Below are 55,321 nucleotides of genomic sequence, written 5' to 3'. Positions count from 1 at the left end.
ACTCACAAATACCCCGCCTGATTGGCGGGGTATTTGCGTTCAACGGGGACGAAAAGCGATCCGAGAGTCAGGCGTCGATGCGCTTGTACTTCATTCGCTTCGGCGTGTCGTTGCCGACACGCTTGTGGTAGTCCGCTTCGTACTCGGCGTAGTTGCCTTCGAAGAAGACCACGTTGGAATCGCCCTCGTAGGCCAGGATGTGCGTCGCGATACGATCGAGGAACCAGCGATCGTGCGAGATCACCAGAGCGCAGCCAGGGAAGGCCAGCAACGCTTCTTCCAGCGCGCGCAGCGTCTCGATATCGAGATCGTTGGAGGGTTCGTCGAGCAGCAGCACATTGGCGGCCTGCTTGAGCGTCTGGGCCAGCTGCAGGCGCCCACGCTCACCGCCCGAGAGATCGCTCAGACGTTTCTGCTGGTCGGTGCCCTTGAAGTTGAACCTGCCCACGTAGGCGCGCGAGGAGACTTCATAGCCGTTGATGTTGAGAATATCCTGGCCGTCGGAAACGGCTTCCCACACGGTCTGGGTATTGTCGAAGTGATCGCGCAACTGTTCGACGTAGGCAACGCTGACCGTGTCGCCGAGCACCACTTCGCCCCCATCCGGCGGTTCCTTGCCGTCGATCAGCTTGAACAGCGTCGACTTGCCGGCGCCGTTGCCACCGACGATGCCCACGATCGCGCCAGTCGGCACCTGGAAGCTGAGATTGTCGAACAGCATCTTCTCGTCGAAACGCTTGCTGACATCGTGAAACTCGATGACCTTGTCGCCTAGACGGGGCCCGGGCGGAATGTAGATCTCGTTGGTTTCGTTGCGTTTCTGATAGTCGCCCGACTGGAGCTCTTCGAAGCGGTTGAGACGCGCCTTGCTCTTGGCCTGACGCCCCTTGGCATTCTGACGAACCCACTCCAGCTCCTGCTTGATCGCGCGCTGGCGTCCGGCTTCCTGTTTGGACTCCTGCTCGAGGCGCTTTTCCTTGGACTCGAGCCACTGGGAGTAGTTGCCTTCGAACGGAATGCCCTGGCCGCGGTCGAGCTCCAGGATCCAGCCGGCGACATTGTCGAGGAAGTAGCGGTCGTGGGTGATCGCCACAACGGTACCCGGATAGTCGTGCAGGAAGCGTTCCAGCCAGGCGACGGATTCGGCGTCCAGATGGTTGGTCGGTTCGTCGAGCAGCAGCATGTCCGGGCTCGAGAGCAGCAGCCGGCATAGCGCCACGCGGCGCCGCTCGCCGCCGGAAAGATGGCCCACGCTGGCCTCCCAGGAAGGCAGCCGCAGCGCCTCCGCGGCCACTTCCAGCTTGCGCTCGATGTTATGCGCATCGGCCGCTTCGATGATGTTCTCCAGGCGCGCCTGCTGTGCGGCCAGCGCGTCGAAGTCGGCGTCCGGCTCGGCGTAGGCGACGTAGACGGCTTCCAGCTGCTCCTGGGCCTGCTTGATCTCGCCCAGCGCTTCCTCGACCGTTTCGCGAACGCTCTTGCTGTCGTCGAGCTCCGGCTCCTGCGGCAGATAGCCGATATTGATGCCCGGCATCGGCCGCGCTTCGCCGTTATGCTCGGTGTCGAGGCCGGCCATGATGCGCAGCAGCGTCGACTTTCCCGAGCCGTTGAGGCCGAGCACGCCGATCTTGGCGCCAGGGAAGAAGGATAGCGAGATATCCTTGAGGATCTCGCGCTTCGGGGGGACGACCTTGCCCACCCGGTTCATGGTGTAAACGTATTGCGCCATGGAAATCCGGTTATATGTCGCGGTGAATAGAAACAGTCAGTCTTTGCTGAAACGCCCGTCAACAGGGCTCAGCGTAGTTCTGGAAGGGTAAACCAGTCATGCCGACAATGCGAACGGGCGCCTGAGCGCCCGTGGTAAATCCCGTGGTAATGAAGTCTGCCTGTGAAACGCGTAGCGAGGCCTACTCTTCTTCGTCGCCGAAATCGTTGTACCAGTCGTCTTCGATGGCACGCTTGAGGCGACGTTCCTCGAGCAGTGCCTCGACCTGACGTCGGGCGCGTAAGGAATCCGCCTTGCTGCTGCGGGGACGCTCGAACTGCTCATCATTGACGGCTTCGGAGAAATCCTGCTCTTCGATATATTCTTCACGGCTCATTGCCTAGCCCTCCCGTGATATCGCATCTCAGTGACGCTTCGGGCTATATATCGTCGTATGATTCAGGATACAAGACTTCAGGCGTGAAAAAGTTTGTCAGCATCATCTCCAGCCCGCGGGTCACGCTGGAAAACCAAGCGTAATTAAACTGGGCAGCCCAAAACGGGCAGCGTAGACTCCGCGGCTTTCCTGAACGCCGGAAGTCTATGCATGAGCCAGTTACCTCCTTGCCCGCAGTGCGGGTCCGAATATACCTACGTCGATAGCCAACTGTTTATCTGCCCCGAGTGTGCCCATGAGTGGTCCGATGCGGATGCCGGCGCCGAGGATGGCCAGGACAGCGTCGTAACCGATGCGCACGGCACGCCGCTCGCCGATGGTGACAGCATCACCGTGATCAAGGATCTTAAGATCAAAGGCTCGTCCCTGGTGGTGAAGGTCGGCACCAAGGTCAAGAACATTCGACTGGTGGATGGTGACCACGACATCGACTGCAAGGTCGACGGCATCGGACCGATGAAGCTCAAATCGGAGTTCGTCAAGAAAGCTTGAAACCGATCCAAAGCGTTTTTGGGATACCCATTAACGTAAAGAGCATCAAAAAAAGTCGGCCGAGGGCAGCGGCTAAGATCGCATGGCGTGTGCCAATTCGGTGCGATCAGGATTCCTTCGAGCGCACTTCGTATTCGCCATCGAGGACGTGCTGGGAACGCTTGGCGGCATTGGCATCACTTTCGTGAGCGCCGATATCCGGATCCGCGCTGCCGCCGGCATATTGCGCTCGGGAAGCGCGAACCTGCTCGGCCCGCTTTTTCATCCGGTGGCGGAGAAACGGCAGCATCGCCCAGCCGATGACAAGGAAGAACAGGCCAAGCAGGGTGCCGATGATCAGCATGACGCCGAACAGTAGCCAGGTCGCCAGCAGGCGCAGACCGCCGGCCCCTTGACGCGGACGAGTTTGATGGACGCGCTCGCGCCATTGCTGGGCGGCGCGCCAGGCGGCGTTGTCATTCTGGCGGTTATCGGTCATCCGGTTTCACCCCCGGTGTTGATATCTACGAACTTTAGATCGTCGCGATGCAGTTCGAGATCGAACTCAGTTTGATTGCCAGTGTAGCCTTCGATCTCGATGTGCCCATCACTATCGACCTCGAGCTCCTCCAAATGTTGCATGCCTTGATCACGAGCGCGATCCAGCGCCTGTCGTAGTTCTTCTCCGCTCAGACTCCAGTCCGGCGTGTTCGACTTGCGCTGGCTTTCACGCGTCGGGGTTGCGTTGTCGAGCGTCATCGAGACGTCGAGCTCCCAGCCGTCTTGCCGCCAGCCTTCGATCTCGAGACGGTTGTCGTCATGATCGACGTCGAGCTTTTCATAGCGACTGAAGCCGTAGCGTTCGGCACCGTTGAGCAGCGTGTCCAGCTGGCTGTAGGAGAGGGCTTTGTCGTCTGCCATGGCACCGGCGCTGATCCCGCTGCCAAGTGCCACGGCAGAGAGCATCCATGGATTTTTCATCACTAGTCTCCTGATACCGGGTATCGTGAAAACGTCCACTGCGGCAGCGCGCAGGCTCTGCCGATGTCTACCGTTATACTCGGGGGGACCTTGCCCCGAACTGAAGGCGGCGTTCATCCTGGGTTCATCGCTCTCGTTGAGCGGACGCCATCGGCGAGATGTCTTGATCTGGCGGATTCATCTCGGGTTAATGGCGATTGCGGCACACTATGGAAATGAAACTTCGAAACGCGCTCGTGCTGCTGTCGATCCTGCCGCTGCTGGTGAGCGGCACTCTGGTGCCTGTCAGCGCCGACGGCGACAACTGGAGAGATCTGCACCAGGAGGTCAAGGAAGGCCATCTGGTGGGCATCGACGAGGTCATGGATTGGCTGGAAGCTCGCTATGATGGCCAGATCCTCGAGGTCGAGCTGGAACAGGATGACGGCCTGATCGAATACGAGGTAGAAATGATCGGGCCCCAGGGGCAGGTGGTCGAATTCGAGTTCGATGCCACCAGCGGCGAGCTGTTGAGCGTCGAAGGCGTCAATATCGAGGCGATGAAGAAATCGCCCTAGGTTGTCGCCTGTCGAGCGCTTGTCGAGCGTCGAGGGCGATAACGTGTCTTGAGTCAGGGAGTCGGTAATGAAGGTATTGCTGGTCGAAGACGATGCCGCGCTCGCCGAGGCGCTGGCGAGCGCGCTGGCGGAAGCCGGCCTGTTGATCGAGTCGACCACCACCGGGCAGCAGGCCGATTATCTGGTGCGTACCGAACGCTATGACGCGGCCATCCTCGATCTGGGACTGCCCGACGGCGACGGCACACGATGGCTCTCGCAGTGGCGCGAGGATGATATCGATCTGCCGGTACTGGTGCTGACGGCACGTGAACGCTGGTCCGACAAGGCGGCCGGCTTTTCCGCCGGTGCCGACGATTATGTGGTCAAGCCGTTCGAGACCGCCGAGGTGCTGTTCCGGCTGCGGGCGCTGGTCCGGCGCAGTCACGGCCACGCTCATCCGGTGATTCGGGTGGGCGAGCTGACCCTGGATACGCATTCGGGCAGTGTTTCACTGGCAGCTCGCCCGATCACCCTGACCGCCCAGGAGTCGCGGCTGCTCTCGTATCTGATGCATGCTTCGCCGCGGATCGTCAGCCGCGCCGAGCTTGTCGAGCATGTCTACAACCGTGATCATGAACCCGATTCCAACGTCATCGACGTCCAGATCAGTCGTCTGCGGCGCAAGTTCGGCCGTGCCCGCATCGAAACGCTTCGTGGCCAGGGTTATCGCCTGGTCGATCTTGAGGCCGGGGCTTGAAAGATCGAGAACCGAGAGGCCGAGACTTGAAAGGCGATCGCTCGAGAGAAGACGGCTGGAAACGCTGGCGGCCACGCTGGGTGGCCCGGCTTGGCGAATGGCTGCGGCTGGCGCCGTTGGGCGCGAGGCTGCTGGTCGCCTCGCTGGTGCTGGTCATCGTGCTGTTACCCCTGGCTGGTGCCGGGCTGAGCTACAACTTCCGCCAATCCGCCACCGCCTCTTTCGATAGCCGTCTCGAATCCCTGCTCAATGCATTGCTGGCCGGCATGCAGGTCGACAACATCGGCCAGCGCCTGCAGCTCAACCGCTCGTTGGGTGACGCCCGCTTCGATCGGGTCTATTCCGGCTGGTACTGGCAAGTGACCGACGGCGACGATCTCACCCTGACGTCGCGTTCGCTGTGGGATCAGCGACTGCCGGTGCCCCAAGATGACGATGGAATCCATGTTTACGAAGTCGAGGGTCCCCGCGACGACGACCTGCGCATGATCGAGCGCGATCTGCGCCTGCCGGGGCACCGCGAGACGGTCCATGTCGCGCTGGCGGGATCGACCGTGGAGCTGAATCACGAAGTGGGGCGCTTCGAACGTCTGTTGATACTGTCGCTTGCCACTTTCGGCGTGTTGCTGCTGGCCGGACTGGCGCTGCAGATGCGCTGGGGGCTGGCACCGCTACGCCGGATGTCGGCCAATCTGCGAGCGGTGGAGGAGGGCGAGATCGAGCGCCTGGATACCCAGTTGCCGGTGGAGCTCAAGGAGCTGGCACTGGCGATGAACGGCGTGCTTGAGCGTGACCGGCGGTTGATCGAGCGCGGGCGCGCGGCGGCGGGCAATCTGGCCCACGCGCTGAAGACGCCGGTGAGCGTGCTCAAGACGCTTTCCGAACGCTTCCCGGAGGCGCAGCGCCGGCCCATCAATACCGAACTGACGCGGATCGACGATGCCGTTCGCCACCACCTGGCCCGAGCCTCGGCAGCGGGTGGCGTGGCTTTTTCCGGGCGGGTATCGATCCATGACGCTATCGCCCCGGTGGTGCAGGGGCTGGCCAAGCTGGCGTCGCGACGGGGCATACGCTTCGATGCCGATATCGATTCCGGGGCGACCGCACGGATCGATCCCCAGGACCTTCAGGAGCTCACCGGCAATCTGCTCGAGAACGCGCTGCGTTGGGCAGAGGGCCGAGTGCTATTCAAGGTCTCTCGGGTGTCACAAGGTGTGCGTCTGCGAATCGAGGATGACGGTCCGGGGATGACTCAAGCGCAGAGTGAGGCCGCGCTGGCGCGAGGCGTGCGTCTGGATGTGCGCGACTCTGGTTTCAGTTCGGGTTCCAGTGCGGGTTCCGGGCCGGGCGGTTCGGGGCTGGGGCTGGCGATCGTCGAGGATCTGATGATGCTTTACGGCGGCACGCTGCGTCTGGAGCGCGCCGCCATCGGCGGGTTGGCCGCCGACGTGTGGCTTCCGGCGTCGCCGGTCTCAGTGCAGTCCGGGGAGACTCCGACGCCCGGATGACGGCGTGTGGCTAGACCATGGCCGCGTCGGCGGAGGATCGGGTCACTGAATCATGGGTCACTGCGTCAGCAGTTGGCCTCGAACCACGGTGCGAAAACCTCGCTGATCCGGTGACTGGATGGCCGCCAACGCCAGCTGCAACGCCTGCTGCGCGATCTCCGGCAAATTGTGATGGATGCAGGGAATCTGCAGGCCGAACACGTCGCTGTGCTCGATGTCGTCGATGCTGAACAGCTGGATATCACGCTGTGGAACGACCCCGCGTTCGTGACACAGCTTCAACACCGCCATGGTGATCTGGTTGTTGGCACCGATGATTCCCTGTGGCCAGGGGTGATCGCGCAGATACTCGCGTAGCGCGTCATAGGCGGGTTCGAAGGAGAAGTCGCTGTACACCACGTCGAGCGTTATCCCACGGCCTCCGATGGCCTCCCGGATGCCGGACATGCGGCCGATCGAGACCATCGAGTCGGCCGGCCCGGAGACTGCCAGCAACTGCGTGATTCCCCGCTCGAGGCAATAGCGTCCGGCTTGATAGCCGCAGTCGAGATTGTCGATGTAGACCCCGCCGTAATGGACCGCCTTGAGCTCGCGATCCACCAGTACCACCGGGATGCCCGCCGAGGCGAGGCGATCCAGATAGGTTGGGTGGTAATCGATATCCGACGAGATCACCGACAGGATGACGGCGTCGACGGAGAACTCGATCAGTTTGCCGATCGCTTCCGCCTCCAGCGTCTCCGATTCGTAGGAGTCGAATACCAGCACGGTATAACCGCGAGCTCTGGCCGCCAGCGTGATTTCGCGGGTCAGGCGGGCAAAAAACGGGTTGCCCATGTTGGGATTGACGATACCCAGGGTGCGGGTAACGGCGGTATCACGAGCCCCCGATGGCGGCACGTAATTGAGTTCGCGAGCGATGCGCAGTATCTGGGTGCGGGTTTCGGCATGGACTTTGTCCGGCGAGGAGAACGCCCGCGATACCGTGATCTTGCTGACACCGGCCAGTCGGGCGATATCTTCGAGCGTGGTTCGAGGCATCGCCTCATCTCCCTGATGACCCGCATGATCTTCTGTGCCTGAATGCGGCAAGCCGGATACGGATGCCCAGCATCTCGAATGTTTGGACATTACGTATCATTTCGCATCATTTTCTATCATCGATAGTGTCTCTGTCATCTACCTTTTTCTCTAATACTTAGGTCTATGCTGGGCATTAAACATTGGTCTAATAGAGTTTATCTTTTTGAATTTGCTTGCTTATTTTAATCATCGTCAGCTTGATTCCTCGGGTGTTAACGTTATGATCTATCTTTGATGTCATGAGCGTTCAAGTATCCGTTCTTGCAATGCACACGGTCGGTCCTCGTCTCTGAACAACGCCAGCCTGGAATCTCAAGGTCGGACCGTGCCCGGGGATCGTTCGGCACTCGGCGTGACAGCCGTCAAAGCCCTAGCAATAACAAGCACTACGAGAGGAATTCCAGATGAGACTTGCCTTGTTTGTTTCAGGCATCGGGATCGCAGGCCTTGGGGTCTGTTCCGCTGCCATGGCGCAGAGCACGGACATCACCGTGGCCACCGTGAACAACCCCGACATGGTGACGATGCAGAGCATGATGTCGGCGTTCAACGATGCCCACCCGGATATCAATGTGAACTGGGTGACGCTGCCGGAAAACGAACTGCGTCAGAAAGTGACCACCGACATCGCCAGCGGCGCCGGTCAGTATGACGTGGTCACCGTGAGCAACTACGAGACGCCGATCTGGGCACAGAACGATTGGCTGTCGCCAATGGAGAATCTGCCCGAAAGCTATGACGCCGACGATCTTCTCAAGCCGGTCAAGGATGGTCTGTCGGTGGACGGCAAGCTCTATGCGCTGCCGTTTTATGCCGAGTCCTCGGTGACCTATTACCGCAAGGATCTGTTCGAGAAGGCCGGCATCGAAATGCCGGACAAGCCGACCTGGACCCAGATGAAGGAATTCGCTTCCAAGATCCAGTCGAAATCGGATGGCGTCTACGGTATCTGCCTTCGCGGGCTGCCGGGCTGGGGTCAGAACATGGCGCTGTTCGGCACCATGGTCAACAGCTTCGGCGGACGCTGGTTCGACATGGACTGGAAACCGCAGCTGACCAGCGACGAGTGGAAGAACGCGGCCAACGCCTACGTCGAACTGCTCAACGATTATGGCCCGCCGGGGGTGACCTCCAACGGCTTCACCGAGTCCGAGACCCTTTTCGCCAACGGTCAGTGCGGCATGTGGGTGGATTCTACCGTGGCGGCCAGTTACGTCAGCGATCCGGAAACCTCCAAGATCGCCGACAAGGTGGGCTTCGCTCAGGCGCCTCACGAGAAGACCGAGAAGGGTTCCAACTGGCTGTTCACCTGGGCGCTGGCAGTGCCGCAGTCGTCCAAGCATCAGGAAGCCGCGAAGACCTTCGTCGACTGGGCGACCTCCAAGGATTACATCCAGGCCGTGGCGGACGACAAGGGTTGGCTGGCGGTACCTCCGGGCACGCGACAGTCCACCTATGACAGTGACGACTACGTCAAGGCAGCGCCGTTTGCGCCGCTGGTCGAGACGGCGATCAAGAGCGCCAGCCCGACCGATCCCAGCGCGCAGGAAGTGCCCTACACCGGCGTGCAGTTCGTCACCATTCCGCAGTTCCAGGCAATCGGTACTCGTGTCGGCCAGCTGATGGCAGCAATGCTCTCGGGTGAGAGCAGTGTCGACGAGGCGCTCCAGCAGGGGCAGACCTTCACCGACCGCATCATGCAGCAGACCGGCAAACCGCAGTAAGCAAGGCATGGGACACCGCCGATCGATTCGATCGGCGGTGTCGCTGCGTAAGCTGGAGCTGTCCAGTCGGAGCTAACTAGTCGGAGCTGTCTAGTCTGACCTGCCTAGTCTGACCAAGGGTTGCGTCATGCAATCCGAAGCCACGGGAATCCCGCATGAAAGCCATTTCTCGAACTGCCCCGAGCGCTGAAGCTACCGGCGCTCGTTCGTTCGCTCGTACCACGCGGCTGCTGATGGCGCCGGCGGTCATCTTCCTGCTGATATGGATGCTCGTGCCGCTGGCCATGACCATCTATTACTCGTTTCAGCAGTACAACCTGCTCATGCCGATGTACAACGGCTTTGCCGGTTTGAACAATTTCGCGATCCTGCTGGGCGACGCCACTTTCTGGAAGTCGCTGGCCAATACCCTGATCATCGTTGCGGCCAGTCTGGTCATCACGGTCTGTTTGGGCTTGGCACTGGCACTGCTGTTCAATCGCACCTTCGTCGGCCGTGGCGTGGCTCGCACGCTGGCGGTGGCGCCCTTTTTCGTCATGCCGGTAGTGACCGGTCTGATCTGGAAGAACATGCTGTTCCACCCGGTCTTCGGTCTGTTCGCCTGGTTGGCACGGCAACTGGGGCTGGAGCCGGTCGACTGGCTCGCCCACTATCCAATGCTATCGGTGATCATCATGATTACCTGGGAGTGGACGCCGTTCGCGCTGCTGGTATTGCTGACCGGACTGCAGTCACTGCCGGAAGACCAGATCGAGGCGGCCAAGCTCGATGGTGCCAGCGCCTGGCAGGAATTCCAGCACATCGTGATTCCGCACCTGGGGCAGGTGCTGTATGTCGTGGTGATGCTGGAGAGCATCTTCTTCCTGACCTCGTTTGCCGAGATCTACACCACCACCGGTGGCGGCCCCGGTACGGCAACCACCAACCTGCCGTACTACATCTTTCAGACCGTATTCCAGCAGAACGATATCGGCATCGCTTCGGCAGCCGCCATCGGGGCGGTAATCCTGGCGAACATCTTCGCCATCATGCTGATTCGCTTCATTGCCGGGAACCTCAACGCGGGAGCCGCACGATGAACTCATCTCGTTTCAGCAACGGTGTCATGGGCGTGCTCGCGTGGATCGTGGCGCTGCTGATCTTCTTCCCGATCCTGTGGCTGCTGTTGACGGCGTTCAAGTCCGAGCAGGAAGCCTTCACGGTCGTGCCGAGCTTCTTCTTTTCGCCGACGCTCGAGAGTTTCAAGACGGCGTTGGCGCAGGGCAGCGGCTATTGGCACTACGCCTGGAATTCGGTGCTGACCGCCGTCGCCTCGACCGTCATCGGGCTGGCACTGGCGGTGCCGGCGGCCTACGCCATGGCGTTCTATCCCAACAAGCGCACCGACTTCCTGCTGGTATGGATGGTGTCGACCAAGTTCATTCCGGCGGTCGGCGTGCTGATTCCGATCTATCTGGTCTACAGCGCGGTCGGGCTTCTGGACAACGCGTTGGGGCTGACGCTTCTGTTCACGGCCATGAACCTGCCGATCATCGTGTGGATGGTCTACTCCTACTTCCGCGACATCCCCAAGGATATCGTCGAGGCGGCCGACATCGACGGTGCCAGCATCATGCAGACGCTGTTCAAGGTGGTGCTGCCGCTGGCGTTGCCGGGGCTGGCCTCGACCGGGCTGCTGGCGCTGATCCTGGCGTGGAACGAGTCGTTCTGGAGCATCACCATGACGGATCACGACGCGGCGACTCTGGCGGTCTACATCGCCTCGTTCAAGAGTGCCGAAGGACTCTATTGGGCCAAGATGTCCGCTGCTTCGGTACTGGCCATCGCGCCGATCATCGTGCTCGGTTGGTTCACGCAACGCCAGATGGTCAGAGGCCTGACTTTCGGCGCCGTTAAATGATCGGCGAACGCGCCGGTAACGAATCTTTTTCAGAGGGCTAACGAGATGGCCATCGTCGAACTCAAGAATGTCGCCAAGAACTATGCTCAGGGTCTCGTTAAGGGCAAAGGCGACAAAAGCAGCAACGCAGTCGATAACTTCAATCTGGTCACCCGCGACGGCGAATTCGTGGTGCTGGTGGGTCCTTCGGGCTGCGGCAAGTCGACCACCATGCGCATGATCGCCGGGCTGGAGCGCAATACCGAAGGCGAAATCCTGATCGGCGGCAGAGATGTCAGTCAGGTGCCGCCCAAGGAGCGCGATATCGCGATGGTGTTCCAGAGCTACGCGCTTTATCCGCACATGAGCGTTGCCGACAACATGGGGTTCAGCCTGAAGCTGAAAAAACGCCCCGCGGCAGAGATCAAGGCCAAGATCGAGGAAGCGGCACAGACACTGGGAATTCAGCCTCTGCTGGATCGCAAGCCGCGCGAGCTTTCCGGCGGTCAGCGTCAACGCGTCGCGCTGGGCAGAGCGATCGTGCGCGATCCGCAGGTTTTCCTGATGGACGAGCCACTCTCCAACCTGGATGCCAAACTGCGCGTCGATATGCGTGCCGAGATCGTCAAGCTGCACAAGCGTCTCAAGGTGACTACGTTCTACGTGACCCACGACCAGGTCGAAGCCATGACCATGGGCGAGCGCATCGTGGTGATGAAGGACGGCAGAATTCAGCAGATCGATACGCCGATCAATCTCTACGAATTCCCGGCCAATCGTTTCGTGGCCGGTTTCATCGGCAACCCGTCGATGAACTTTCTGCGCGCCAGGCATGCCGAAGGAGTCGTCAGTGGCGACGGCTATCGACTGACGCTGGATGACAGCCACCGGCCCGTCGTGGCCACCCGGAACGTGGGTGATGTCTGGGTCGGTATTCGTCCGGAGCATCTCCGATTGAGCGATGGCGCGGCGACCAATCGTGTCGAAGGCACGGTGGATGTGGTCGAGACGTTGGGGGCGGTGACCATGGTGCAACTGAGCGTGGGCGAGCATTCCGTCACCGCACAGCTGCCCGGTCACCAGAAAGTCGAGATCGGTGACACCCTGACGCTGGCCTGCGACAGCGACAAGTTGCATCTGTTCGACACCGACAGTGAACTGGCCATTGGTCGCGAGCCGGCGGAGCAGCCTTCGGTCGCCGCCAAGGCCTGATCGGGGCCGAACGCGTTCAGAATCTTTATGGGCAGTGACTTTTCAGGAGACAACCTATGCCATCGCTGAATTCGGCGGCCCTCGGCCAGCTCGAGAACACCGTCGCCAAGCCGTCCTACGATCGCAGTCGGGTCACGCCGGGTATCGTCCACTTCGGCGTCGGCGGCTTTCATCGCGCTCATCAGGCGATGTATCTCGATGATCTGATGAATCGAGGCGAAGCGCTGGACTGGGGTATCGTCGGGGTCGGCGTGATGCCCGGCGATCGTCGCATGCAGGCGGCGCTCTCCGCTCAGGATCATCTCTATACCTTGGTGATCAAGCATCCCGAGGGCGAGTACCAGGCGCGGGTCATCGGCTCGATCATCGACTATCGCTATGCGCCGGACGATATCGAAGGAACGCTGGAATTGTTGGCAGACCCCAAGATCCGCATCGTGTCGCTGACGGTGACCGAGGGGGGCTACAACTTTCACCATGTCACCGGCGAGTTTGACCTCGGAAACGCGGATGTCGAACACGATCTGGCCTCGCCGAAGACCCCCAGAACCACTTTCGGGATCGTCGCCGAGGCGTTGGCGCGGCGGCGGGAGCGGGGTGTAGAGCCATTCACGGTGATGTCCTGCGACAACATTCAGGGTAACGGCGAAGTCGCCCATAAGATGTTCGTGGCCTACGCCAGAGCGCGGGACGCGGAACTGGGTGACTGGATCGATGCCAACGTGCATTTTCCCAACTCGATGGTCGATCGCATCACGCCGGTGACCACCGACGGAGACATCGAAGAGATTCACCAGCGGTTCGGTATCGAGGATCGCTGGCCGGTGGTCTGCGAGCCCTTCACTCAATGGGTGCTGGAGGACCATTTCAACGCTGGCCGTCCTGCCTACGATCAGGTCGGCGTGCAGCTGGTCGAAGATGTCATGCCCTACGAGCTGATGAAGCTGCGTCTGCTCAACGCCAGCCATCAGGCGCTGACCTACTTCGGCTATCTGGCCGGCTACCGCTATGCTCATGAAGTGTGTCAGGACCCGCTGTTCGTCGACTTCCTGCTCGATTACATGAACCGCGAGGGCACGCCGACCCTGCGGCCGGTGCCGGGCGTCGATCTCGACGATTACAAGCACACGCTGATCGCGCGTTTTGCCAATCCGGAGATCAAGGACACCCTGGCGCGGCTGTGTGCCGAAAGCTCGGATCGCATCCCCAAATGGCTGCTGCCGGTGATTCGCGAGCAGTTGGCACAGGGCGGCGAGATTCATCGCAGCGCGGCGGTCGTCGCCAGCTGGGCACGCTATGCCGAGGGCGCCGACGAGCAGGGCGAGTCGATCGTGGTCGTCGATCGTCTGAAAGACGAGCTGACGGCGATCGCCAAACGTAACCGCGACGAACCGACCGCCTTCATCGAGAATCGTCAGCTGTTCGGCGATCTGGCCGACGACGAGCGTTTCCGCGCGGCCTATCTCGATGCACTCGAAAGGCTTTATCGCGACGGCGCGCGAGCCTGTGTCGAGCATCTCGTGGCGCATTGACGTCAGCGGATGACGAATTGAGGTCGGCGTTCGCGCCGGCCGCGCAAGCGATACGAAATCGGAACTGATCAAGGGATGGACGCGATGTATATCGGCGTGGATTGTGGCACGCAGAGCACCAAGGTCGTGGTGGTCGATGGTGACGACGGACGCATCGTTGGTGAAGCTTCTCGTCCCCACCAGCTGGAACAGGGCGACCACGGCCGACGGGAACAGCGTGTCGAGGAGTGGACCGAGGCCTTTCGCGGCGCCCTCGAAGAGGCGCTGAGCGATGCCGGAGTGAAGGCGGACACGATCCGGGCCATCGGTATTTCCGGCCAACAGCACGGCATGGTAGCGCTGGATGGCGATGGCGCGCCGCTACATCCGGCCAAGCTCTGGAACGATACCGAGACTGCCGATTGGAACGCGCGACTGATCGAGCAGCTCGGTGGCGAACAGGGCTGCATCGACAAGCTCGGACTGGTACTGCAGACCGGTTATACCGCCTCCAAGATTGCCTGGCTGCGCGAAACCCATCCTGACGCCTATCGGAAAATCGCCACGCTGCTGCTGCCGCACGACTATCTCAACTTCTGGCTGACCGGCGAGCGGGTGGCCGAGCCGGGCGATGCATCCGGCACCGGTTATTTCGATACGCGAGCGCGAACCTGGCGGCGAGACGTGTTCGACATCATCGCCCCAGAGCTCGATTTCGACACGGTGCTGCCGAGACTGATCGATTCCCGCGAGGCAGTGGGAAAGGTGCGCCCAGAGCTGGCCCGCGAGCTGGGGCTGAGTGATGACGTGCTCGTCTCCAGCGGCGGTGGCGACAACATGATGGGAGCCATCGGCACCGGCAATATCGAGCCGGGGCGGGTCACGATCAGTCTGGGGACTTCCGGCACCATTGCCGTTCATTCCTCCGATCCGGTGGTGCCGGACAACGCCATGGTGGCGAACTTCTGCGCCAGTCACGGCGGCTGGCTACCGTTGATCTGCACCATGAACGTCACCTCGGCCACGACCACGCTGCGGGAGCTGGTCGGGCTGGACATCGACGGTTTCAATCGTGCCGTCGCCAAGGCCGAGCCGGGGGCGGGTGGCATCACTTTGCTGCCGTTCTTCAGTGGCGAACGGGTGCCGGCGTTGCCCCAGGCGCAGGCGAGCATGAGCGGCCTGACCAGCTTCAACACCACCCCGGAAAATCTGTGCCGTGCCGCTGTCGAAAGCGCCACCTTCGGGCTGCGTTATGGGCTCGAACTGCTGGGCCCGTTGGCCAGTCAGGCAACTCAGGTGCGGCTCGTTGGCGGCGGGGCCAAAAGCCCGGTGTGGCGCCAGATCGTGGCCGATGTGCTCGATGTCGAGGTGGTCTGTCCCCAGGTCACCGAGGCCGCGGCTTTCGGCGGGGCGATCCAGGCACGCTGGTGCGATGACCGTGAGTCCGAAGTGGCATTGGATACGCTCTGCCGGGATTGGGTGCGCCTGGATGAATCCACGCTGACTCGGCCACAGCCGGAAACCGTCGCCTGCTATGATGATATCTATCGCCGCTACCGCGAGGCGCTGAGCCGCGAGCACGGTATCGCTTGAGTCTTCGGTATCCTTCCGGGGGCGGCTCTCGTATCGCCCGACGGCCGCGACCGTATCGCCGGTTGACCGCCACCGCGTCGTCAGTGGGCAGCGATGCTGTCGCCCGAAAACAGCTGCCTCGAGGCTTGAAATCGCGCTTTGTTCCCCCATTGATAGTGGACAGGAGAAGGCGTTGCCGATGGGGGCGATATTGACCGGCAGTAACATTCTTGCCGTCGCCTATTCGTCGCTTATTTTCAGTTCGGGCCTTGAGTATCATCATTCTGATTGTGTGATGCGGCCTCACGTCAAAGAGTGCGCGGAACGCGGTCAAGTCACGGTGATAGCTACGCATCGGTGTTATGCTTTCAGAATTAGGATTGCGAAGGGATGCAATCACACGCTACGACGATGGAGTGACTCATGACGCAGCAACTCGACTCTCTCAAGCAACTTTCCATGGTAGTCGCCGATACCGGCGATCTGGATGCCATCCGCCGCTATCAGCCGCATGACGCGACTACCAATCCCTCTCTGATTCTCAAGGCCTTCGATCTCGAGGGCTATCAGGCGTTGATCGACGAGACATTGACCGCGGTGAAGTCGGAAGTGTCCGATGCCGACGCGCGCGTCGAGGACGCGGTCGATCGTCTCTGTGTGGCGATCGGCACCGAGATCACCAAGATCATTCCTGGCCGTGTCTCCACCGAAGTGGCCGCCAAGCTCTCCTTCGACGAGGAAGCCAGCTTCGAGAAGGCCCACCATCTGATCAAGCTGTACGAGAAGCAGGGCGTCTCCAAGGACCGCGTGCTGATCAAGCTTGCTTCTACCTGGGAAGGCATTCGTGCTGCCGAAAGGCTCGAGAAGGAAGGTATCAAGTGCAATCTGACGCTGCTCTTCTCCGATGCCCAGGCGCGCGCCTGTTTCGAAGCCGGCGTCTATCTGATCTCTCCCTTCGTCGGCCGCGTCACCGACTGGTACAAGAAATCCACCGGTACCGAATCCTACGCGCCGGACGAGGATCCGGGCGTCAAGTTCGTCCGAGGTGTGTGCGACTACGCCAGCCAGTACGGTTACAAGACGGTGGTCATGGGCGCCAGCTTCCGCAACACCGATCAGATTCTGGCGCTGGCCGGCTGTAATCGCCTGACCATTTCGCCAGCGCTGCTCGAGGAGCTCTCCTCGGCGGAAGGGGACGTGACGCGCAAGATCACCGACGAGGGTAGCGGCACCGAGCGCCTCGATCCGATCGGTGAAGCGCAGTTCCGCTGGGAGCACAACGAGGACGCCATGGCGACCGAAAAGCTGGCCGAAGGCATCCGTACCTTCGCCGCCGACCAGAAGAAGCTGGAAGGTCTGCTGGCCAAGCGTTTGGGTTGATAGCCCTTGGGCTGACTTCTCATCCCTGCCTCGAAATGAAAACACCCGGCCATGTGCCGGGTGTTTTTTCGTGGGTAGTTAGGATTCGTCTGATTCGCGGGCGGAGAGCCTGTCACTGATCGTGCATTAGCGATCCTCAGCGTTGATTGACGAGGGGGCTTAACGCTCGTCCCCTCACCGCTCCGCTTCTATTGGCGTCGCAAGACCGCGAAACCCGGTATGAGAAAGCGCCTGCGCTTCGGGTCGGCGCGCACGGACATCCTTGTCCTGGCGCGCCTCGCGCGACATCCATGTCGCGCGACCCGGCTTGGCGCTTCTCACCCCGCGCGGTCTTGGAGACGCCGGGAGGCAAATTCTAGCCTCTAGATCTACGACTGTTCGGCAATCAGGCCTTCCATACGTCCGCCAGAATCTCGTAGGACTTCACCCGTTCGGCGTGATCAAAACAGTCGGTGTTGACCATGATTTCGTCGGCGCCGGTCTGCTCGAGCAGGTCGTCCAGCTGTTGGCGTACGCTCTCCGGCCCGCCGACCACCGCGGCCCCCAGATTCTGCGAGACCATGGCCCGTTCCTGCGGCGACCAGTCGAGATTCTCTACCGGTGGCAGGGTGCGCGTGCTCTTGCCGCGAATCAGATTGAGAAATTTCTGCTGCTGCGTGGTGGCCAGGAAGCGGGCGCGCTCGTCGGTGTCGGCGGCGACCAGCGGAATCCCGATCATGGCGTGGGGCTTGTCGAGTACACCCGGCTGGAAACCTTCGCGGTAGAGATGCAGCGCCTCGACCATGTAGCCCGGCGCGAACTGCCCGGCGAACGCGAAAGGCAGGCCGAGCCTGGCCGCGAGCTGGGCGCTATAGCCGCTGGAGCCGAGCAGCCAGATGGGCACGTGGGTGCCCTCACCGGGAATGGCGCGCACGCGCTGGCCGGGTACGGTATCACCCAGATAGCGGCGTAGTTCATCGAGACGGTCGGGGAAATCGTTGACGCCGGCGCGTGGGTCGCGGCGCATGGCCTGCATGGTGATGCCGTCGGACCCCGGCGCGCGGCCCAGGCCGAGATCGATCCGATCCGGGTAGAGCGTGGCCAGGGTGCCGAACTGCTCGGCGATCGCCAGCGGCGGATGGTTGGGCAGCATGATGCCGCCGCTGCCGATGCGTAGCGTCGAGGTAGCGCCCGCAATGTGACCGATCAACACGCTGGTCGCCGCGCTGGCGATCCCATCGATGTTGTGATGCTCGGCCAGCCAGTAACGGTTGTAGCCAAGGCGTTCGGTCTGCTGGGCCAGGTCGACGCTGTGACGGAAGGTCTCCGCCGCAGTACCGTCGCGCGTGATCGGTGCCAGGTCCAGCACCGAGAGAGGAATATCGGCAAGTCGTGACATGAGCGTTCCCATCGAGAAGTGAGTGAGCGCTAGTTAGCGCCCTCATAATCCCTATCATGAGGGCGCCAGAGACGAATGCAACCGATTCCACCGCCGCCGACCTTTACGCTACTTCCGGGTTGGTCGGACCTCCGAACGAGGCGTGCGCCTAGATCTCTTTCAGCAGAGCCTGAATGTCCTGACGACGCCCGGCATCGGCCGTTTCCCTGCCGGGGCGCGGCGCTGCTGCCATGGCCTTCTCGATCGCCTGGCGGGCCTGCGCATCGTCGCCCTGATCGTGGAGGAAGTCTGCCCAGAAGTAGTTGCTGTCGATCCCGTCGGGATTGAGGCTCAAACCTTTCTGCAGCAGCTGTCGCGCCTTGTCGTCGTCACCGAAGCTGATGGGCCAGCCGGGCACCTGGTGATAGAGCGTACCCAGGCTGGTGTACGCCGAGCCGCTCAGCGTCGTCGGATCGATCGACAGCGCCTGCTCGAACTCGGCTCGGGCCTCCTTGACCTGCGATAGGGCGCTTAGACCGCCCTCCGCGCCTGCCTGAGAGCCACGAATGATACCCGCCCAGGTGTGTAGTTCTGCACTTTTGGGTTGTGCTTTAAGTAGAGCCTGAGCGCGCTGATAGAGCTGCTCGAAGGCATCGGCACGTCGCGCTTCCGGCGTCTGGTACCGAATGTTGGCCCAGCGGCTCTGGAGTTCATGCAGGCCCGCGGCGGCCGGCGCTGCCGAGTCTGCGGTCGATGCCGAAGCCGTCAAAGGCTGTGCCGCCAACGCCATGGGGCTGTCGGTAAGCGCCATCCCAGCCGTCGTGGCGAGAACCATGGCGAGAACCATGGCCTTCAAAGAGTGGTGTTCTGTCATGGTGATCTCCCTGTGCGAGTCAGGACGACGTGGAAGGACGACGCGCATGCTGCTGGATCGTTGGAAGCTGCTTTTTGAGCGCGCGATCGACGAGGCCGGGCAGAATGCCGTTCAGCTTGACCAGCAGGCACTCCGGCCAGCCAAGCTGTCGATCACGAGCATGCTTCTCGATGCCGCGGATGACGCTAGCGGCGACGTGAGCGGGTTCGTCCACGTGGTTGCCCAGCGCGGTGTTGAGGGCATCGGCGCGGTCACTGTTCATGCTCGTGCGGGTGGCACGAGGCGAGATATGCAGCACCTGGATCGGCGTATCGGCTAGCTCTCGACGCAAGGCTTGACTGAATCCGCGCAAGGCGAACTTGGTCGTGCAGTAGGCGGTATAGCCCGGGTGGCCAATCGCACCGAAAGCAGATCCGAGGTTGACGATCCAGGCGCTATTTTCGTGCAGCAGTCGCGGTAGCAGCGCCTGAGTGAGGAGCAGGGTGGCTGTTACGTTGAGGTCCACCATCGATGAGATCGCCGCCGGAGACTGCTCGTCGAAGAGGCCGAAATGATTTACCCCGGCGGCGTTGATCAGCATGTCGACCCGTGCATCATCGGCGGCCTCGACGACCCTGCGACGCTCATCTAGCGCTGTCAGGTCGGCGGTGAGCGCACGAATGCGCTCGGGCGCCAGTGTCGTCAGTTCTTTCAGCACGCTGGCGTTGCGCCCCACGATAAGAAGCCGCGCGCCGCGCTGGGCCAGCAGTGTCACGAGTTCCCGTCCGATACCGCCACTGGCGCCCGTGACCAGGATGCGGCGATCAGACCAGCGCATGGCTCAGGCCCTCATGGCTGGCGACGTCGTCGGCATCCCGCTGAAGATTGCGGAACATGGCACCGTAGAGGCGATAGACCATGTTGGCGGAATCGATGATGGCCTGCAGGTCGGCGGGGTCTTCGAGCCGGTTGATCTGCTCCTCGAAGAACGCCAGATGTCCGATATCGAGGCTGCCGTGGGATTCGAGGTAGCGAAAGGCGTTGGCCGGGAGTCCGGCACCGTCGCGCATCTGCTCGGCGGCTTGGGTGGCGATGGCGGTACTGGTGCCTTCCAGCACGTGCACCATGCCGAAGAAGCCGACCGGGTTGTCGTAGGCGATGACATCACGGATGTAGCGCACCATCAATTCGGTAGCCGGCGCGGGTGTGGCACTGGCGACGGCATCGGCATCGCCCCCAATGGCGCGAATATCGTCCAGAATCCATTCCTGGTGGCCGTACTCTTCCTCAATGTATTCCACCAGCGCGCCACGCAGCCATTCGAGACGAGCCGGCAGGCGCGCCCCGCAGGCCATCATCAGCGGCACCGTCTGCTTGACGTGGTGATAGGCCTGTTCCAGAAACGCGAGATAGATGTCCCGCGTGATGTTGCCTTCCAGCGCCCGGCGAATGACCGGCGTGTCGAGCAGCCATTGGCGATGACTGGCAGTGGCTTGTTGCAGTTTTTCATAGCGGGACATGATGTCGTCTCCTGAGACGTAAGCGGATGTCTTACACATCCGCCGATGGAAATACCGGGCTCGTAAGCCAGGTGTGGTAATGGTTGACCAACGCGTCACGGCGCAGTCGGCCATTGGCGGTTGCTAGACCGTTTTGTGCAGTAAAGGGGGTGCTGCGTTGCCACAGTGAGACGCGCGCGTAATCGGGCAATCGGGCGTTGGCTCGCGCCACGGCGTCTTCGATTTGGCGATCGTTGACCCAGTCGCCTCGCGGCACCAACAGGGCACGATTGAAGGACTGCGCTTCACCGCTCACCCAGGCCTGGGCAAGCGCGGGTTCGGCGGTCAATTCAGCCTCGACCCAGGCCGGATCGACATTGCGGCCGTAGGCGGTGATGAAGACCTGGCGATGACGCCCCTTGAGCCTCAGGTCATCGCCATCCCATTCACCTAGATCGCCCGTGGGCCAGACCGTCGGTGCCGGGCCGCTGTCACCCAGGTAGCCCAGCATCACATTGCCCCGAACCAGCACCTCGCCATCTTCAGACAGGCTTACCTCTGCATGAGGCAATGGTCTGCCCACGCTGCCGGGTCGATGTTCACTGGGACGAGCTTCGCCGGGACGATTGAGTGTGACGACGGACGCGCACTCGGAAAGACCGTATCCTTCGAACACCGGCCAGCCAGCGGCTTCCGCGCGCGCCAAGAGCGCGGGCGACACCGTGGCCCCGCCGACCGCGAAGAAACGGCCAAAGCCGATGGGCGCATCGCCTTGCTGGGTGAGTAACGCCGAAAGCAGTTGCGGCACCAGAATGAGACTGTCCGGCGCGTGCTCGGTAATGACCTGCCAGCCGAGGGCGCTATCGAAACCACTTGCGCCCAGCCAGCCCAGTGCCCCCAAGGAGGGCAGTGTGACGCTGCCGCCCAACCATAGTGGGGCGTATATGCCGCCGATGTTTTCCAGCAGCGTCGCCAGTGGGAGTATTGCCAGGTGTCGGCGCACGTCGACGCTAGCGGCGATCTCGGCGAGACTCTCGGCGACGACGAGCTGGTTGTCGCTACTCAGGCAGACGCCTTTGGGCGTGCCGCTGGTGCCCGAGGTGAAGGTGATCTTGTGCGTGCCTTCGGGTAACGCTGGGAGTGACGAGACAACGCGGCGCTGCCAGAGCGTGGCGTCTTTGGTGTTCGTGGAGCCGCTGGTGTCTGTGATAGCCTCGAAGCCCAAGGCCGTCGCCACGGACGGCTTCCCGATCAGCGCATCCAGACCTGCCTGATCGACCACGTGGGCTAGCTGTGACGGCGCAAAAAATCCGGGTAGCGGCACGCAGACGATGGCCTCCTGCATCATCGCGAGATCCCACAGTACCCAGTCGACGCCATTATCGAGGGCCAATCCGACGCGCTGACTACCGAGTTGACGTAGCTGGTGTGCGCGGGATTCGACAAGCGCCATCAGTTCGCCGTAATCGATCGACCGGGTCTCGTCCTCCAGGGCGACACGGTTCGCGTCGGTCTTCCCCAGCGTCCACAAATGGTCCAGAAAGCGCTCACGCATGATCGATATCCTTTTGAAGCGGGGCAGCGGCTGGCACGGTGTTGATGATCGTGCGGTCGCCGCCCGGGGCGAGGCGATGCCAAGCGGCAAGCAAGTCGCCACCCATGACCCAGGGGCGGTGCAGGTAATAATTGCCCCAGTCGCCTTGCGCGGTACCCAAGCGGGTCGGGTCGGCCGCCGCGAGACGATGAACGTCGAGGCCAAGGCGTCGAAATCCATTGCGAACGGTTGCCGTTGCGGTGAATGCCAGCCACCGGCACTCCTCGGCGACGAGAGAGGCAATCAGTGCGCGAATCAGCGGGACCGTCATGCCAGGTCGACGAGCGGCCAGATTGCCGATTTCCGCCAATGCCATGCGATCGACCTGCGTCTCCAGAACGTCGGAGAGGGCCTGCTCGATGGGCGTTTCCAGGTAGTGCTCGAGAAAGAGCGGGGATGCGTCGGCTCGACGGACGCCGACAGCAGCCTGCAGTTGATCTTGCTCCCACAGCCCGTAGAGACGCGGTGCGAAATGGGCGATCGACGCGCCATGCTGCTGCCGGTAGGTATCCGCGATGAAGTGCTCGAGCGTGGCCCGCTCCTGACCGTCCCGACTTTCGCGCCAGATGATGTTCGCCGCTGGGGCAGATAAACCCGACATCGATAGCCCTCCACCAAATATGATGAGGGCGAGGTTGAGGTACAAAGGCTTAACGAAGACTTACGTCGAGGGAGTTTTCGTATGGCATCCCGTTGACTCGCCAAAGGCACCGAGGTAGACCCTGAGCGGCCGCAGAGAGTAGAGGCTTCGTCTACACTGTTGGCGTTAGAGGAAATCAGCACAATCAAAAGGGGACAACATGCCCAAATTCGGCAAGCAAGGGGTATTCATCGTCTCAGCGATGGTGATAGCGGCAATCGTGGCCGTCGGTGCCATTTTTCCAACGGGATTTGGAAATGTCGCTAACGCCGCATTGGGCGCTACCACGCACTATTTCGGGTGGTTCTATCTGATCTCCGTTTTCGGGTTCGTGATTTTTCTGGTGGGGCTGGCGTTCAGCAAATACGGGAAAATTCGTCTGGGGCCACAGGATAGCAAACCCACCTATGGTTTCTTCTCCTGGATAAGCATGCTGTTGGCGGCAGGGTTCGGTGTCGGCCTGGTGTTCTACGGGATGGCGGAGCCGATGACCCATTACATGACGCCACCCTACGGCGATGTGGAACCGGAATCCGCCGAATCGGCGCGCTATGCGATTCAGTACGCGTTCTTCAACTGGGGTATCCACCAGTGGGCCGCGTTTTCGGTGGTTGGCTTGATCATCGCCTATTACCAGTTCCGTAAGGGGCAGGCGGGCATGGTGTCCAACGTACTGTCGTCGGTAACGGCCAAGCGCCCGAAACTGCGCCGGCTCGGGCCGATCCTCGATATCTTCGCCGTCGTCGCCACCGTGATGGGGGTGGCGACATCAATTGGCTTGGCGGTCTTGCAGATCAATGGCGGCCTGCACTCGGTGTTCAATGTGCCCGAGAATATGATGTGGCAGTTCATCATCATGGGGGCGATGTTCATCTGCTACATGCTCTCGGCGACATCGGGCCTGGACAAGGGGATCAAGAATCTTTCCAACCTCAACCTGATCATCTGCTTCGCGCTGATGTTCTACATTCTGTTCACCGGACCCACGGTCGCGATTCTCGAGACCATCACTTTGGGTATCGGCGATTACCTGCAGAATTTCATCGGCATGAGCCTGCGGATGTCACCGTATGATGACAGTCAATGGGCATCCAACTGGACCATTTTCTACTGGGCCTGGGTCATTGCCTGGTCGCCGTTCGTGGGCACCTTTGTGGCCCGAATTTCGCGTGGTCGTACCATCAAGCAGTATGTGTTCGGCGTGCTGGTCGTACCGCCGCTGCTGGCCTGTCTGTGGATTGGCGTATTCGGTGGCGCCGCCATTCAGATGGAAATGAACAGCGATGCGGGCCTCGCTCAGGCGACCTCGGACAACATCACTTCGGCGCTGTTTCAGATGTTCGATCTGATGCCGTTCTCGAATGTGCTGTCGATCGTGGCTCTCTGTCTGATTTTCATCTTCCTGGTGACGTCCGCGGATTCCGCCACCTATATCGTGTCGCAGATGACCGATAACGGCTCGCTCAATCCGCCACTGATGAAGCGGATCATCTGGGGGGTGCTGATCGCGGCAATCTGCCTGACGTTGCTCTCGGCCGGTGGTGAAAGCGGCTTGAAAGGGTTGCAGTCGGCCTCGGTACTGGCCGCGTTGCCGTTCACGTTCATTCTCTACGGTATGATTTTCGTGACGCTGAAAGAGCTGCGCGCCGATCGTAAGGCGATGTTGACCGCGCTCTATCGTAAGCACAGCGACACGCCGGTGGGCGCCGACGCCTTCGAAGCCGAAGAGTTGGCGGACGAAGACCGTTATCGTCGCGCGCCCGATGTCAAAAATCGTCGTATCAACCCGCGCTGATCGATAGCGCCGATCGATAGCGTTGTGGACGACGGCCCCGATCCGGACAGGATCGGGGCCGTTTTTCGTTGGCGAGGATTCCCTGGCGCATCGAGCATTGGCCAGTGGCATGACAACGGCTCTCGATGACAGAGGTGGAGAAATTTATCGAAGCCGCTTAATTTAATACTCAATTCGAGAGGCGTGACGCCGTTAACACGATCATGACCCACTGCGGAGCTTGCCCATGCCACCGGCCACGAAGTCTTCCCGCCAGCTCTCTCACGGGGCGACTCGGCGTGCGCCGACGCCCCCCGACGCTCGGATCGATCGCTGGCTCAATCTGGTAGTCAGTCTCTCCGTCATCACGGCGCTGATCGTCGGCAGCGTCGCGCTGATGGTGACGCTACTCTTCCACTGATTCTCGTCTTCGACTGCCGCGGCCGAAACCATGCGCTCGCGGGTCAGGCGCCGTTCTGGCGCTGTGCCTGCAGACGCTGCATGGAGGCGACCAGGTCATTGAATCGCTCTCCCTGAACCTGCACGTGGTGCTTGATGGCCGTCTCGGCGGCCTCGGCATCGCCCTGTACCAGCGCCGCCATGATGGCTTCATGCTCGTCGAAACTACTGGCAACGCGCCCGCGAGCGTGCAGTTGCAGGCGTCGATAGGGTTTCAGAATGGCGTGCAGGCGCGCGGCCTCCCCGGTCAGGAACTGGTTGTGACTGGCCTGATAGATTAGATGGTGGAAGGTGCCATTTTCATAGTAGTAACCGTCGGCGTCGCCGGCGGTCATGCACTGCCGGCAGGCCGTCTGAGCACGCTGCAACGCTGCCAGCTCTTCGGTTGTCGCACGTCGCGCCGCCAGCCTTGCGCACATGCCCTCCAGTTCCGCCATCACTTCGAAGCGCTCGACCAGCTCGGTCACGCTCAACTGGGCGACAAAAGTCCCGCGCTTGGGCAAGACACGCACCATACCCGATGCCGCGAGCTGCTGCAGCGCCTCCCGGATCGGGGTGCGTGAGCATTCGTACTCGCGCGCCAGCGCTTCCGGATCCAGTTTGTCCCCCGGGGCGAAGTGACCGTCGACAATGGCATCCTCCAGCAAGTCGCGAAGTCGCTGGGCATGCGGGGTGCGAGCCATATTAGACTTTCTCCTAGGTTGACACCCGATGACCGGGGCGTGACTGTTATATATAACAGAGCGATGACATGTATGTTAACCGTCGGTTTCGAAATGTCTCGTTGGTTTCGAAACCAAGGCTTAGCGGCTGGACCGCCTCGCTCCGTTCAACGCTCGCCAGCGTCGCCTTACGTCGCTGGTGAAGTCATAGCCACAGACCCGAGAGGGCCGGCATGAACGTCAACATGAATTTCCTCCAGGACCTGCTATCCAGCATCGGTCGCCGAACACGGGGTCAGTACCTCACGGGGACCGGCTCCGGCAAGGCGGCCAGTAGCCTGGCGAGATTGACCTCGGTATGCGAGACGCTGATGCACCCCGGTGGCGAGGCTTCCCAGATTCTGATCGCCCAGGAAGCGCTGGAACGCTATGCCTCGCTCGACGAAGCGGACCGTATCGCCTTCTTCCAGTTACTGGGCGAGCGCTACGCCGCCGAGCCCGAGGCCATCCACCAAGCTTACGCGGCCTACCGCGTCGACGAGGACAACGCGAGTCTGCAGCAGCTGTTCGCAGCGTGCGAGCCTCGACGCCAACACCTGCTGCGCCGGCTGAATCTCTGCCCTGGCGGGACTTATGAATTAGTCAAAATGCGCGCGGATCTGTTGCGCTGCCTCAAGACCCATCCCGAACTGGCGCCCTTGGATGCCGACTTCGGGCATCTCTTTGCGTCCTGGTTCAACCGTGGCTTCCTGGTGCTGGAGAGCATCGACTGGAACACGCCGGCGGCGGTGCTCGAGAAGATCATTCACTACGAGGCGGTCCACGCGATCGGTGACTGGTCGGACCTGCGCCGACGTCTCGATCCCGGCGATCGTCACTGCTATGCCTTCTTTCATCCGGCGACCGGCGACGAGCCGCTGATTTTCGTCGAAGTGGCCCTATGCCGCGGCATCCCCGACAGCATCCAGACGATTCTCGAAGGGGGCGACGAGGTGCGTCCGGAAGAGGCCGATACGGCCGCCTTCTACAGCATCAGCAACTGTCAGGCCGGCCTGCGCGGGATCTCCTTCGGCAACTTCCTGATCAAGCAGGTGGTGCAGGAGCTCAAGCGCGAGCTGCCCAATCTCGAGAAATTCGTGACGCTGTCGCCGGTACCCGGGTTCGCCAAGTGGCTGGCGACCGAGCGCGAGAGCGGGGCGTGTCAACTGACTGACGAGACCGCCGCCAGTATCGACGGCGGCCGCTGGTTAGAGGATGCCAAGTCGCGCGACAAGCTGACACCCGAGCTTCGCGGTCTGGCGGCGCACTATCTGATCGACGTCAAACGCGACAGCGGCATGCCGATCGACCCGGTAGCCCGCTTCCATCTGGGTAACGGCGCCAGTCTGCATCGGCTCAACTGGCCGGGGGACACGTCCGAGAACGGACGCCGTCAGTCCCACGGTCTGATGGTCAATTACCTCTACGAACTCGATCGTATCGAGCAGAATCACGAAGCGTTCAGCCGCGAGGGCACGGTGGTCTGCACCAGCGAGATCCGCCGGGAAGCCAAGCAAGGTCGTTCACGCTGCCGCCATGGCTCGCGAACCGACGCCTGACCGGCCATGACCGTTTATCAAAGCAGGAGTGGTGGAATGAATCAGAATCTTTATCTGCAATTCTCGGGCAATTTCGAGCGCCACCCGGACAAGGTGTTGATCGATACGCCGAGCGGCGAACGGTATCGCTATCGCGACGTGCTAGCTACCTCGCGGCGCATGGCAAAGGTGCTGCGCGAGAGCGGCGTGGAGCCGGGCGATCGTGTCGTGGTTCAGGTCGACAAGAGTCCGCAGGCGATCATGCTCTACCTTGCCTGCCTGCAGACAGGAGCCGTCTATCTGCCGCTCAACACGGCCTATACCGAAGCTGAAGTCGAGTATTTCCTGACCGACGCCGAGCCCCGGATCTATGTGTGTCGGCCCGAGGATCTCGAGATCGCACAGCGGCTGGCCGAGCGTTGCGGCGTGTCAGTCGTCGAAAGCCTGGGCGCCGATGTCGATGGTTCGTTGATGGAACGGGTCGGCAACGCCGAGGAGGATTCTCGTCTCGCCGAACTCGAAGCCAATGACCTGGCCTCGATCCTGTATACGTCCGGCACCACCGGGCGTTCCAAGGGTGCGATGCTGAGCCACGGCAATCTTGCCGCCAACAGTCAGGCGCTGGCGCAGACCTGGCAATTCACGGCTGACGATCACCTGCTGCACGCGCTGCCGATTTTCCATACTCATGGGCTGTTCGTGGCGTGCAACATCGTTCTGACCGTCGGCGCCTCGATGACTTTCATGCCCAAGCTCGATGCCGACCAGCTGCTGGACCTGATGCCGCGGGCGACGGCGCTGATGGGGGTGCCGACGTTCTACACCCGGCTGCTGGCCAGCCCGCGTCTGAACAGAGAGACGACCGCCAACATGCGACTGTTCGTGTCCGGTTCCGCGCCGCTGCTGGCCGAGACCCACCACGAATTTCACGAACGTACCGGCCACGCCATTCTCGAACGCTACGGCATGACCGAAACCAACATGAACACGTCGAATCCCTACGACGGCGAGCGCCGCCCGGGCACTGTCGGCTTCGCCCTGCCGGGTAGCGAAGTGCGGATCACCGAGCGCGAGAGCGGCAAGACGCTGGCGTCGGGGGAGACCGGTCTGGTGGAAGTTCGCGGGCCCAACGTCTTTCAGGGTTACTGGCGGATGCCGGAAAAGACCGCTTCGGAATTCCGGGAAGACGGCTTCTTCATTACCGGTGATCTCGGTCTGATCGATGACGATGGCTACCTGCACATCGTTGGGCGCGACAAGGATCTGGTGATCTCCGGTGGCTACAACGTCTACCCCAAGGAGGTCGAACAGTGGATCGACGAACTGCCTCAGGTGGTGGAGTCGGCGGTCATCGGCGTGGCACACCCCGATCTTGGCGAGGGGGTGACGGCGGCAGTGGTGGTCAAGCCCGGCGAAACACTCGATGAAGCTCAGGTGCTGGCGGCGCTCAAGGACAAGGTCGCGCGCTACAAGCAGCCCAAGCGGGTGTTCTTCATCGATAGCCTGCCGCGCAATGTCATGGGCAAGGTCCAGAAGAACGCGCTGCGGGAGCGCTATGCCGATATCTATACCGGTGCAGAAACGGCACGCCCGTAAGTGTTGCCGAACGCTTTTCACCCTTGCCGCGTGGGTAACGCGGCATGGCGGTCACCGTGCGGTAGACGGTGCTCGTCTCGAGACACGCCAGGCTCATTCGACCGAGCCATCCATGACGACGTCCTAAAGCAAAGCGCCATAACGAGGCTTCATAAAACGACGTCCCATTAAAACGCGCTATAACAATACCCAAGAGGTGATGACGATGGTGATCTACGGTGTAGCACTCCTGGCCGGCTGCATGCTGGCGGGGCTAATCATCGGCGACGTGCTCGGCCAGCTGCTGGGAATCGATTCCAATCTGGGCGGGGTGGGTATCGCCATGCTGCTGCTGATCTTCGTGACCGGCTATCTCAAGGACCGCGACAAGCTGCCGGAAACGACGGAGAGCGGCATCAACTTCTGGAATGCGATGTACATTCCGATCGTGGTGGCCATGGCGGCGAGTCAGAACGTGGCGGCGGCATTCAGCGGCGGCATGGTGGCGATCCTGGCCGGCGTGCTCTCGGTCGTGCTGGGGTTGGCGCTGGTTCCGGTACTGACCGGCAAGAAGACCGATGACGCGAGCCCGCTCGAGTCGACCCCCACTGCCCCTAGCGGCCATTGAGCGAGATTGCCGACATGAACGATTCCATTGTCTCTCTGGTCGACAAATATCACCTGATCGCGGCTTTCGCGGTGATTGGTCTCACCATGTACGTGGCCTACTGGCTCAGTCGCCATCTGACGGCGGGGCGTCTGCACGGTTCCGCCATTGCGATCATCATCGGCCTGGTACTTGCCTACATCGGCGGCGTGTCCACCGGCGGTAGCAAGGGGCTTTCGGATGTCACGCTGTTTTCCGGGCTCGGGCTGATGGGCGGCGGCATGTTGCGGGATCTGGCGATCATCGCCACCGCCTACGGTGTCCGGCTTCACGAAATCAAGAAGGCTGGCCTGCGCGGCGTGATCGCGTTGTTTCTCGGCGTTCTCGTCTCGTTCGTGGCAGGGGCTGCCGTGGCGATCGGTTTCGGCTATACCGACCCGGTCGACATCACCACCATCGCGGCGGGCGCAGTGACCTATATCGTCGGACCGGTCACCGGGGCCACGCTGGGGGCGAGCTCGGAAGTGATCGCGCTGTCGATCGCTGCCGGTCTGGTCAAGTCGATTCTGACCATGATCGCGACCCCGATGACCGCAAAACTGATCGGGCTGGACAACCCGCGCTCGGCGATGATCTTCGGTGGCTTGATCGGCACGACCAGCGGCGTTGCTGCAGGCCTGGCGGCGACCGATGCGCGACTGGTGCCTTACGGCGCGATGACGGCGACGTTCTATACCGGGCTGGGCATCCTGCTGGCACCGACCGTGCTGTTTCTGGCCGTGCGAACGATCTTCTAGATCGGGGCGATCTTCCCGGAGTCGTCCCCAGCGCTTTCTCATGGGCCTGGCCGATCGCCAGGCCGAGCGAACGGCGATGCAGTCGAGATTAGCGAGATGGCCGGCCAGAGGCTGGCCGTCACGTCAGAGCGACGAAAATGCCTGATTGCAACACTGCCCGGGCCGGGAGACACAAATCGGCGCGATGGCGACGCAGCCGCGGCCGGCAGACTTGGCCTGATAGAGCGCCTGATCGATCTCTTCGAGCAATCCCTTCGACGTCTGATGATGATGCTCGCCGACGCCGGCGGAGAAGCTTATCCGAAGATCGTAGGGGCTCAGCGGGTGGTCGTGAAGTTGCTCGATGAGGCGGTTCAACGTGGTCTGCGCCGCGAACCGGTCGATGCCGGGCAGAATCATCAGGAACTCTTCACCTCCCCAGCGAATGAAGGTGTCGCTTGCGCGCAGCAACTCGACCACGAGACGGCTGAAGTCCGTCAGGATGGTGTCGCCGACAGGGTGACCATACTGATCGTTGATCTCCTTGAAATAGTCAAGATCGAGCATGGCGACGGAGACTTTCTCGCCGTAGCGCTGACTGCGTTCCAGCGTCTGTTCCAGCAGTTCGAGGCCGAAACGGCGATTGTGCAGTCCCGTTAGGTCATCGCGCGTTGCCAGGTACTCGAGACGTCGGTTCTTCTGCTCCAGCCGACGTTCGAGATTGCGTCGCTCGGTGATATCGACGAGAAAGGCGATGTGCTGTGGGCGGCCGAGGTCGTCATGGTTGATCGTATCCTCGATGATGACGGTCCGGGTCGATCCATCCCGCAACAGAACCTCCACCGCGCGACGCTGATTCAGCGCATCGGGAAAACTGGCAGCGTGATACTGGTCGGCGGCTGGGCGATGCTGCTCGGGCAACAGCTTGCGGAAATGGGCATTGAGCAGCTCGCTCTCCGTATAGCCGAAGAACCGGCAAAAAGCGCGGTTGACCAGGCGCAGATAGCCCTCGACATCGATGACGCACACGCCCATGGGCAGATTCCCCAGCATCTGGTGCAGTTGGGGCTCGGCCTGGGGCAGCAGACTGGGAGTGGCATCGCTGTCGGCCTCGGTAATCTCGCCGACGGCAATCAGGACATGGCGCCGGTGGTCGCCGTCGGCGGGGACATCCAGTGGCGAAATCTTGAGCTTGACGGCTCGCAGTGGCTTCCGGCTTTGACGGAGATGAAAGTATTGCCACTGAGGCGAGGCGTGTGAATCGTCCTCAAGCATCGCTGGATGTCGGGCGCCGGTTGCCGGACATCGCCGGGCATCCAGCCAATGCCAGGGGTCGGCTGTGGGGAAACTGTCACCTATCGATAATAGACGTCTCGCTGTCTCGTTGGCATCGACCAGCAACGGCACATCCTCATCGATCCGATAGATCAATGCGGCGATGTTGAGCGTGTCCAGCCCGTCAGCGGTGGATGAAGCATCCACCGACTGGCGGGGCAACCGATTTTTCGAAGCAACCATAAGCTAGGATACCGAGGTTCATACGGTGAGAAGAGTAGCCAGACGCGTCGGATCGTTAGCGTTCACCCCGGGCCAACGCGAAGCGCGAATCGGGGCAAGTAGGTAGTTGTCCTGCGATCGGTCTGGCAAACCAGTATCCCTGCTGCCTCGCAATACCATGCTGATAGAGCCAGCGAGCTTCTTCTATTGTTTCGACGCCCTCGGCGATCAGCGTAATACCGAGCTGATGGGCCAGGGTGACGATGTGTTCGACGATTCGTTGTTGTCTTGGTGCTACCTGTATATGGCTGATCAGTTGGCGGTCGATTTTTAGCACGTCGGGCGAGATATCGATCAGCAGATCGAGATTGGCGTGACCGGTGCCGAAATCGTCCAGCGCCGTTTTCATTCCCATTGCCCGATAGCTGTCCACGATGTTCTGGAGATGGCGACGGTCCGCGACGCTTTCGGATTCGGTAATCTCGAAGCAGAGTCTGCTGACCGGCCAGCCGACGCGTTCTGCAGCCTTCAGGGTCGCCTGAATACAGGCTTGCGGCTCGTAGACGGCATTGGGGAGGAAATTGATCGACAGCATGCCGACGGCGCCCAGCTCGTGGGCCAGTTCGATCGCCTTGACACGGCATGCCTGATCGAAGCGATAGAGTGTCGTGGCGTCGACTCTGGCCAGAATCGAGGCGGCCGACTCCCCGCCAGGGCCTCTGACGAGCGCTTCATAGCCATAGACATGGCCTTGGGCGATATCGACGAGTGGCTGAAAAGCCATGGTGAAATCGAAGTCCAGCGGCGCATCACAGCGTCCGCAGAGGTTCTCGTGTCTGGCGCAGCCCGGCATTGCTGTCCTCCTTGACGACATGCGCGGTAGTGACGACGTTGCCAGAGATGCGATGCTGATATTCTCGGCAAGCTAACCCAGCTTAGATCACTTGATCGGAATCGAATAGCAGTGATTTAGCGGAAACGTGTGAATGTCGCTGTCAGTCTTCGTCTCGATTGACGGGTTCGACGTCTGGAACGCATTTATCGGCCCTTGGGAACCTATGAAACCTTCCTGGAGCACCATGTTCTGTCTGCTGGCGATTGCCGTCGGTGTCGCTTTCGACAAGGGGGGCTGGCAGATCCCGCGAGAGTGGAATCCCTTCGCGCCGCTAGCGATAGAGGACCCCGTCACACCGATGACACGCTGGAAGCTCAAGCGTCTGGCCGGCGATCGCGAGGCTTGCCTCGCCGCTCTCGAGACCGCGCCAGCAATCTCTTTCACACCGCTCGACGACTATACGCCGACGGCGGGCTGTCCCCTGACAAACGTGGTTCGGCTATCGAGCACGCAGGTGGCATTCAGTTCGAGCTTCGTCGCAAGCTGCCCTTTGGCATTGGCATGGACGATGTACGAGCAGCACGAGTTACAGCCGCTGGCCGAGCGACTGCTCGGCTCGCGTGTCTCGAGCGTTCAGCACTACGGCTCTTTCGCCTGCCGCAATATATACCATCGCGAGAACGCCCGGCGCAGCGAACACGCCACGGCCTCGGCACTCGATGTCGCAGGGTTTCGATTCGAGAATGGGCGGGCCATCAGTGTGCTCGACGACTGGGATGACGTCGGCACGCAGGGTGAGTTTCTGCACCAGGCGAAAGCCGGCGCCTGTCACTACTTCGGGACCACCTTGGGGCCGGACTACAACGCCGCTCACGCCAACCATTTTCATCTCGGCATGCGCGGCGTGTCGTTCTGCCGCTAGCCTGGGCGTCGGCGGCGTACCGCAATCACGATGTCAGTGACTGACCAGGCCGCCGGTTTTCTACTGACGCCGATGGTGTCAACGATTTCCGGATCATGACAAACGACTTCCGGATCATGACAAAAGGCGCGCGGGCACCTAAGGTTGTCGATAAATTCCATGACGATCTTGCCGACACGGGTGTCGATTGCGGGGCCCACGTCGTCGTCATCGCAATCATCGATTTTCCGTTTTACCTGCAGCTAAGGAGAAGCTCATGCGTTTGACCGTCAAAGGTATCGAGGAAGGCCAGCCGATCCCGGCACTGTTCGCTTTTGCCATCCCTGACCCCGACCAGCACATGCGTCTGGGTGACAATCGCAATCCGGAAGTGCGCTGGCTGGACGCCCCGCAGGGGACACAGAGTTTCGTTATGCTGATAACCGATCCGGACGTGCCGGGCGTAGCGGACGACGTCAATCAGGAAGGCAAGACGCTGCCCGCGAGTCTGCCGCGCGTCGATTTCTATCATTGGGTGCTGATCGATATTCCTGCCGAGGTCAATCTGATCGAGGAAGGCGAGATGGCCGATGGCGTCGTCCCCAAGGGCAAGGCGCCGGGGCAGACCGCCAAAGGCGTCAGCGGCATCAACGGTTACACCGGATTCATGGCCGGCGATCCGGACATGGCTGGCGTCTACGGCGGCTACGATGGGCCTTGCCCGCCGTGGAACGACGAGGTCATTCATCGTTACACCTTTGCCGTGTTCGCGCTGGATATTCCCACCCTCGGGCTGGCGGGCGAATTTACCGGCGAGCAGGTGCGCGAGGCGATGGAGGGGCATGTACTGGCCGAGTCCAGCATCACGGCGACCTACACGCTCAATCCGGATCTGCGCTGATTCGTCATGACTGCAGCCACGGATTCGGCGGCGCTGAGTCGCGCGATACTGTCGATGGCGGCGTCGCGCGGCTCGGACAAGACCTTCTGCCCCTCCGAGGTGGCGCGCCAACTGTCAGACGACTGGCGTCCGCTGATGGTCGACGTACGCGACTGCGCGCGTGAGCTGGCCCAGGCCGGGTATCTTCGGGTCAGCCAGAAGGGCCGGACACTATCGCCCGACTTGCCCTGGCAGGGACCGATACGCCTGCAGCTGAAGGCTCGCCCGAATGGGAGATGATGGTCGCGGCGCGCGTCGTACCGGCGTCGGCATGATGGTGGTGTTCTGGGTCCTGCTGCTGTTGCTGGCCGGGTGGTGGTTTCGGGGCGTGGAGCAGCGTCGCAACGACCCCAACGCCGGTCTTGCTACCGCAACGTCGATCGAACAGACCCCGGTAACATTGAAGCGCAATGCTCGCGGGCACTTCGTGGCGCCGGGCGAGATCGACGGCCATGCCGTCAAGCTGCTGATCGATACCGGCGCCACCTACGTTTCGCTCTCCCGGTCGCTGGCCCGCGCCCTGGAGATTGAGCCCGGTCCGGAAGCCATGTTCAGCACCGCCAACGGTCGTGTCAGCGGGCATCTGACAGCGCTCGATAGCGTCAGGCTCGGGGGGTTGGAAGCACGTGGTGTCGCCGGTTCGATCCATGCCGGGATCGATGACGATGTCGTGTTGCTCGGCATGAGCTTTCTCGATCGCTTCGATATCAGGATAAGCGGCGACCGGATGATCATCGGTCCGCCCGAATCGTGAGCGGTCAGCGCAACCGCCGTCGGGATGTCACTCCGCGGGTGCGCTGGCCCGGGGATGCACTGGCCCGCGGGTGCGCTGGGCTGGATAGGAAACGGGTTGTGAACTCGTTGCCCGATTGGACGGGTGAGCGATCGAGTCACGATTCGAGTGCAGGACCAACAAGAGGACGAGTCGTCGAGATGACGGGTCGTGATGAATTCTCAGGGAGACATCGATAATGGCGGGAAATCTGTGGCGGGGTGCCTTGGCGCTGGCGGTGACATTGATCCTGGCAGGCTGTGAGAGTTTTTCCACGGGATCGTTGCAGATGCCGGACATCTTCGATCGTTCCGGTAGCGACGAAGTCGTGGTGAAGCGTCAGATTCCCTTTCCGGCGGACGAGTATGCCCGGCTCGAGAAGACCGGCACATCGGCCGTGCAAGGGCGTTTGACCTATACAACATCAGATGGCCAGACTTTGGTGGGTGGCGGCGAGACGGTATCCGTGGCGCCGGCCACGCGCTATGCGGCCGAGGCTGCCGATGTGGCGCTTTCGGGGCGCAAGATCGAACCGGCCGATCCCCGCGCTCGGGAATACACCCACTATGCCAAGACCGATGGCAACGGGTATTTCGTCGTCAGAGGCATTCCGGCGGGCGTGTTCTACGTCGCCGGAAGCGTACTACTACCCGGTGGCGAGTCGCGCAGCCCGATCATCATCAAGCAGATTGAACTCGGCAAGGGGCAGACGCGGGACGTGGACCTGAGCCGCTGAATCCAACGACAGGGAGTCGAATCGTGCTGACCATCTGGGGAAGGCGTAGCTCGTACAACGTGCAGAAGGTGCTGTGGCTGGCCGACGAACTGGCGCTCGATTACGTTCATCGACCGGCAGGCGGTGAGGATGGGGGACTGGAATCGGCGGAATTTCTGGCGCTGAATCCCAACGGTCGAATTCCCGTGATCCAGGACGGCGAGACCGTGGTCTGGGAGACCCATTCGATCCTGCGCTATCTTGCCGCTGCCCATGGCAATGACGATTTCCGGCGCAAGACGCCTGCCGCTCAGTCAGAGGCCGATCGCTGGCTTGACTGGTCGCTTTCCGAACTGGAGCCCGCTTTTTTCGGCGGCGTGTTCTGGGGATTCTATCGGACTCCGGGCGACCAGCATGACGATGCCGCCATCGAGCGTTCTCTGGCACGGTGCGACCGTCTTTATCGGCGGCTCGACAGCCACTTGGCGGACACGCCATTTCTCGGTGGCGAACGTCTGGGGCTGGCCGATATTCCGGCCGGGGCCACGCTCTACCGCTATTTCGAACTCGAGATTCCCCGACCGCCGCTGCCTAACATCGAAGTGTGGTATCAGCGACTGCAGGCACGGCCTGCCTATCAGCGCCATGTGATGCGGCCGTTCGGCGAACTGTATGGGCGCCTGGCTTACTGAGAAGCAGAGCGATGGCGCGAGCCGATGTGTCCGCGGCAGTCAGTCGATCTCGGCGGTGTCTCGTCTGAATTTACCCATGACTGGCGTAGACCATTGGCGATACGGGGTTACAAAGGGAACAATTCGGGTATGATGCTGTGTAACCCGCTACGCTTCTCCGACTCGCGTGGCGTGAATTACCGTTTCCATAAGCCTGTTTTCAAGCAGACTGAAGCAGTTGCAGCTAGTGATATTGCCCGGCTTTCGACGCCGGCTTTACCGGCAACTGACCCATAATAAATGAACATCATGGTATGCAGGGTTTCGAGGCCAACTCAAAGGGATGGATGACAGCTTGGACAGCACTGCACATCAAGATCGCGTATTGATTATCGAAGACGACGAACGTCTGGCTCATCTGACGCGGGAATATCTCGAGGCCAATGGCTTCCAGGTAGGACTCGAACACGATGGTGCCCGCGGGGTGGAGCGCATCATCGAGGAACAGCCGGATATGGTGATCCTCGATTTGATGCTGCCCGGCGAGGATGGCCTGTCGATCTGTCGCCGGGCACGACCGCATTATCCCGGCCCCATTCTGATGCTGACGGCACGCACCGACGACATGGATCAGGTGCTGGGCCTGGAGATGGGGGCCGATGATTACGTGCCCAAGCCGGTCCAGCCACGAGTGCTGCTGGCCCGCATGCGGGCGCTGATGCGTCGTGCCGACAGCATGATCTCTTCGAGCGGGGCGACGCGTCTGACGTTCGAGAACCTGGTCATCGACAGCGCAACGCGTGAAGCGTGGCTGGAAGAACAGCGGATCGACCTGACCAGCGCCGAATTCGATCTCCTCTGGCTGCTGGCCGACAATGCCGGTCGCGTACTGACGCGGGAGGAGATCTTCTCCCAACTGCGCGGCATCAAGTATGACGGGCAGGATCGTTCCATCGACGTGCGAGTCTCGCGCATTCGTCCCAAGATTGGTGACGATCCCAATCACCCTCATCGCATCAAGACCGTGCGTAGCAAAGGGTATCTCTTCGTCCGGGACAGTTGAAGCGAGAAGGGGCCGGCTCACGTGGCCGCCGTCGGCAGTGACATGACAGCCGCTCGGCGAGCCGCCTGGTGCTGGGCTCTTCTCCTTGGGCTCCCGTCGCCGATGGGCGAAGATGATGCCGGATTGCAGGAAGGCTCATGGCCGATTTCCCTTCTTTCCGCTCGTCGACTCCGATACCGTCCCTCGGTGGGCCCCGTCTCTTCCTGTAGGAAGCCGGAGTCCCCGTTCGGGCTGCTCTATAAGCCGATTGCCGCGCGAGATCCAACATGCGTCGTTCCTTTACCGACAGCACATTTCTGCGATTCTACGCGTCGCTGCTGGCGGCGTTGGTCATCACCTTCGCGATGGTGCTGTTCGGCTTCCTGATGGTCGATAAAGTGCGCCAGGAGCACTACCGGGAAAATCTGGTCAGCGGTCCGCTGGCGTTGCTCGCCGATCTCGTCTCGCTCCAGCCGTTGGCCAAGCGCGACGAATGGCTGGCGTCGATGGCGTCGACCTTGGGCATGCCGTTGGGACTGTTCAGGCTCGATGATCTGTCGCTGAACTACTTCGAGCGTGCACGCCTGCGCGAGAATCGCCCGGTGATCGAGTCGACCGACGACGGCTGGCGTTCTCTCTACCAACTGCCTCACTCGGACTGGGTGCTGGCGTCACGCATCAATAGTCTCAACGAGATGCAGCTTCGGGGGATAACCGAGGTGCTTCGCAGCTGGTTGAGTGGCGAGAAGGCCGATATTCAGGCTCGCCGGCTTGCGCGCGTCAAACGTCAGTTCCACGTGCCGATCGGTCTGTACACGTCACCCCCGACGGATGTCGACCCGATCCAGGCGACGCGTCTCGATGCCGGCGAGGTGGTGGTGCGTTTCGATACCGGCCTCAGCGAGCTTTATATTCACGCTCGAGTCGGTGCGGACCGCTGGCTGCGGATCGGCCCGCTGCCCGGATTCGAATCGGTGCCACTGTCGTTGGCCCTGGCGTTGTTGATCATGGTGCTGACCGCTCTGGCGGGGGGGATCTATCTGATCGTGTGGAGCGTCGAGGGCCGAGTGGGTCGGCTCGAGCGCGCCGCAACGCGAATTGCGGCGGGCCATCTCAATTCGAGAGTGCGGGTCGACAGCAACGATTTCGTCGGACGTCTGGGCATGGCGCTCAACGGCATGGCCTCCCAGGTTCAGTCGCTATTGCGCAGCCAGCAGGAGATGATTCGTGCGGTGTCGCATGAATTGCGCACGCCGGTGGCACGCATTCGTTTCGCGGTACAGATGCTGGAGGATCTCAGTCGGGATGAAGTCGCCCAGCGCCAGCTGGCCGGCATCGACGAGGATATTGCCGAACTCGACCGGCTGATCGATGAAATTCTGACCTATGCCAAGCTCGACAGCGAAACCGCGCAAGGGGTGTCGCTGAAGACCGAGAGCTTGGAGTGCCGCGCGGTGGCGTGGCGAGTGCTGGATACCCTGAGTCCGCTACACCCCCATCTCGAGTTGCGGGTTGCCGATGGCGAAGAGCTGGAGGTGGAAGCGGAACCGCGCTATCTGCAGCGGGCGGTGCAGAATCTGGTCGCCAATGCCTGTCGCCACGCTGAGCATCGGGTCATGGTGAACGTCCACCGCGAGCCGCGAGCGGTCCGTATCGATGTCGAGGATGACGGCCCCGGTGTACCGGAAGAGAAACGTATCGCCATCTTCAAGCCGTTCGCACGGCTCGATGATAGTCGTACGCGACGCTCCGGCGGCTACGGGCTGGGGCTCTCCATCGTCCAGAAGATCATGGCCTGGCACGGGGGCAACGTCGTGGTCGATCGCAGCGAGAGCCTGGGCGGTGCCCGATTCAGCCTGTTGCTGCCGCTGCACGGGCGCGAGGCAATCCGGCCGCTGACTTTCGATGAAGAGTCGACCTGACGACGATGCGCTTCCAATCCCGTGTCGCGGTTTTCCGTTCAGGCAGGCTCCGTCATGCCCGCCGGCTTGATCCCGCTCAGCACCGCGAACGAGGTGTCTCGCGCGGTGCGAATGAAGTCTTCCATCCAGGGTAGCTCCAGCGTGTCTTCCCGAATCGCCGCGTAAAGCGTACTCCATACCCCATCTTTGCCCAGCGGCAGCGCCTTGACGTAGTCGCGTTCCAGATACTCGGTGAGTGCCCAGTTGGGCAGGGCGCAGACGCCACGGCCACTCGCCACCAGCTGCATCATCATCACCGTGAGTTCAGCACTGCGAATCTCCTGCGGACGCACGTTCACCGGGTCGAGAAATTGCGTGAAGACGTCCAGGCGAGAGTGTTCCACCGGATAGACGATGAGCGTTTCCGCGATCAGATCTGCCGGCTCGACCCAGCTGCGAGCAGCCAGCGAATGCTGCCTGGCAACGGCGAGCAGACCTTCGTAGCGGAACAGTGGGGCGTAGTGAACGCCCGGTAGCGGCTGGGGGTTGTCGGTGATGACCAGGTCCAGCGCTTCGCGGGTCAGCCCGGGCAGCAGATCGAAATTCTGACCGCTGGGAATATCGATCTCGATTTCCGGCCAGTGATCGCGAAAGTGATCGATCGTCGGCATCAGCCACTGGAAACAGCTGTGACACTCGATCGCCATGTGCAGGCGACCCTGCTCATGCCCCGCCAGTCGCGCCAGATCCCGCTCCGCCAGACGTAACTGGGGCAGCACCTGTTCGGCCAACGTCAACAAGCGTTCTCCGGCTCGGGTGAATGAGACCGGGCGCGTCTTGCGAGCGAACAGCGGCATGCCGAGCCGCGACTCCAGATCCTTGATCTGGTGCGATAACGCGGACTGGGTCAGGTGAACGCGTTCCGCCGCCTCGACCAGCGAGCCAGTGTCGCGCAGAGCGATCAACGTACGGAGATGGCGAAGTTCGAGCATGCTATGAATTTTGCTCACGTCGATGATTAGGTAAACGCGTTTGATTCAGGATGCGTCGATGGACAGACTGCGTGACAGGCCAGCACCTCGTTCATTCTAACCGCTAACCCTGAGAGACCCTACCCATGACCACTCTGGCGCATACCTTGGGCTATCCGCGCATTGGCGCCCATCGTGAATTGAAGAAGGCGGTCGAGGCCTACTGGAAAGGCGAACTCGATCGTGACGGTCTCGAGCAGGAAGGGGCACGCCTGCGCAAGATTCACTGGCAGCAACAGATCGATGCCGGTCTGGATCTCGTCACGGTCGGTGATTTCGCCTTCTACGATCAGGTGCTCAACGTTTCCGTGCTGGTCGGCGCGGTGCCGCCGCGTTTCGGTAGTGTCGATGGCGAGGTCGATCTCGACACCAGCTTCCGCATGGCGCGTGGTCGCGCACCCACCGGCGAGCCGGCGGCCGCCTGCGAGATGACCAAGTATTTCGACACCAACTATCATTACCTGGTGCCGGAACTCCACGAAGGGCAGACCTTCCGTATCGCCAGCGAGCGGCTGTTCGACGAAGTCGCCGAGGCGAAGTCGGCGGGGTATCCGGTCAAGGTGGCGTTGACCGGCCCCGTGACCTGGCTGTGGCTGGCAAAGTCCAAAAGCGAAGGTCTCGAGCGTCTCTCTCTGCTCGAGAATCTGGTGTCGACCTACGGTCAGATTCTGAGTCGGCTGGCGGATGCCGGCGTCGAATGGGTGCAGCTGGACGAACCGGCGTTGGTCCAGGACCTGCCCGACGAGTGGCAGCGTGCTTTCGAGTTCGCCTACAATCAGTTGCAGTCGGCCCCGGTGAAGTTGCTGTTGGCGAGCTACTTCGGCGGTCTTGGCGACAATCTGGGTCTGGCGGTGTCGCTGCCGGTCGAAGGGCTGCACATCGACCTGGTACGGGCCCCACAGCAGTTGACCGCGGTGCTCGACCGCCTGTCCCCGTACAAGGTGCTCTCCGTGGGTGCCATCGACGGTCGCAACATCTGGCGTGCCGACCTGAGCCGCCTCGCCGGAGAACTCAAGGATGCCAGGGCCCGTCTGGGCGATCGCCTGTGGCTGGCGCCAAGCTGCTCGCTGCTTCACGTCCCCGTCGACCTGGACAACGAGACCCGGCTGGATCCGGAATTGAAGAGCTGGCTGGCATTCGCGCGTCAGAAGCTCGATGAAGTCGTCACGCTGGCTCAAGTGCTCGAGGGTGCCGAAACGCCCACGGATCGCCAGCGGGTCGAGGAGTCGAACCGGGCACTGGCCACGCGACGCGAATCCCAGCGTATCCATAAGCCACAGGTCGCCGAGCGTCTGACCAGAGTCGGTGTCGCCGATACGCGGCGTGACAACGTCTATTCGGTGCGAGCGGCGGCACAGCGGGCGCGACTCGAGCTTCCGCTGTTCCCGACGACGTCGATTGGCTCCTTCCCGCAGACGCAGGAAATCCGCACGGCGCGCCGGGACTTCAAGCGCGGCGAGCTCGACGTGGCGGATTACGAGAACCGCATGCGCGAAGAGATCGCTCAGGTGGTCGAACGCCAGGCGCGGCTGGGGCTCGACGTGCCGGTGCATGGCGAAGCCGAGCGCAACGACATGGTCGAATACTTCGGCGAACAGCTCGATGGCTTTGCCTTCACCCAGAACGGCTGGGTCCAGAGCTACGGCTCACGCTGCGTCAAGCCGCCGGTGATCTTTGGCGACGTGACGCGACCCGCGGCGATGACGGTGCGCTGGAGCGAATATGCCCAGTCGCTTACCGACAAACCGATGAAAGGCATGCTCACCGGTCCGGTGACCATCTTGCAGTGGTCCTTCGTGCGCGACGATCAGCCGCGGGCCACCACCTGTCGTCAGATTGCGCTGGCGTTGCGTGATGAGGTCGCCGATCTCGAGCGTGCCGGCATTGCAATCATTCAGATCGACGAACCGGCGCTGCGCGAAGGGCTGCCGCTGCGTCAGGCCGAGTGGCAGGCGTATCTCGACTGGGCGGTGGAGTGCTTCCAGTTGAGCGCGGCGGTCGTCGCCGACGAGACCCAGATTCATACTCACATGTGCTATGCCGAATTCAACGACATCATCGGCGCCATCGCGGCCATGGACGCCGATGTCATCACCATCGAAACGTCGCGCTCGGACATGGAGCTGCTCGACGCCTTCCAGCACTTCGATTACCCCAACGAGATCGGACCCGGCGTCTACGATATACACTCGCCGAACATTCCCGAGCGGGCCTGGATGGTCGACCTGATGGCCAAGGCGGCAGAGAAGATTTCCGCCGAGCGGCTCTGGGTCAACCCGGATTGCGGCCTCAAGACCCGAGGCTGGGCGGAGGTGGAACCGGCGCTGGCCAACATGGTCGAGGCCGCTCGTGAATTGCGCCAGCGCTACGCCTGACGTGTTTCGAGCAATGAACGGGTTCATGGTTTGGCCCGCCAGTAGCCCTGGCATGTTAGGCTGAACGTTGCGCCGCGAGACGATCTCGCGGCGCTTTTTTATGACGGCTCTTCGTGTTCAGACATCTCTCGGAAACCTTGCTCATGTCCAAAGCGCTTCAGGCTGGCAAAGACCGCCGCGCCCTCTATCGTCATCGTTCATCGGTACGCTGGCTGACCCTTTCACTCGGCGCGCTCATGCTCGCGGGTTGTGCCAGCGGCGGGCATCAGGAGACGCACTCTGCCGCGCCGTCGTCGACGCTGGACGCGCTCAAGTCGCCGCTGCTGCCCAGTGCCTTCTTTGCGGATGGTGGCGATACCTTCACCGCCTGGCGCTGTACACCCTCTCAGGATCTGGTCACGACGACTCCGGATGACAAGCGGTTGCGACTGTGGACGGCGCTGGGCGAGACCGAGCTGCCCCGCGCGGTGGTGGGCGCCGGATCCCGTTACGAACTCGATGGAGTCTCGTTCTGGCGCCAGGGCCGCGACGCCCGTGTCGAGAGCGACAACGGGCAGCTGGTCTGCACGCTGGCCAACGAGCGTGAGACGACGACCCGTGAGCAACATCCCGACAGCATCTTCTACGCGGGCGGCAACGAGCCGGGCTGGAATGTATCGCTCGATCGCAACAGCCATTCGTTGACCCTGGTGTCCGACTATGGCCAGGCCAGTGACACGTTCGATTACCGGGTTGCTTCGATCCACAACGGAAGCGATGCCAACATGGTGTTGGTCAGCGATAGCGGGCGCTACCCGATGGATCTGAACCTTCGGGCTGGCGCCTGTTTTGACGATATGAGCGGTAAACCCTGGCCGGTCAAGGTGATGCTGCGCTATGGCGGACGCGAGTTTCACGGCTGTGGACAGGGGGTCGAAGCGCACCACTAGTCAAGCTGATGCCTAACGGCATAAAACGATGCATTCGAATGATTCGCGCCATTTTTCGCGATTTTCATTTCAAAAATTACAACGAATAATGCCTCCAACGTGCGCCGGCCAGTGCCGGCGCCTTGGTTAATCGACTCAGGCTTGGAGATAGGTTCATGACGCAACGCATTCTTCTCATCACCAGTTCCCTCTTCGGCGAAGGTGGCCAATCCCGCGCGCTGGCGGAATCTTTCAAGCAGGCCCTGGAAGCTCACGATGTCGAGCTCACCGAGCGCAATGTGGTCGAACAGGCATTGCCGCATCTGACAGGGACGGAAATGAAGAGCTGGATGACCGAGCCCGCCGAGCGCAGCCCCGAACAGCAGGATCTGGCGCGGATCTCCGATGAACTGCTGGCCGAAGTCGAAGCCAGCGACTTGCTGGTGCTGGCCGTACCGCTCTACAACCTGGGGATTCCCAGCCAGCTCAAGTCGTGGTTCGACCGTATCCTGCGCGCCGGCAAGACCTTCCAGTACACCGCCAATGGTCCGGTGGGGCTGCTGGAGAACAAGTCGGGCCTGATTCTGGCAGCACGCGGCGGCATGTATGCCGGTACGGAGATGGATTCCCAAACGCCGCATCTCAAGCACATGCTAGGGCTGATCGGCATCAAGGATGTCGATACGATCTATGCGGAAGGCCTCAACATGGGCGATGAGCGCAAGCAGCAGTCCTTGAAAGAGGCGCAGCAGGCGATCGGTCAGTACGTTTCATCGCGATTTTAATGGTCCGGAGACTCCAGCATGCGTCAACTGCTTAAAAACGATGATCTCGGCAAACTGATCGTTCGCCTGTGCGTCGGCATCCTGATTCTTTTCCATGGCATCAATAAGGTCATTCATCCGGGCAGCTTCGACGGCTTGGGCCAGATGCTGGCAGGCGTGGGTCTTCCGTCGTTCCTCGCCTACGGCGTGGTGCTGGGTGAAGTGGTGGGGCCGCTGATGGCGATCGTCGGTTGGCGGGCGCGAATCGGCGGCCTGCTGATGGCCGGCAACATGGTCGTGGCGGTCCTGCTGGTTCATCTCCCCCAATTGGGGACGCTCAACGAGCAGGGCGGCTGGGCGCTGGAGCTGCAGGGGATGTACTTCTTCGCCGCATTGGCCGTGATGTTTTTGGGCAGCGGTCGCATGGCGATCAGGCCCGACTGATCGCGAGAGGCGGTAGATTCACCGAACGGCGCTCGTGGTCTACGCTAGAGGGGTTCAATACACTGACGAATCAGGAGATTTCATGGAATACCTGCACACCATGGTCCGCGTCGCCGACCTCGACGCCTCGCTGCGTTTCTACTGTGACCTGCTGGGTCTGCAGGAAGTCTCGCGCAAGGAAAACGACAAGGGACGCTTCACCCTGGTTTTTCTGGCGACGCCCAACGACACACCGCGCGCCAAGTCCGAGCAGTCGCCGATGGTCGAGCTGACCTATAACTGGGACCCGGAGACATACACCGGCGGTCGCAACTTTGGGCATCTGGCCTATCGCGTCGACGACCTCTATGCGCTGTGCGAAAAACTGCAGGCGGGCGGTGTCACCATCAATCGCCCACCGCGCGACGGCCACATGGCCTTCGTCCGCTCGCCGGACGGCATCTCGATCGAGCTGCTGCAGAAAGGCGACGCACTGGAATCTCAGGAACCCTGGGCTTCGATGGAAAACACCGGTAGCTGGTAATCATCGTGAGTCGTTCGAGTTTCATTCTCTGCGCCTGGCTGCTGCTGGTGGCGATCGCCGCCAGCAGCGGCATTCTGGCGCCGCCCGGCGAGTGGTATGCCGCGCTCGACAAACCGCCGTTGACGCCCCCTGACTGGCTGTTTCCCACCGCCTGGACGCTGCTCTATCTGATGATGGCGGTGGCGGCCTGGAAGATCACCCTGATCGTGCCGCGAGGCGAGCGCCGAAGAGCGGTGACGCCTTTCGTGCTGCAGCTGATCGCCAACGGTCTGTGGTCGTGGCTATTCTTCGCGGCGCACTGGATGTTGATCGGCTTGCTCGATCTGCTGCTGATGTGGGGGCTGATCGTGTGGACGATCGTGACGTTCTGGCGCCATTCGCGGTTTGCTGCCGGATTGCTCGTACCGTACCTGGTGTGGGTCAGTTTCGCCGCCTATCTCAATGCGTCGCTGCTGATACTCAACTCGCCCTGGAACTGAGGCTGCTGTGGCCCGCGGGCTGTTCCACGACACCTCGTTTCGGGAGGAATAAGCATGTCCATGAGGCGTCAGGCCCGGCCCCTGCCTGCCGATATCGAGAAAGCGATGCGTCGCGAGGCTGCCGAGCTCGAGCGGCTGGATCGCGAGGTCTATCGTCAGTTCGATCGAGATCCGCTGACGCCCATCGTCGGCCTTGGGCCGCCAAGAGCAAAGCTCGCCGTCTTCGGCCGTGATCCCGGCAGGAAGGAGATCGAGATCGGGTTGCCATTCGTGGGGGCCGGTGGACAGAAGGTGCGGGAGGCGCTCTATCGCCACCGTCATGGGCGGTCGTTGCCGGACTTCGAGGCATCACTGTCGGTGGGGGAGGATCTGTTCTGGATCAACACCGTTCCCTACAAACCGCTCGGCAACAAGGCCTGGCCAATGGCGGTAAAACGGCGTTTCCAGCCGCTGGTGGCAGCGCTCCTGACCCGGCAGTGGCAGGGCGAGCAGGTCATCACCCTGGGGCGCGAAGCGTTTTTCTGGTTCGGTATCGGCCAGACGAAAGAGGTCCGCGACGCACTCGAAGCCTTCTGGTCACGGGACGATCGTTTCAGCGCAACGCACGTCACCGAGCTGACACTCGACGACGGTGAACGCAAGCGCTTCGTCCTCGCACCTCTGCCACATCCATCGCCACTCAATCAGCGCTGGTTCAAGCGCTTCCCCGAATTGCTGGCGCAACGGCTGACGGCGTTGGCTATCGAGTGACGACCCGAGTCGCCTGTCAGTCAGGCCTGGCGGCCATACGTCCGCTACCCAGAAACATGATCGCCAGCGCCCCGAACAGGAACATGCCCTGCAGCTCGAGGGTCCAGCCCCCCTGGCTATTGAGTGTCCATAGCTGGCCTGTATGGACGAGGGCCAGGGCCACGATCATGTTGATCGCCATCAACAGCCCGCCGATACGCGCTCGCCAACCGACGATCGTCATCAGCGGCGCGACGATTTCACCGACCAGCACCCCGTAGGCAACGAACGACGGTAGCCCCACACTCGTCAACTGCTGGGCGATGCCGCTGATAGTGGCGGGATTCATCAGCTTGTCGATGCCGTGGAGCAGGATCAGGCCGCCAACGCACAGGCGCAACAGGAGTCTGCCCAGGTCGTCCTGGTGTAAAAAATGCATTGGAAATTTCCGTATGGGGTCGCAGTAATCGACGGCGAGACGATGCCGTTCCGGGAAGCCAGGCTACCAGAACTCGCGGAAGATTCTGGCACAGGAATTCTGGGTCAGCAGTTTTGATACCAATTTGTAATCGGTGGACTACAGTATTCTTAGCAATTTTGACAATGTTATCTTTTGTTAAAAACAGCGATACTCAGAAGTGCTTTCTTCTCGATGTACCAGGGCGCTGGAGGTAGGGTTCAATTTTTCCCTGGTTTACGTCTTCCCGTCATTACCGATAGGGAAGGGCCTGGCAACGGTGCGCCCCTCAATACAATAACGAGTCGAAAATGCAAAGCCTGCTTCTTTCTCTCTGGTGGAACTGCACCCAAGCGCCCGACTCACTGCCGGCGGAGCGCCGACGCAGCTTTGAAATCATGGCCGAAATCTATCTGCTGGCGCTATGCCTGCAGACGGTCGTAGCGCCGTTGTTCTTTATCGTCGGGCATTCTCTGCTGGGTGGTCTCAACCTGCTCTGCCTGGGTGGATACGTGCTGGCGTTGTTGTTGCATCGGCGGCTCTACGTGGCGACGGCGCTGGCGGTCAAGCTGGGTGTCTTTCTCGTCTTTGTCAGTGCGGGTACCGCCATCGCCGCCAACCAGAGCAGCCTGATCTACTATCTGCTGTTCGCCGAGGTCGAGCTGATGCTCGCCGATCTTCGAAAGCGAACCAAGATTCTGGCCACCGGCGGCTTGATCGCGCTCTCGCTTGGCGTGCTCCACATGCCGTCGCTGCGCTTGCCTGCCATACCCCATTCGATGGTGAATACGCTGCTTTCCGACCTGGGTTTGGGCTTGGTCTTCGTCATGCTGTGTGCGGTGATTCTGCGCATGCTGGCGATCACCGACCACCATGAGCATCGCTATCGACGTGACGCCATGCACGACTCGTTGACCCGGGTGCTCAATCGGCGGGCGGTCTTCGAGCGAGCTTCCAGTTATTGGAAGAAGGGGCAGTCGTTCTCCGTGGTGCTGGTGGACGCGGATCATTTCAAGGACATCAACGACAATCATGGGCATACCGCCGGTGATGCCGTGCTTCGCCACCTGGCCAATCTGTTGCGGGATTCGCTACGCAACGACGACAGCATCGGTCGTGTCGGCGGAGAGGAGTTCCTGATTTTGTTGCCGGGTGCCGGCCAGACGCAGAGTATTGCCGCCGCCATGCGCATTCGGGATCGGCTGGCCCGCCACCCCTGTCGGCTGGATGACACCGTGTTGCCGGTGACGGTCTCAATGGGGATCGCCTTGTCTCGTGAAGGTCTGCATCTTCGAGATGTGATCGATCTGGCGGATCGTCGCCTCTACGCCGCGAAATCCGCCGGTCGCGATCAGGTGGTGGCTGACGGGCACGCCGACAGCTCCGCTTCGCGCAACGCCGATCGCCTTACCCGGGGCGCGGAGAACGCTCTGGAAATCGACGAGGTCTGAGCCTTATCGAGGCTCGAGTGCCAGGCTGGTTCTCCCGCCGTTCGTGACTGGAGTGATGCATCGAATGCTCTCGATGATGCCATTCAGGCCACTCGGTGACTGTTGCCTGGCGGGAGGCTCGTTCAGTTCGATTTTCGCGTGTGATTCTTGCGGATAGCGACCGTTTGCCACACCGGGGTCAGATGGCTCGTCTCGAGTTTGCCCTGCTATGATACGTCTTCTGATCAGCGCGGCCGAGGAGTGGCGAAACATGTTGAATATCACGATGCTGTTCTTGATTTTCGTGGGTGTCGCGATCTCCGTCTATCAGGTCTACGACATCTATTATGCTCAGAACTTCGAGGACGACGAGCGACAGGCCAGCAACGATAGCGACCTGAGTCGACTCTCGACCCAGGCCGAGCAGTACAAGACAACGGGAGAAACTCACGGTCTGCTGGAACTCTCCGGCCGGCTATTCGGTGCCCGCTTCGACCGCCACCTCGTACTCTCCGCCGCTTCTCGTCCCCAGGCCTCCCCGTATCTCGCGGCACTGTTGCGCCGCCAGCGCCACATTCTCTCCAACGGCCGAGTCATGGTGCGTCATGCACTCTCCTGGAAGACTCGACTACCTGCCAGCGACAGCCGTGCCGTACTGCTGACGATCGTCTTGATGAATTGTCTGATCGTGATGTTTTTCGGCGGGCTGAGTCTCTACACGATCGCCTATCAGGTCTCCGTGGAATCGCTGAAGTGGATGAACAGTGAATGGGTTCTGATGCTGCTGATCTATGCAGTCATCCTGCTGACGCATGCTGTCTCGAAACTCGACGCCTACCTTCACGATCTCTATCTGATCGGGACTCTGGCGCGTACACCGGGCTAGCCTTGCCCGCCGAATGACGATCAACGCTCAACGCCCTCTGCCGCCGATCCCCGGCCGTCCCGGATCCGGTGACGCGATATCGCCCCGGGACGTGATAACACCCGCGAGGGCGGTCGCAGCGGATTCCGGCCCCGCCGCTAGTCCCGGTCTCGACAGGCGCTTGCGAGGGTAATTTAGCTGGACGATCTAACCGATGTTATGTAACTCGCTTTCCTAACATGCTGTCATTATTGAAAAATTCGATAAGGCAAGAGCATGGGTCAGCAGGAAGGCTGTATCGCTCGTCAGTTCGGCCACTACGGCGCCATTTCGGCAAATGATCGTCGTCGGCTCGACGCTCTTGAAGGTGTAGCGACGGGGGTGACCAAGGGGCAGGTACTGTGGCACGAGGGCGACACCGCAAGAGATTTTTGCACCTTGCGGCAAGGATGGGCTTATTCGTTTCGGCATATGGAAGATGGTACCCGCCACATTCTCGAGATATTTCTTCCCGGAGATATCATCGGGTTACATGAATTTCCTTTCAAGCAGCGGCTCTCCAGCGTTGCCATGCTGGAAGACGGAGAGATTCGGCTGGTATCGAATCGACAGCTGCATGATCTGTTCCGGCAATCGACCGACTTGATGTCGCTCTGCTTCGCGGTCTGCTCCTATCAACAGGCGGTGCTGAGTGAGCGAATGGTTCACCTTTCCAGACGCAGCGCCCGCCAGCGAGTGGCCTATCTGTTATTCGAGATATTTTGCCGCCTTCGACGCTGCGACGACGACCAGCGCGAGTGCTTTCGTCTGCCGTTATCGCAACAGCATCTGGCGGATGCGCTGGGCTTGTCCCCGGTGCATGTCAGCCGTACCTTGACCGCGTTTCGACAGGAGGGGCTGCTCAAGCTGGCGCGAGGTTGGGTCCATATGCTGGATAGACGGGCGCTGGCGCGCGAGGGCAGTGTGCTCGGCTGTCTGCACGATCACGTCGAGCCGCTGGTGTGAAAAGCGTTGGCGAGTTTCAGAGAGAGATAACGCAGACGTGAAAACTCGCTCTCGTCAGGGGCGAGAGCGAGCCGAGATAATACCGGGCACCGAGATGGAGCTTGAGGCTGGACCTAGGTTGAAACGATCTAGACGGCGGCGCGACGTGACGCGCGACTCAGCGCGCTGGTCATTTCGATCGCCATCGTCAGGTCCGCCAGTTCCCGCGGGGAGAACGCATTCAGCGCCAGCTTTCGCGTTGCCAGGTTCGCCGGGCGGAAGTGCGTGAACGACTCGCACCATGCCAGCGCCGCTTTTTCCCGGTCGTCGAATTCGTCGGATTCGGCCCAGGCCGTCAACGCCTGCAGCTTGCTGGCAGAAATACCCAGCGCTTCGGCTTGCTCACGGCGAAAGTGCGTGCAGCTCAGGCAGCCATTGATCTGCGAGGTACGCAACTCGGCCAGGCAGCGAATCGAGGGATCCAGTGAACAGGCATGCAGCGATCTCGCGGATTTGTCGATATTCTCGACGTCGATCGTTTGCCATTTATTGACGGTCATCTCGGGCTCCTGAAACAGGTTTCATGCGATTAAACGACTATCGTTCTCAAGTTTCCACAGCTCTGATTGGAAAGTTTGAATACGGTTAAACTGTTCAACCATGGTTCCGATCACTCGAGACAACGAAAACGCCCCGGCAAGCGGGGCGTCGAGGGCGCTTCAGCGGCGGCTGATCAGCAGGCCGACAACGGCGCCAGCCAAGGCGGCTACACCGATGCCTGACCACGGATGTTCACGGACGTAACGGTCACAGTCATTCATGGACTGGTTCGCCGAACGCTTGAAACGGCGATTGCGCCGACGCGATTCGGCTGCCATGCGGGCGTACTGCTCTTCACTTTTGATCCGAGCTTCTTCGATGGCGTCTCCGGCGTCGTCCCGCAGGTCGCGTCCCAGTGCCTGACCCTGATCACCGATATCGCGCAGATCGTCACGGATACGGTCGGTACGTGCCTGTCGGTCGTCGCGCTTGTTGAATAAGCTCATGGTTCACTTCCTTGATGTATGTGGTCCTGTGCCTCTGACAGCGTAGACGCTTCGAAGTGCCCGTGCCGCGGTAAAATCGACCTGATGAGCATGGCTGAGGGCTTCAGTCCATGGGCGACCGGCTTCCTGTATAGTCGGTCCTCGGATATCGAGAGTGGAAACAGGAAGGCGGCGTGTCGTTGGAACTCTGGTTTTCATTGCTGGCCATATGTGCCCTCGGGGCCATGTCTCCAGGGCCCAGTCTGGCCATGGTGATGCAGAATACGCTCGGTGGCGGGCGGCTCTGCGGCGTGGTCGCGGGTCTCACTCACGCGCTCGGCGTCGGGCTGTACGCGGGACTGACGGTGCTGGGGCTCGCTGCGGTCATCGTCCATCAGCCGTGGTTGTACCGGCTGGTGACCTGGGGTGGCGCACTGTATCTCGCCTGGCTGGGCATTCAGGCACTCCGGGCAGGTGGCAGTGCCGACTTCGATATCGTCCGGCAGGCCAGGGATTGGCGACGTGCCATGCGCGATGGCCTGCTGGTGGCGTTGGGCAATCCCAAGCTGATGTTTTTCTTCATCGCCTTGCTGAGCCAGTTCGTCACTGCCGATCTGAGTACCCACGCGCGCTGGCTTATCGTGGCCACGGCGACAGTGGTCGATGGCGGATGGTATGTGCTGGTGGCGCTGGTTCTTTCGCATTCTCGAGTGCTGCCGTGGTTGCAGCAGCACGCACGGTGGATTCACCGCTTGACCGGCATCGTGCTACTGGGACTGGCCGCTCGTGTAGCGCTGGGATGAACGGCCGAGGCTTTCGCTGATCTATTCGTCGCTCACGCGCTCGAGTATTGACGCGATAGGGGCATCGACAGGCATCACGCCAAAAATGGGCGAGGCGTCTCTCAATCGGGTGGCGCAGAAGGTATCGGCGACGGCGTTCGGGGCGTGACGAATCAGCAGCGCGGCCTGCAGCGTTTGCGCCATGCGCTGGGCGAGCCAGCGTGCCTCGGCCTGCAGCTGCTCCGGGCTTGCCGTCAGTCGATGATCGAGTGCGGCGACCGCAGCATCGAAGGCGGGATGAGTGCCCAGCGCCAGGCCCAGTTCCCTGCGTAGCGCCGCGATGCTGGCCGGGTGACGATCCAGAATGCGCAGCACGTCCAGGCAGATCACATTGCCGGATCCCTCCCAGATCGAGTTGACCGGCGCCTCGCGGTAGAGTCGCGCCAATGGCGTCTCCTCGACATATCCGACGCCGCCGAGACACTCCATCGCTTCGGCCATGAAGGCGGGGCCGCGCTTGTTATGCCAGAACTTGGCCAGCGCGGGAATCAGCCGTGCCAGCGCCGCCTCGTGCTCGTCATCCACCGCCCGGTCCATGGCTTGTGCCCCGCGCATCGCCAGCAACAGGCTGGCTTCGGTCTCGATCGCCAGGTCGGCCACCACACGCTGCATCAGCGGCTGGTCGGCCAGTCGCCGATCGAAGACCGTTCGCTCGCGGACGTGGCGCCAGACCTCTCTCAGCGCCTGTCGCATCATGCCGGCCGGCGCGGTGGCGGCATCGAGTCGTGTCTGCTGCACCATGGCCAGAATGGCCGGTACGCCACGCCCGGGTTCGCCGACGAGCTGCGCCCAGGCGCCGACGTACTCGATCTCCGCCGATGCGTTGGCGCGATTGCCGCACTTGTCCTTGAGTCGCTGAATCTCGATGGCGTTACGTTCGTCCTCGGGCGTGAATCGCGGGGCCAGAAAGCAGGAGAGGCCGTCGTCGGTCTGCGCTAGTGTCAGGAAGGCGTCCGACATCGGCGCGCTGCAAAACCATTTGTGACCGTCGAGCCGGTACCACTCGCCGGGGCCGGGCGATGCCACCGGCTGCGCCCGGGTGCTGTTGCGCCGTACGTCGCTGCCGCCCTGTTTCTCGGTCATCGCCATGCCGAAAGTATTGGTCGTCTTCTGCCAGGGCGGGAGTGCGGTCGGGTCATAGTCCCGGCCCATGAGTCGCGCCTGCCACGCCTCGCCGCCTTTCAGATGACGCAGAACGGGCATCGCGGCGTGGGTCATGGTGATCGGGCAGCAGAAGCCGGGTTCGGCCTGGGTCAACAGATAGAGCGCGGCGATGTGCGCCTGATGGCCGCCCTCGTATTCGCGTTCCCAGGCGACGGCGTGCCAGCCATCGCGAATCGCCAGATCCATCAGCGCGTGGTAGGCGGGATGGTAATCGACCTCGTCCAGGCGGCGGCCGTAACGGTCGAAGGCGTGCAGCTGTGGCGGGAATCGATTGGCCTGGTCGCCCCAGTTGGCGACTTCGGACGCCGCCAGACGTTGACCCAGCGGCGCAAGGCGCTCTCCCACCCAGGGCGGTGCAAACCGCGCGACGGCCTCGCGCAGCGGCCGGTCCGAGCGCCACAGGTCGCCCGCGCCCTGCGAGCCGGGCTGATTTTCGACCCGGTGGGTTTGCAATTCGGTACGGGGGGCATAGTCGGCCATGCAGTCCTCCAGAGTGGCTGAACTCAGCATAAACCGCTCATCGCAGGTTGTGCGGGATCTTCGACCAACGCGGTATCCGACACGCTATTTGAATAGCGCCACTCGTGCGCCTGAGAGCTGACGAGGCGACGCGCACTTTCTTTTCGGTGGAACGAGTCGCAAGTCGCTCGTGATACGCTGGCCACTCTTTTTTTATCGTCAGGTTCCTCATGAGCACGTTTTCCATGAGCACGTTTTCCACGAGCGATAGGGTCATCGCTGACGAGCAGGTTCAGCTCGTCGATCCGCGCAACCGGCCTTGCGGCAGCACTTCGCGCGTCACCATGCGGCGTTTGAGCTGCTGGCACCGTGCAACCTACATCATCGTGCGTAATGCGGCGGGCGAGATCTGCGTGCAGCAGCGCACGCCAATCAAGGAGACGCATCCGGGATGGTTCGATCTGGCCGCCGGCGGTGTGGTCGGGGCCGGCGAGGCGTCGCTGCCGGCGGCGCGTCGGGAGCTGTTCGAGGAGCTCGGCATTGGCGGCGTCAAGCTGGTGTCCGGCGGCGAGTTCGTGTTCCACGACGAGGGATTGAGGCTTTATGGCAGCCTCTACTGGGTGGATTACACCGGCCCGTTGCGTCTGCAGCCGGAGGAAGTCGTCGCCGTCCGCTGGCTGCCGGTCGCTGACGCACTGGCGCTCGAGAAGGCCACGCCGGATACGCGGTTGGCACTATCGACGGCCATCGAGCTCGACCGCTGGTGATGTGAGGGGGAGCGTGGCACTCTTTCGAACGGGAGCGTTGCCTCTAGGGGCTCGCGCACCGATTCCATGGATCTGAACTTGGTGTGACCCGGGTCGACTCATCAATGTCGTTATATACGCAAGACTGTCGGACGCAAACCGGCGAATTTTTCAATCTGCGCGCGCTGCGCGGACAGGTGCTGCTGGTCGTCAACGTTGCCAGCCGCTGCGGTTTCACGCCGCAGATGGAGGGGTTGGAAAAGCTCTATCGCGAATATCGCGATCAGGGCTTCACCGTGCTCGCGTTTCCCTGCAATCAGTTCGGGCGTCAGGCGCCGGAATCCTCGGCGATGTTCGGCGCGTTCTGCGAGCAGCGCTATGCGGTGACATTTCCGGTAATGGAGAAGGTCAGAGTCAACGGTCGCCAAGCGCATCCGCTGTTCATCCACCTTCGTCGTCAGGCGCCAGGGGTGCTGGGCAGTACGCCGATCAAGTGGAATTTCACCAAGTTTCTGGTAGGGCGCGACGGCCAGATCATTCGGCGTTTTGGCCCTCGAGATTTACCGCGATCGCTACGCCGCGCCGTCGAAGAGGCGCTGGAGACGCCGTTCTCGGCTTGAGCCAAGGCAGCTCGACGTGCCGCCTCGGCGTCTCAGCCGCCGGGTGG

At 61.5% G+C, this 55,321-nt stretch carries 58 protein-coding genes (1 of these 58 running past the window's edge); 38 read left to right on the top strand and 20 right to left on the bottom strand.

Translation table 11 applies throughout. The features are described from left to right. Nucleotides 1–67 precede the first annotated feature (67 nt). Together ettA and BTW08_RS15045 are read right to left on the bottom strand one after the other, a co-directional pair. Nucleotides 68–1,729: an energy-dependent translational throttle protein EttA gene (ettA, locus tag BTW08_RS15050; RefSeq protein ID WP_075563338.1), complete on the bottom strand. Its 1,662-nt coding sequence runs from the start codon at nt 1,727–1,729 to the stop codon at nt 68–70. A gap of 181 nt (nt 1,730–1,910) precedes the next feature. After that, nucleotides 1,911–2,105, bottom strand: a complete 195-nt coding sequence (locus BTW08_RS15045) for a hypothetical protein (protein WP_075563337.1) — start codon at nt 2,103–2,105, stop codon at nt 1,911–1,913. A 210-nt stretch (nt 2,106–2,315) separates the two neighbouring features. Here BTW08_RS15045 and BTW08_RS15040 point away from each other — a divergent pair, with 210 nt between their 5' ends. Further along, nucleotides 2,316–2,657 carry a zinc ribbon domain-containing protein YjdM gene (locus tag BTW08_RS15040; protein WP_075563336.1) on the top strand — a complete coding sequence of 114 codons (342 nt, stop codon included), beginning with the start codon at nt 2,316–2,318 and terminating at the stop codon, nt 2,655–2,657. 106 nt (nt 2,658–2,763) lie between these two features. Here the strand turns inward: BTW08_RS15040 and BTW08_RS15035 are convergent, their stop codons facing one another. Both BTW08_RS15035 and BTW08_RS15030 read right to left on the bottom strand, forming a co-directional pair. Further along, complete coding sequence (locus BTW08_RS15035; RefSeq protein ID WP_075563335.1) at nt 2,764–3,135, bottom strand: hypothetical protein; 372 nt, start codon at nt 3,133–3,135, stop codon at nt 2,764–2,766. Further along, nucleotides 3,132–3,617 (bottom strand): PepSY domain-containing protein, encoded by a 486-nt coding sequence (locus BTW08_RS15030; RefSeq protein WP_075563334.1) that lies wholly within the window; start codon nt 3,615–3,617, stop codon nt 3,132–3,134. Before BTW08_RS15030 ends, BTW08_RS15035 begins: the two co-directional genes overlap by 4 nt. 215 nt (nt 3,618–3,832) lie before the next feature. Between BTW08_RS15030 and BTW08_RS15025 the strand changes: the two genes are divergently transcribed. From BTW08_RS15025 to BTW08_RS15015, 3 genes are all read left to right on the top strand, one after another. Next, nucleotides 3,833–4,174 (top strand): PepSY domain-containing protein, encoded by a 342-nt coding sequence (locus BTW08_RS15025; protein WP_075563333.1) that lies wholly within the window; start codon nt 3,833–3,835, stop codon nt 4,172–4,174. Nucleotides 4,175–4,241: 67 nt separating this feature from the next. Continuing rightward, on the top strand, nt 4,242–4,913 hold the full coding sequence (locus BTW08_RS15020; RefSeq protein ID WP_075563332.1) for a response regulator transcription factor: 672 nt from the start codon (nt 4,242–4,244) through the stop codon (nt 4,911–4,913). A gap of 26 nt (nt 4,914–4,939) precedes the next feature. Then, on the top strand, nt 4,940–6,421 hold the full coding sequence (locus BTW08_RS15015) for a HAMP domain-containing sensor histidine kinase (protein ID WP_348638915.1): 1,482 nt from the start codon (nt 4,940–4,942) through the stop codon (nt 6,419–6,421). Nucleotides 6,422–6,478: 57 nt separating this feature from the next. Here BTW08_RS15015 and BTW08_RS15010 read toward each other — a convergent pair whose 3' ends face one another. Further along, on the bottom strand, nt 6,479–7,462 hold the full coding sequence (locus BTW08_RS15010; RefSeq protein WP_168170670.1) for a LacI family DNA-binding transcriptional regulator: 984 nt from the start codon (nt 7,460–7,462) through the stop codon (nt 6,479–6,481). 446 nt (nt 7,463–7,908) lie between these two features. Between BTW08_RS15010 and BTW08_RS15005 the strand changes: the two genes are divergently transcribed. The 7 genes from BTW08_RS15005 (at nt 7,909) to tal (ending at nt 16,782) form a co-directional block, all read left to right on the top strand. After that, nucleotides 7,909–9,228: a sugar ABC transporter substrate-binding protein gene (locus tag BTW08_RS15005; protein WP_075563331.1), complete on the top strand. Its 1,320-nt coding sequence runs from the start codon at nt 7,909–7,911 to the stop codon at nt 9,226–9,228. Nucleotides 9,229–9,461: 233 nt separating this feature from the next. Continuing rightward, nucleotides 9,462–10,307, top strand: a complete 846-nt coding sequence (locus tag BTW08_RS15000) for a sugar ABC transporter permease (RefSeq protein WP_075563362.1) — start codon at nt 9,462–9,464, stop codon at nt 10,305–10,307. Further along, nucleotides 10,304–11,128 carry a carbohydrate ABC transporter permease gene (locus tag BTW08_RS14995; protein ID WP_075563330.1) on the top strand — a complete coding sequence of 275 codons (825 nt, stop codon included), beginning with the start codon at nt 10,304–10,306 and terminating at the stop codon, nt 11,126–11,128. Before BTW08_RS15000 ends, BTW08_RS14995 begins: the two co-directional genes overlap by 4 nt. Nucleotides 11,129–11,173: 45 nt before the next feature. Further along, nucleotides 11,174–12,319: a sn-glycerol-3-phosphate ABC transporter ATP-binding protein UgpC gene (gene ugpC, locus BTW08_RS14990; RefSeq protein WP_075563329.1), complete on the top strand. Its 1,146-nt coding sequence runs from the start codon at nt 11,174–11,176 to the stop codon at nt 12,317–12,319. A 56-nt stretch (nt 12,320–12,375) separates the two neighbouring features. Continuing rightward, complete coding sequence (locus tag BTW08_RS14985; RefSeq protein ID WP_075563328.1) at nt 12,376–13,851, top strand: mannitol dehydrogenase family protein; 1,476 nt, start codon at nt 12,376–12,378, stop codon at nt 13,849–13,851. Nucleotides 13,852–13,935: 84 nt separating this feature from the next. Then, a complete protein-coding gene (gene xylB, locus BTW08_RS14980; RefSeq protein ID WP_075563327.1) occupies nt 13,936–15,423 on the top strand; it encodes a xylulokinase in 1,488 nt (495 codons plus the stop codon). 402 nt (nt 15,424–15,825) lie between these two features. After that, nucleotides 15,826–16,782: a transaldolase gene (gene tal, locus BTW08_RS14975; protein WP_075563326.1), complete on the top strand. Its 957-nt coding sequence runs from the start codon at nt 15,826–15,828 to the stop codon at nt 16,780–16,782. A gap of 385 nt (nt 16,783–17,167) precedes the next feature. On the opposite strand, the gene BTW08_RS14970 is transcribed toward tal, so the two are convergent. The 6 genes from BTW08_RS14970 to BTW08_RS14945 form a co-directional block, all read right to left on the bottom strand. Then, on the bottom strand, nt 17,168–18,160 hold the full coding sequence (locus BTW08_RS14970; protein WP_075563325.1) for an LLM class flavin-dependent oxidoreductase: 993 nt from the start codon (nt 18,158–18,160) through the stop codon (nt 17,168–17,170). A gap of 148 nt (nt 18,161–18,308) precedes the next feature. Further along, nucleotides 18,309–19,013, bottom strand: a complete 705-nt coding sequence (locus BTW08_RS14965) for a hypothetical protein (RefSeq protein ID WP_075563324.1) — start codon at nt 19,011–19,013, stop codon at nt 18,309–18,311. 19 nt (nt 19,014–19,032) lie between these two features. Further along, entirely contained in the window at nt 19,033–19,830 is a 798-nt protein-coding gene (locus BTW08_RS14960; protein WP_075563323.1) for an SDR family oxidoreductase, read from the bottom strand. After that, nucleotides 19,817–20,512, bottom strand: a complete 696-nt coding sequence (locus BTW08_RS14955) for an iron-containing redox enzyme family protein (RefSeq protein ID WP_075563322.1) — start codon at nt 20,510–20,512, stop codon at nt 19,817–19,819. Before BTW08_RS14955 ends, BTW08_RS14960 begins: the two co-directional genes overlap by 14 nt. A 31-nt stretch (nt 20,513–20,543) precedes the next feature. Next, on the bottom strand, nt 20,544–22,046 hold the full coding sequence (locus BTW08_RS14950; RefSeq protein WP_075563321.1) for an AMP-binding protein: 1,503 nt from the start codon (nt 22,044–22,046) through the stop codon (nt 20,544–20,546). Next, entirely contained in the window at nt 22,039–22,686 is a 648-nt protein-coding gene (locus tag BTW08_RS14945) for a thermostable hemolysin (RefSeq protein WP_075563320.1), read from the bottom strand. Before BTW08_RS14945 ends, BTW08_RS14950 begins: the two co-directional genes overlap by 8 nt. 199 nt (nt 22,687–22,885) lie before the next feature. On the opposite strand from BTW08_RS14945, the gene BTW08_RS14940 reads away from it, so the two are divergent. Both BTW08_RS14940 and BTW08_RS19160 read left to right on the top strand, forming a co-directional pair. Then, nucleotides 22,886–24,520, top strand: coding sequence for a BCCT family transporter (locus BTW08_RS14940; RefSeq protein ID WP_075563319.1), 1,635 nt, complete (start codon nt 22,886–22,888; stop codon nt 24,518–24,520). 226 nt (nt 24,521–24,746) lie between these two features. Further along, a complete protein-coding gene (locus tag BTW08_RS19160) occupies nt 24,747–24,920 on the top strand; it encodes a hypothetical protein (protein ID WP_168170669.1) in 174 nt (57 codons plus the stop codon). A gap of 43 nt (nt 24,921–24,963) precedes the next feature. Here BTW08_RS19160 and BTW08_RS14935 read toward each other — a convergent pair whose 3' ends face one another. Next, entirely contained in the window at nt 24,964–25,641 is a 678-nt protein-coding gene (locus BTW08_RS14935; RefSeq protein WP_075563318.1) for a GntR family transcriptional regulator, read from the bottom strand. 212 nt (nt 25,642–25,853) lie between these two features. Here BTW08_RS14935 and BTW08_RS14930 point away from each other — a divergent pair, with 212 nt between their 5' ends. From BTW08_RS14930 to madM, 4 genes are all read left to right on the top strand, one after another. After that, complete coding sequence (locus BTW08_RS14930) at nt 25,854–27,218, top strand: malonyl-CoA decarboxylase (protein ID WP_075563317.1); 1,365 nt, start codon at nt 25,854–25,856, stop codon at nt 27,216–27,218. Nucleotides 27,219–27,254: 36 nt separating this feature from the next. Next, the gene (locus BTW08_RS14925) at nt 27,255–28,793 is read left to right on the top strand and encodes a malonyl-CoA synthase (RefSeq protein ID WP_075563316.1); all 1,539 of its coding nucleotides are present in this window, start codon (nt 27,255–27,257) and stop codon (nt 28,791–28,793) included. A gap of 205 nt (nt 28,794–28,998) precedes the next feature. After that, on the top strand, nt 28,999–29,400 hold the full coding sequence (madL, locus tag BTW08_RS14920) for a malonate transporter subunit MadL (protein ID WP_075563315.1): 402 nt from the start codon (nt 28,999–29,001) through the stop codon (nt 29,398–29,400). A 14-nt stretch (nt 29,401–29,414) separates the two neighbouring features. Continuing rightward, on the top strand, nt 29,415–30,176 hold the full coding sequence (gene madM, locus BTW08_RS14915; protein ID WP_075563314.1) for a malonate transporter subunit MadM: 762 nt from the start codon (nt 29,415–29,417) through the stop codon (nt 30,174–30,176). Nucleotides 30,177–30,299: 123 nt separating this feature from the next. Here madM and BTW08_RS14910 read toward each other — a convergent pair whose 3' ends face one another. Together BTW08_RS14910 and BTW08_RS14905 are read right to left on the bottom strand one after the other, a co-directional pair. Beyond that, nucleotides 30,300–31,652 (bottom strand): sensor domain-containing diguanylate cyclase, encoded by a 1,353-nt coding sequence (locus BTW08_RS14910; protein WP_168170668.1) that lies wholly within the window; start codon nt 31,650–31,652, stop codon nt 30,300–30,302. Nucleotides 31,653–31,728: 76 nt separating this feature from the next. Continuing rightward, complete coding sequence (locus tag BTW08_RS14905) at nt 31,729–32,505, bottom strand: EAL domain-containing protein (RefSeq protein WP_075563313.1); 777 nt, start codon at nt 32,503–32,505, stop codon at nt 31,729–31,731. A gap of 205 nt (nt 32,506–32,710) precedes the next feature. Here BTW08_RS14905 and BTW08_RS14900 point away from each other — a divergent pair, with 205 nt between their 5' ends. The 8 genes from BTW08_RS14900 to BTW08_RS14865 all read left to right on the top strand — a co-directional run bounded on the left by BTW08_RS14900 (nt 32,711) and on the right by BTW08_RS14865 (nt 39,450). Beyond that, nucleotides 32,711–33,409, top strand: coding sequence for an extensin family protein (locus tag BTW08_RS14900; RefSeq protein WP_075563360.1), 699 nt, complete (start codon nt 32,711–32,713; stop codon nt 33,407–33,409). A gap of 256 nt (nt 33,410–33,665) precedes the next feature. Then, nucleotides 33,666–34,289: a YbhB/YbcL family Raf kinase inhibitor-like protein gene (locus BTW08_RS14895; protein WP_075563312.1), complete on the top strand. Its 624-nt coding sequence runs from the start codon at nt 33,666–33,668 to the stop codon at nt 34,287–34,289. 6 nt (nt 34,290–34,295) lie between these two features. Continuing rightward, nucleotides 34,296–34,568 (top strand): DUF3253 domain-containing protein, encoded by a 273-nt coding sequence (locus tag BTW08_RS14890; protein ID WP_075563311.1) that lies wholly within the window; start codon nt 34,296–34,298, stop codon nt 34,566–34,568. Beyond that, entirely contained in the window at nt 34,558–35,082 is a 525-nt protein-coding gene (locus BTW08_RS14885; protein ID WP_075563310.1) for a retropepsin-like aspartic protease, read from the top strand. Before BTW08_RS14890 ends, BTW08_RS14885 begins: the two co-directional genes overlap by 11 nt. Nucleotides 35,083–35,299: 217 nt before the next feature. Next, on the top strand, nt 35,300–35,836 hold the full coding sequence (locus tag BTW08_RS14880; protein WP_139313676.1) for a carboxypeptidase-like regulatory domain-containing protein: 537 nt from the start codon (nt 35,300–35,302) through the stop codon (nt 35,834–35,836). Nucleotides 35,837–35,859: 23 nt separating this feature from the next. Then, complete coding sequence (locus BTW08_RS14875) at nt 35,860–36,507, top strand: glutathione S-transferase (protein WP_075563309.1); 648 nt, start codon at nt 35,860–35,862, stop codon at nt 36,505–36,507. Nucleotides 36,508–36,829: 322 nt separating this feature from the next. Then, nucleotides 36,830–37,549, top strand: coding sequence for a response regulator transcription factor (locus BTW08_RS14870; protein WP_075563308.1), 720 nt, complete (start codon nt 36,830–36,832; stop codon nt 37,547–37,549). A gap of 266 nt (nt 37,550–37,815) precedes the next feature. Further along, complete coding sequence (locus tag BTW08_RS14865; protein WP_075563307.1) at nt 37,816–39,450, top strand: ATP-binding protein; 1,635 nt, start codon at nt 37,816–37,818, stop codon at nt 39,448–39,450. A gap of 38 nt (nt 39,451–39,488) precedes the next feature. Here the strand turns inward: BTW08_RS14865 and BTW08_RS14860 are convergent, their stop codons facing one another. Then, nucleotides 39,489–40,421: a LysR family transcriptional regulator gene (locus BTW08_RS14860; RefSeq protein WP_075563306.1), complete on the bottom strand. Its 933-nt coding sequence runs from the start codon at nt 40,419–40,421 to the stop codon at nt 39,489–39,491. 125 nt (nt 40,422–40,546) lie between these two features. Here BTW08_RS14860 and metE point away from each other — a divergent pair, with 125 nt between their 5' ends. The 7 genes from metE (at nt 40,547) to BTW08_RS14825 (ending at nt 46,703) form a co-directional block, all read left to right on the top strand. After that, entirely contained in the window at nt 40,547–42,835 is a 2,289-nt protein-coding gene (gene metE / locus BTW08_RS14855; protein ID WP_075563305.1) for a 5-methyltetrahydropteroyltriglutamate--homocysteine S-methyltransferase, read from the top strand. A gap of 143 nt (nt 42,836–42,978) precedes the next feature. Next, on the top strand, nt 42,979–43,764 hold the full coding sequence (locus BTW08_RS14850) for a hypothetical protein (protein ID WP_083627907.1): 786 nt from the start codon (nt 42,979–42,981) through the stop codon (nt 43,762–43,764). Nucleotides 43,765–43,919: 155 nt separating this feature from the next. Next, nucleotides 43,920–44,528, top strand: a complete 609-nt coding sequence (locus BTW08_RS14845; RefSeq protein WP_075563304.1) for an NAD(P)H-dependent oxidoreductase — start codon at nt 43,920–43,922, stop codon at nt 44,526–44,528. 18 nt (nt 44,529–44,546) lie between these two features. After that, nucleotides 44,547–44,951, top strand: a complete 405-nt coding sequence (locus tag BTW08_RS14840) for a DoxX family protein (RefSeq protein ID WP_075563303.1) — start codon at nt 44,547–44,549, stop codon at nt 44,949–44,951. An 82-nt stretch (nt 44,952–45,033) separates the two neighbouring features. After that, nucleotides 45,034–45,474, top strand: coding sequence for a VOC family protein (locus BTW08_RS14835; protein ID WP_075563302.1), 441 nt, complete (start codon nt 45,034–45,036; stop codon nt 45,472–45,474). Between the two features lie 5 nt (nt 45,475–45,479). After that, on the top strand, nt 45,480–45,953 hold the full coding sequence (locus BTW08_RS14830) for a TspO/MBR family protein (protein WP_246837764.1): 474 nt from the start codon (nt 45,480–45,482) through the stop codon (nt 45,951–45,953). Nucleotides 45,954–46,007: 54 nt separating this feature from the next. Continuing rightward, nucleotides 46,008–46,703, top strand: a complete 696-nt coding sequence (locus tag BTW08_RS14825) for a uracil-DNA glycosylase family protein (RefSeq protein WP_246837762.1) — start codon at nt 46,008–46,010, stop codon at nt 46,701–46,703. A 16-nt stretch (nt 46,704–46,719) separates the two neighbouring features. Here the strand turns inward: BTW08_RS14825 and BTW08_RS14820 are convergent, their stop codons facing one another. After that, nucleotides 46,720–47,121 carry a DoxX family protein gene (locus BTW08_RS14820; protein WP_075563300.1) on the bottom strand — a complete coding sequence of 134 codons (402 nt, stop codon included), beginning with the start codon at nt 47,119–47,121 and terminating at the stop codon, nt 46,720–46,722. Nucleotides 47,122–47,450: 329 nt separating this feature from the next. Here BTW08_RS14820 and BTW08_RS14815 point away from each other — a divergent pair, with 329 nt between their 5' ends. From BTW08_RS14815 to BTW08_RS14805, 3 genes are all read left to right on the top strand, one after another. Further along, complete coding sequence (locus BTW08_RS14815) at nt 47,451–48,590, top strand: GGDEF domain-containing protein (protein WP_075563299.1); 1,140 nt, start codon at nt 47,451–47,453, stop codon at nt 48,588–48,590. Between the two features lie 250 nt (nt 48,591–48,840). Further along, entirely contained in the window at nt 48,841–49,455 is a 615-nt protein-coding gene (locus BTW08_RS14810) for a hypothetical protein (protein ID WP_075563356.1), read from the top strand. 255 nt (nt 49,456–49,710) lie between these two features. Beyond that, nucleotides 49,711–50,439 carry a Crp/Fnr family transcriptional regulator gene (locus tag BTW08_RS14805; RefSeq protein ID WP_075563298.1) on the top strand — a complete coding sequence of 243 codons (729 nt, stop codon included), beginning with the start codon at nt 49,711–49,713 and terminating at the stop codon, nt 50,437–50,439. Nucleotides 50,440–50,567: 128 nt separating this feature from the next. On the opposite strand, the gene BTW08_RS14800 is transcribed toward BTW08_RS14805, so the two are convergent. Both BTW08_RS14800 and BTW08_RS14795 read right to left on the bottom strand, forming a co-directional pair. After that, the gene (locus tag BTW08_RS14800; RefSeq protein ID WP_075563297.1) at nt 50,568–50,978 is read right to left on the bottom strand and encodes a carboxymuconolactone decarboxylase family protein; all 411 of its coding nucleotides are present in this window, start codon (nt 50,976–50,978) and stop codon (nt 50,568–50,570) included. A gap of 159 nt (nt 50,979–51,137) precedes the next feature. Further along, entirely contained in the window at nt 51,138–51,464 is a 327-nt protein-coding gene (locus BTW08_RS14795) for a DUF883 family protein (RefSeq protein WP_075563296.1), read from the bottom strand. A 173-nt stretch (nt 51,465–51,637) separates the two neighbouring features. Here BTW08_RS14795 and BTW08_RS14790 point away from each other — a divergent pair, with 173 nt between their 5' ends. Beyond that, nucleotides 51,638–52,246, top strand: a complete 609-nt coding sequence (locus BTW08_RS14790; protein WP_075563295.1) for a LysE family transporter — start codon at nt 51,638–51,640, stop codon at nt 52,244–52,246. 21 nt (nt 52,247–52,267) lie between these two features. Here BTW08_RS14790 and BTW08_RS14785 read toward each other — a convergent pair whose 3' ends face one another. Next, on the bottom strand, nt 52,268–53,929 hold the full coding sequence (locus BTW08_RS14785; protein ID WP_075563294.1) for an acyl-CoA dehydrogenase family protein: 1,662 nt from the start codon (nt 53,927–53,929) through the stop codon (nt 52,268–52,270). A gap of 224 nt (nt 53,930–54,153) precedes the next feature. Between BTW08_RS14785 and BTW08_RS14780 the strand changes: the two genes are divergently transcribed. Next, nucleotides 54,154–54,675, top strand: a complete 522-nt coding sequence (locus BTW08_RS14780; protein ID WP_075563293.1) for an NUDIX domain-containing protein — start codon at nt 54,154–54,156, stop codon at nt 54,673–54,675. Between the two features lie 104 nt (nt 54,676–54,779). Further along, nucleotides 54,780–55,274 carry a glutathione peroxidase gene (locus tag BTW08_RS14775; protein ID WP_075563292.1) on the top strand — a complete coding sequence of 165 codons (495 nt, stop codon included), beginning with the start codon at nt 54,780–54,782 and terminating at the stop codon, nt 55,272–55,274. 32 nt (nt 55,275–55,306) lie between these two features. Here the strand turns inward: BTW08_RS14775 and BTW08_RS14770 are convergent, their stop codons facing one another. Then, nucleotides 55,307–55,321, bottom strand: the 3' end of a protein-coding gene (locus BTW08_RS14770; protein WP_075563291.1) for a hypothetical protein. The gene runs 393 nt beyond the window's last position; only the last 15 of its 408 coding nucleotides appear in the window; the start codon falls outside the window, past its right edge; it ends in the stop codon at nt 55,307–55,309.

It is taken from the genome of Salinicola sp. MH3R3-1 (assembly GCF_001937155.1).
In the GTDB taxonomy this organism is placed as follows: Bacteria; Pseudomonadota; Gammaproteobacteria; order Pseudomonadales; family Halomonadaceae; genus Salinicola; species Salinicola halophyticus.
The sequence above is the reverse complement of the archived record's forward strand: the minus strand, read 5'-3'. Positions and strand labels throughout refer to the sequence as shown.

Excerpts from the sequence above, each read along its gene's own strand:
- BTW08_RS14930 (WP_075563317.1), top strand. The coding sequence starts at position 25,854 with ATGAACGTCAACATGAATTTCCTCCAGGACCTGCTATCCAGCATCGGT.
- BTW08_RS14800 (WP_075563297.1), bottom strand. The coding sequence starts at position 50,978 with ATGACCGTCAATAAATGGCAAACGATCGACGTCGAGAATATCGACAAA.
- BTW08_RS14845 (WP_075563304.1), top strand. The coding sequence starts at position 43,920 with ATGACGCAACGCATTCTTCTCATCACCAGTTCCCTCTTCGGCGAAGGT.
- BTW08_RS14970 (WP_075563325.1), bottom strand. The coding sequence starts at position 18,160 with ATGTCACGACTTGCCGATATTCCTCTCTCGGTGCTGGACCTGGCACCG.
- BTW08_RS14850 (WP_083627907.1), top strand. The coding sequence starts at position 42,979 with ATGTCCAAAGCGCTTCAGGCTGGCAAAGACCGCCGCGCCCTCTATCGT.
- BTW08_RS14825 (WP_246837762.1), top strand. The coding sequence starts at position 46,008 with ATGTCCATGAGGCGTCAGGCCCGGCCCCTGCCTGCCGATATCGAGAAA.
- BTW08_RS15005 (WP_075563331.1), top strand. The coding sequence starts at position 7,909 with ATGAGACTTGCCTTGTTTGTTTCAGGCATCGGGATCGCAGGCCTTGGG.
- BTW08_RS14775 (WP_075563292.1), top strand. The coding sequence starts at position 54,780 with ATGTCGTTATATACGCAAGACTGTCGGACGCAAACCGGCGAATTTTTC.
- ugpC (WP_075563329.1), top strand. The coding sequence starts at position 11,174 with ATGGCCATCGTCGAACTCAAGAATGTCGCCAAGAACTATGCTCAGGGT.
- BTW08_RS14795 (WP_075563296.1), bottom strand. The coding sequence starts at position 51,464 with ATGAGCTTATTCAACAAGCGCGACGACCGACAGGCACGTACCGACCGT.
- BTW08_RS14995 (WP_075563330.1), top strand. The coding sequence starts at position 10,304 with ATGAACTCATCTCGTTTCAGCAACGGTGTCATGGGCGTGCTCGCGTGG.
- BTW08_RS15045 (WP_075563337.1), bottom strand. The coding sequence starts at position 2,105 with ATGAGCCGTGAAGAATATATCGAAGAGCAGGATTTCTCCGAAGCCGTC.
- BTW08_RS14945 (WP_075563320.1), bottom strand. The coding sequence starts at position 22,686 with ATGTCGGGTTTATCTGCCCCAGCGGCGAACATCATCTGGCGCGAAAGT.
- BTW08_RS14885 (WP_075563310.1), top strand. The coding sequence starts at position 34,558 with ATGGGAGATGATGGTCGCGGCGCGCGTCGTACCGGCGTCGGCATGATG.
- BTW08_RS14810 (WP_075563356.1), top strand. The coding sequence starts at position 48,841 with ATGTTGAATATCACGATGCTGTTCTTGATTTTCGTGGGTGTCGCGATC.
- ettA (WP_075563338.1), bottom strand. The coding sequence starts at position 1,729 with ATGGCGCAATACGTTTACACCATGAACCGGGTGGGCAAGGTCGTCCCC.
- BTW08_RS14895 (WP_075563312.1), top strand. The coding sequence starts at position 33,666 with ATGCGTTTGACCGTCAAAGGTATCGAGGAAGGCCAGCCGATCCCGGCA.
- BTW08_RS14925 (WP_075563316.1), top strand. The coding sequence starts at position 27,255 with ATGAATCAGAATCTTTATCTGCAATTCTCGGGCAATTTCGAGCGCCAC.
- BTW08_RS14865 (WP_075563307.1), top strand. The coding sequence starts at position 37,816 with ATGCGTCGTTCCTTTACCGACAGCACATTTCTGCGATTCTACGCGTCG.
- BTW08_RS14950 (WP_075563321.1), bottom strand. The coding sequence starts at position 22,046 with ATGCGTGAGCGCTTTCTGGACCATTTGTGGACGCTGGGGAAGACCGAC.
- BTW08_RS14880 (WP_139313676.1), top strand. The coding sequence starts at position 35,300 with ATGGCGGGAAATCTGTGGCGGGGTGCCTTGGCGCTGGCGGTGACATTG.
- BTW08_RS15030 (WP_075563334.1), bottom strand. The coding sequence starts at position 3,617 with ATGAAAAATCCATGGATGCTCTCTGCCGTGGCACTTGGCAGCGGGATC.
- BTW08_RS14890 (WP_075563311.1), top strand. The coding sequence starts at position 34,296 with ATGACTGCAGCCACGGATTCGGCGGCGCTGAGTCGCGCGATACTGTCG.
- BTW08_RS14785 (WP_075563294.1), bottom strand. The coding sequence starts at position 53,929 with ATGGCCGACTATGCCCCCCGTACCGAATTGCAAACCCACCGGGTCGAA.
- BTW08_RS15020 (WP_075563332.1), top strand. The coding sequence starts at position 4,242 with ATGAAGGTATTGCTGGTCGAAGACGATGCCGCGCTCGCCGAGGCGCTG.
- BTW08_RS14780 (WP_075563293.1), top strand. The coding sequence starts at position 54,154 with ATGAGCACGTTTTCCACGAGCGATAGGGTCATCGCTGACGAGCAGGTT.
- BTW08_RS14905 (WP_075563313.1), bottom strand. The coding sequence starts at position 32,505 with ATGCCGGGCTGCGCCAGACACGAGAACCTCTGCGGACGCTGTGATGCG.
- BTW08_RS14985 (WP_075563328.1), top strand. The coding sequence starts at position 12,376 with ATGCCATCGCTGAATTCGGCGGCCCTCGGCCAGCTCGAGAACACCGTC.
- BTW08_RS14935 (WP_075563318.1), bottom strand. The coding sequence starts at position 25,641 with ATGGCTCGCACCCCGCATGCCCAGCGACTTCGCGACTTGCTGGAGGAT.
- BTW08_RS15025 (WP_075563333.1), top strand. The coding sequence starts at position 3,833 with ATGAAACTTCGAAACGCGCTCGTGCTGCTGTCGATCCTGCCGCTGCTG.
- BTW08_RS15010 (WP_168170670.1), bottom strand. The coding sequence starts at position 7,462 with ATGCCTCGAACCACGCTCGAAGATATCGCCCGACTGGCCGGTGTCAGC.
- xylB (WP_075563327.1), top strand. The coding sequence starts at position 13,936 with ATGTATATCGGCGTGGATTGTGGCACGCAGAGCACCAAGGTCGTGGTG.
- BTW08_RS15040 (WP_075563336.1), top strand. The coding sequence starts at position 2,316 with ATGAGCCAGTTACCTCCTTGCCCGCAGTGCGGGTCCGAATATACCTAC.
- BTW08_RS14820 (WP_075563300.1), bottom strand. The coding sequence starts at position 47,121 with ATGCATTTTTTACACCAGGACGACCTGGGCAGACTCCTGTTGCGCCTG.
- madM (WP_075563314.1), top strand. The coding sequence starts at position 29,415 with ATGAACGATTCCATTGTCTCTCTGGTCGACAAATATCACCTGATCGCG.
- BTW08_RS14805 (WP_075563298.1), top strand. The coding sequence starts at position 49,711 with ATGGGTCAGCAGGAAGGCTGTATCGCTCGTCAGTTCGGCCACTACGGC.
- BTW08_RS14860 (WP_075563306.1), bottom strand. The coding sequence starts at position 40,421 with ATGCTCGAACTTCGCCATCTCCGTACGTTGATCGCTCTGCGCGACACT.
- BTW08_RS14940 (WP_075563319.1), top strand. The coding sequence starts at position 22,886 with ATGCCCAAATTCGGCAAGCAAGGGGTATTCATCGTCTCAGCGATGGTG.
- BTW08_RS14960 (WP_075563323.1), bottom strand. The coding sequence starts at position 19,830 with ATGCGCTGGTCTGATCGCCGCATCCTGGTCACGGGCGCCAGTGGCGGT.
- BTW08_RS14835 (WP_075563302.1), top strand. The coding sequence starts at position 45,034 with ATGGAATACCTGCACACCATGGTCCGCGTCGCCGACCTCGACGCCTCG.
- BTW08_RS14840 (WP_075563303.1), top strand. The coding sequence starts at position 44,547 with ATGCGTCAACTGCTTAAAAACGATGATCTCGGCAAACTGATCGTTCGC.
- BTW08_RS14815 (WP_075563299.1), top strand. The coding sequence starts at position 47,451 with ATGCAAAGCCTGCTTCTTTCTCTCTGGTGGAACTGCACCCAAGCGCCC.
- BTW08_RS14955 (WP_075563322.1), bottom strand. The coding sequence starts at position 20,512 with ATGTCCCGCTATGAAAAACTGCAACAAGCCACTGCCAGTCATCGCCAA.
- metE (WP_075563305.1), top strand. The coding sequence starts at position 40,547 with ATGACCACTCTGGCGCATACCTTGGGCTATCCGCGCATTGGCGCCCAT.
- BTW08_RS15000 (WP_075563362.1), top strand. The coding sequence starts at position 9,462 with ATGGCGCCGGCGGTCATCTTCCTGCTGATATGGATGCTCGTGCCGCTG.
- tal (WP_075563326.1), top strand. The coding sequence starts at position 15,826 with ATGACGCAGCAACTCGACTCTCTCAAGCAACTTTCCATGGTAGTCGCC.
- BTW08_RS19160 (WP_168170669.1), top strand. The coding sequence starts at position 24,747 with ATGCCACCGGCCACGAAGTCTTCCCGCCAGCTCTCTCACGGGGCGACT.
- BTW08_RS14900 (WP_075563360.1), top strand. The coding sequence starts at position 32,711 with ATGAAACCTTCCTGGAGCACCATGTTCTGTCTGCTGGCGATTGCCGTC.
- BTW08_RS15035 (WP_075563335.1), bottom strand. The coding sequence starts at position 3,135 with ATGACCGATAACCGCCAGAATGACAACGCCGCCTGGCGCGCCGCCCAG.
- madL (WP_075563315.1), top strand. The coding sequence starts at position 28,999 with ATGGTGATCTACGGTGTAGCACTCCTGGCCGGCTGCATGCTGGCGGGG.
- BTW08_RS14870 (WP_075563308.1), top strand. The coding sequence starts at position 36,830 with ATGGATGACAGCTTGGACAGCACTGCACATCAAGATCGCGTATTGATT.
- BTW08_RS14965 (WP_075563324.1), bottom strand. The coding sequence starts at position 19,013 with ATGACAGAACACCACTCTTTGAAGGCCATGGTTCTCGCCATGGTTCTC.